This is a genomic window from Streptomyces marincola (assembly GCF_020410765.1).
Lineage (GTDB): Bacteria > Actinomycetota > Actinomycetes > Streptomycetales > Streptomycetaceae > Streptomyces > Streptomyces marincola.
This window is the reverse complement of sequence record NZ_CP084541.1, coordinates 6,531,301-6,588,971: the sequence shown is the minus strand read 5'-3', so window position 1 is coordinate 6,588,971 and position 57,671 is coordinate 6,531,301. Positions and strand designations below refer to the sequence as shown.

Below are 57,671 nucleotides of genomic sequence, written 5' to 3'. Positions count from 1 at the left end.
CAGCACGGCACGGGCCGCCTTGTCCGGATCGCCCGGCTGCCCGCCGTCGTCCGCCGCCAGGCCGTCGCGGACCGCGCCCGCCGTCGCCTCGTAGTCGGGCAGCGCCACCGCGGTGGCGATGGCACCGTCGACCTCCGTGCGGAACGCCTCGCGCGTGGCAGCGCGGCCGGTGCCACCCGGCCGCGGCGGTGGCCGGTTCCGGCGGGTCGCTCATGGTGTCGAACCCGCCTGAGGGATGGAGCTGGTCGGTGCCGACGAGGCGGATTCGTAATCCGGACCGCCGTCATGGTGGGACCTTTCGAGGACCGCGGGTGGTGGCCCCGGGCCGGTGACGGAGCGGCCCGGGGCGCTGCGGGCTGCCGCGGAGGGCTCAGCCGGAGCGGATGCGGTCGCGCAGGCGGCGGGCGACCTGTCCCATGAGGGCTTCGGCGGCGGGCTGGCTGCTCGCGGCCACCCGCGACTCGGTCAGCACGGCCACGGCGTACGTCTGGCCGTCGGTGTGCTCGACGACGCCGATCTCGTGGCGCAGGTTGAGCAGTGTGCCGGTTTTGGACGACCAGGTGGAGGTGTCGGTCGAGAAGTCCGGGGCCAGGCGGTGGCGCAGGACGTTGCCGGCCATGAGGGTGCGCACACGCGCGGCGACCTCGGGATGGATGGCGGTGGGCTGCGTCCACAGCGCCTGGAGGAGGTCGACGAACGCGCGGGCGGTGCCGGTGTTGGCACGCGAGATGTCGAGTTGCGGCACCCTGTGGCCCTGTCCCGCCGTTCCCGCGTCGATGGCGAGGGCGTGGGCGAGGTGGACGTCCGCGGCGTCGAAGCGTTCCGCCGGGGTGTCGGACAGCTCCCCCGTCGTGTGGCGCACGTCGATGCCGCGTACTCCGAGCTCACGGAGGATCACGGCGACCACGGGCGGCGGAGTCAGGCCGAACAGGGCGTCGGTGGCGGTTCCGTCGCTGACGCAGACGCTGAGGTAGAGGAGGTCGTCCACGGCGATGCGGGCGGGGTGCAGGAACCTGCTGAGCCCGGTGGGTCCAGGGGTGGTGACCCGTCCCGGGGCCACGTCGAGTACGGCCGCGCCGTCGAGTTCGCCCCGCCTGATGCGTTCCAGCGTGGCGAGCGCGAGGGGCACTTTCACCAGTGAGGCGGCGGGGAACGCGACGTCGGGGTCGATGCCGAGCTCGTCGCCGGTGTTCAGGTCGCGGACGAGCACCGAGCCCTGGAGCCCGCCGTCGCGCAGCCGGTGGCGCAGTTCCCTCAGCAGCCTGTCGTCGTTCACGCGGCCACTCCGGCGTCCGCCGTGGCGCCGAGGCACCGGGCGATTCCGTCCGCGCACCGCTCGCCGAGGCGCGTGGCGTCGGTGTCCGCGGCGTCCGCCACGGCCAGGGTGTAACCGCGGGCGAGGGCGGCGAGTTCCCCGATGGGCCGCCACCGCAGTCCGAGGTGCCCGGCCTGGGCGGGTGAGGAGAGCAACGCGTCGCCGTGGCTGAGCACGTCGGCCACCGCGGACGCCACGGAGCGGGCGACGGACAGCTGGGCAGGACGCAACCCGACGGCGTCGCGCAGGCGGGCGAGGCTGTCCCGGATGTGCGGCACGTCGTCCTCGGGCTGCAACCAGACGCGGCGCGGCCGTTCCTCGCGGTCGGTCCGGCCGGGGCGCAGCGTGTCCAGGTAGAGCGGGCCGGCTTCGGGTCCGGCCGGGTCCGACGGCCGGTGCGGAGGCTCGGCGACGGCCAGGCCGAGGGGAACGGTCCAGGAGGCGTCGTGGGGCGGCCTCGCCAGCAGGGCGGCCCGCACCCGCTGGAGCCGGACCAGCTCGGCCCGTTCGGCGGGGTCGGCGGGGTGGGCGTCGAGGACGATGCCGTGGCTGTGCGCGTCGGCGATGAGGTGAGCGAGCGCGGCGGTGGGGCAGGTGGCGGGTACGGCGATGCGCAGCGGCTGGTGCCGCATGGCCTCCGCCTCGTGTTCCAGTTGGTCGGCCAGCCGGACGAGTTGCGTCGCCAGGGGCAGCATGTCCCGTCCGAAGGGGGTGAGCGTGGCGGCGCGCGAGGATCGTTCGAGCAGCCGTCGGCCGAGATGCTGCTCAAGTGCGGCGATGCGGCGGCTCGCGACGGACTGGGCCATCCGGGCCGCCGCGGCGCCGATGGTGAAACTGCCGCGTTCGCTCACGTTGACGAACGCGCGGCAGGCTCCGACAAGGTCCACGGTAGGGGAGTATGCCAAAGCGGCATGGACCGTCTGTCGGCGCCCGGGCCCGGCTCATCGGGCGGTGGTGTCCGGGTCCGCTTGGGCGGATGTCTTCATGCCGGTCCTCCGCGGTTGCCGTACGTCGCGGAGCGGCCGGGGCGCGTCGGTTCGGGGATGGCGTGATGCCCGCGACTCCGGGGCCGTTATGCAGAAGCGGCATGGAACCGCGCGCTCGTGTCTTGGACGGGAGGTACGCGCGGGCCGGAGGGTGGTGGGGTCGCCCCGGATCCCTTTGATCCGGAAGGCGGAACGGTCCCTCGACGGCTCGGAGGTTCACCACCATGACGTACACGTTTCGCATGCGCCGAGGCGCCGCGTGCGCGGCCGGTCTGCTCGCGCTCGTCGCGCTGCCGGCGTGCGGCCAGGAGGGCGTCGGGTCCGCGCCCGTTGCGGCCGCGGACTCCGCGCGGTCCGTGCCCCTCGCGGAGGACACGGCCGGCGGCCTCCGGGAACTTGAGCGTGAGTTCGACGCGCGGCTCGGTGTCTACGCCCTGGACACGGGCACGGGCCGGGAAGTCGCCTACCGGGCGGACGACCGCTTCGCGTACGCGTCCACTTTCAAGGCGCTGCTGGCGGGTGCCGTGCTCCGGGAGCACGGTCTTGAGGGGATCGACGAGGTGATCGCCTACTCCGCCGACGAGCTGGTCCCCTACTCCCCCGTGACCGAGAACTTCGTCGACACCGGGATGAGCCTGCGCGACCTGTGCGCGGCGACCCTGTGGTACAGCGACAACACAGCGGCCAACCTGCTCCTCGACACGCTCGGCGGGCCCGATGGGCTGGAGGCGGTGCTGGAGGAGTTCGGCGACGACGTCACCGAGATGGACCGTTACGAGACGGATCTGAACGAGGCCACCCCCGGCGACATCCGCGACACCAGCACACCGCGCGCGATGGCCGGCAGTCTGCGCGCGTTCCTGCTGGGCGATGCGCTGGAACGGCAGGAACGCGCACTGCTGCGGCAGTGGATGGAGACCAACACCACCGGCGAGACCCTCATCAAGGCCGGCGTGCCCGAGGAGTGGACCGTGGCCGACAAGAGCGGATCGGCCGGGTACGGCGGACGCAACAACGTGGCCGTGGTGTGGCCGGACGACGGGGGCAACCCCATCGTCATGGCGGTCATGTCCAGCCGCGACGAGGAGGACGCGGAACACCGCGACGCGCTCGTCGCCGAGGCCGCGTCCGTGGCCGTGGAGGGGCTGGGGCGCTAGGTCTCTTCGTGCCGCGATCGTGTGCGGGGGCGGTTCCGCGCGGCAGCCAACGCATGCGGTCCGAGTCCTGATGCGGGGGCCGCGTTGCCGAGGGGCTGCCCCGGGTGGCTTGAACGACGACTCCGCCAGTCGCCACTCCTTCTCCGACCGGGGGCCGAGCCCCAGCGGACTTCGGGCCAGCGTGGCCCGTTCGCGTTCCGTCACGGCTGAGGCCATGGTTCGGAAGCGGTGAACGCGTTCGAGCCGGCGTATCACGTTCCCGTTCCCGGGCATCCAGGTCCGGGCGCGGCAGGGTCGCCTCCGGCGCGTGGCCGAGGGAGCGGGCGGAGCCGGGCCTGAGGTTCGCAATCGCCGACACGTGCCGGGGGCCGGCCGCTCGCCCGGGTGATCCCGCGTCCTGAGGCACCGGTCTCCGACCGCACTCGGGGCACTCCACGTCGTCGACCGGTCAGGTGCTGGAGCGCGTGACCAAGCGGGTGGGCAGGACCAGGGAGGTGGGCTGCTCACCGCGGATGAGTCCGACGAGCATGCGGGCCGACTCGCGTCCCAGGGCTTGGACGGGCTGGTGGACCGTTGTCAGCGGCGGTTCGGTGATCCGCGCGATGTCCAGGTCGTCGAAGCCCACGACCGCGACGTCGCGGGGAGTCGCCCGGCCCGCGCCGCGCAGCGTGCGCAGCGCGCCCGCCGCCATGTTGTCGTTGGCGGCGAACACCCCGTCCGCCTCCGGGTACCGCTTCAGCAACTCGGCCATGGCCACGGCGCCGCCCGGCTCGGTGAAGTCCCCGATGACCGGGTCGCAGGGCTCAAGGCCGGCCAGCATCATGGCCTCCCGGTATCCGCGGTGGCGCTCCCGGCTCACGTGGGTGTCCAGCGGGCCGCAGATCACGGCCACTCGCCTTCTTCCGCGGGCGAGCAGGTGCTCCGTGGCCTGGCGCGCGCCCCCCGCGTTGTCCGCGTCCACGTACCACGGCGGCTCGTATCCCACCGGGCGCCCGCCGAAGACCACGGGCAGTACGGTCTCCCGGACGATGTGGAGCACGGGGTCGTTCTCCCGCACCGCCATGACGATGACGCCGTCCGCGCCCCGGGCGCGGAGGAGTTCCTCCAGGCGCTGCCGTCCGCGGTCGGTGGCCGCGAGGCACAGCATCGGATACAGGTCCGCCTCCTCCAGGGCGGCGGACGCGCCGACGATCACCCTGGCGAAGAACGGGTCCGCGAAGATCGACGGGCTCTCCCCCGAGATGACGAGAGCGACCACGCCTCTTTGGCGCGTCGCCAGTGCTCGCGCCGTCGGGTTCGGGACGTAGCCGAGTTCCCTGATGGCCCGCCGGACCGCGTCGCGTTTGGCGCGGCTGACGTGCGGCGCGTTGTTGAGCACCCGGGAGGCCGCGGAACGGGAGACGCCGGCCCGCTCGGCCACCTCGTCGAGTGTGGGCTGCCGGCGCGGCACCTCGGTCATGGCTGCGCACCCCTTCTCGCTCCGGTTGCCGAGATGCTACTCCCGATCGTTGGGAGCGCTTCCAGTTTCCTGGCGATCACGGAGCGCCTCACCGGCGGGAGGTGGACGGGTGTGCGGCCTCTCTTGACAGCCCTCATCAGCTCACACACCATACGGAGGATACCTCGGGACGTTCCCTCCCAGATCTGGGAGCGCTCCCAAAAGTGCAGCCGATCGCCCTGCGCCGCTCGTGCTCGGAAGGCCGCGGCCCGGTGGCATCGCACCCCTGCGCCGCGGGCTCAGGACGAACGCCGCGCGGCGCTTCCATCCCCACAGACGAGGTACCTCCATGCGCACACTCATCCGCGGAGCAGTGGCGGCGCTCCTCGCACTGCCCCTGCTCCTGGCATCCTCGCCGTCCGCACAGGCGGCACCCGACCCCCGCGCCATGACCAGCGGCTTCTACGTCGACCCGAACTCCAATCCCGCCCTCTGGGCGGCCGGCAACCCGAGTGACGGACGGGCATCCGCCATCCGCTCCTCCATCGCGAACACCCCCATGGCCCGCTGGTTCGGTGCCTGGAGCGGCGACATCGGCTCCGCCACGAACGCTTACACCGGCGCGGCGCAGTCGGCCGACAAGCTGCCGATCCTCGTCGCCTACAACATCTACGGCCGCGACGCCTGCGGTGGCCACTCAGGGGGCGGAGCCTCGTCCCCGGCCGAGTACGCGCGGTGGATCTCCGCCTTCGCCGGTGGCATCGGCAGCCGGCCGGCCGTGGTGGTTCTCGAACCCGACGCGCTCGGCGACTACAGCTGCATGACGCCGGGCCAGATCAACGAGCGCCAGACCATGCTCCGCAACGCCCTGGCGGAGTTCAGGTCCAAGGCGCCGAACGCCTGGGTCTACCTCGACGCGGGCAACCCCGGGTGGACCGACGCCTCGACCATGGCCGACCGCCTCAACGCCGCGGGACTCGGCCTCGCCAGGGGCTTCTCCCTCAACGTCTCGAACTACTTCACCACCTCGCAGAACGCGGCCTACGCCGGCAGCATCAACCAGGTGCTGGGCCAGCGTTACGGCTACAGCCGGCCGTTCGTCGTGGACACCAGCCGCAACGGCAACGGCTCCAACGGCCAGTGGTGCAACCCCGCCGGTCGCAGGATCGGGACGCCGACCCAGCAAGGGGGCGGAGGCGCCGAGATGCTCCTGTGGATCAAGACGCCGGGCGAGTCCGACGGGGACTGCGGCGTCGGCTCGGGCTCCACGGCAGGGCAGTTCCTGCCGGAGGTCGCCTACCGGATGATCTACGGCTACTGACGCCTCGTCTCCGACCGGCCACTGCCTCCGTCACCGACGGGAACCGGCTTCCGGTGGAGGGCAGTCCACCGGAAGCCGGGCGGTCGGAGCACGCGAAGCACCCAGAACACGGCGCCGCGCGTTCTGGGCCACCGGACCTCCCTCGTGCGCCGCGTCGTCGGCGCGTCCGGGCATCCCCGGGCCCGGTACCGCGCTTCGGGGTCCGCACGTCCGGCCGCGGCCGGGCAGCCGTGCAGGGGTGCGGTCTGCTGTTCAGGCGTTCCAGCCGAGGGAGGAGACGTAGGAGTAGGCGTCCCACTCGCTTCCGAGGTTGCCGCGGATCAGGTCGTCCCAGATGGCGTCCATGGTCTGTTCGTCGTCGGCGAGCCAGGCGTCGACCGCGGTGTCCCAGACGCGGGGGCGGACGTTGATGTGGCGGATCTGGATGTCGCGGCGGTGCCGGACCTCGACGCGGGACTGGTCGACGGGGTCGATCTCGATGCGGGTCCCGCCGTGCGACATCAGGCGGCGTTTGAGGTCCGCGGCGACGTTGTGGCGGCGCAGGTCCCAGTAGGCGTCGTCGAGTCTGGCGCGGTTGGCGGGGGTGGGCAGGCGTTCCTCGGCGAGCCAGGCGTACAGGGTGCGGGCGGTGACGTGGATCCCGGCCCGTTCCATGGCCTGGTAGCCGGCGGGTGAGGCGGTGAGGTAGCGCAGGCGGGCGGCGACGCCGCGTTCGCTGTCGGGCGGGGAGGCGATGCCGGTCACCATGCGTTCGATGCCGTGGCCCAGGGCGTCGCGGCCGGGCACGCCCTGGGCGTTGTAGAAGCCGAAACGCATCCAGCGGCCGGCCATCAGCGGCCGACCCGGGTGACGGCGTAGTGGACGGGGCGGCCGTCCCGGTCGGTCTTGGTCTTCATGTCGGCCAGGCCGCGCCCCTGCGTGAACACCTGGTGCCAGTCGCCGGCGACGTGGAGTTCGTCGGTGCCCATCACGGAGATCACGGTCAGGCCGGCCCGGTGGGCCTTCAGTGCGCGGCCGTAGAGGTTGGAGAACGCCTGGCTGCGGATGTTGTGCATCCAGTCCGGGCGCATGATGTCGCGGTTCTCGGTGGATTCGCCCATGGTGGAGACGATCTTCGCGTACATCATCTTGATGTAGTGGAGTGTGACGTAGTCGTCCTGGTCGAGGGCGTCGGTGCGTGCGGCGGCGAGGACCTGGCGCAGGGCGTCGAGGAAGTTCTCCGTCGCGGAGCTGGTCCAGGACTCGTGGATGAGCGGGGGGTCGAGGAGTCGGTGCTTGGGTCCGGCCAGGCGCAGCAGGAGGCGCAGGGTGGCGGTGGTGATCCACAGCGGGCCGGGTTCCTCGCGGTCGCCGAGGGGGTTGGGCAGGTCCGGGTGCTGCCACGCGGCCGGGGTGATGAGGTGGACTCCCGCGCGCTTGGGGTCGTAGTCGCCGGTGGGGTCGTGTTCCAGGCGGCCGATCGGGAGGTGGCATTTGAGCGCCGAGAGGTAGGCGGCGTTCACGTCGAGCGGGGTGACGGCGAGTTCGCCGTCGGGGTGGCGGCGGTAGGCGGGGTGGTGCCAGGACGGGCGGGCTTCCCAGACGAGGTCGGGGTCCTTTTTGCTGGGCCGGTGCAGGATGTCGGGGAGGGCCGGGTAGGCGGTGTACTCGTACCGGGCGCCGGCGCGGCTCTGCTCGAAGAGGCGCATCACATCGGGGATCGCTCTCTTGGCCAGTCTGTCCATTGCCGCCTGGGCGTCACCCTGGGCCTTGTCGAGTTCGTCCTCGACCGCGGCGGTGACCATCTCCCGCAGCGCTTGGGCGGCTTGGTCGGCCGACTTGGTGCGGCGGGCGGCCTGGTGGCGCCGGTGCCCGGCGCGGGCGTCGCGCGCCGCGGTGCTTTCGGCGCGTGGCGCGGCGGCCGGCCGCTGGAAGGCGGTGGCGAGGCGCGATCGGACGGGTGCGGTGGGGCGGGGTGGCTCGTCGTGGTCGGGGGCCGGTGCGGGCAGGAGTCGGGCGCGTTGGAGGTCGGCGGTGAGCGGCAGGATGGCGGTGGGGCCGTGCCGGTACCGGATGATCTCCAACCGCGCGGCGGCCCCGTCGTCCTGGCGGTGCAGGCGGGCGGCGAGGTCGGCCTCGGCCTCCACGGGGGGCAGGCCGGGGCCGTGGGCGGCCACCGCCAGGACCGCCGCCCCCAGGTCGGTGGCCAGCCTGCGCAGGGCGAGGGCCGGAGCGGCCGTGCCGACATCGAAGTGGGTCACGGGGTCGAGGACCAGCAGCGCGATGCCGGGGACCGCGGCGGCCGCGGTGCGGACCTGGGCGAGGGTGGTCTGCCGGTCGACCAGGTGCAGGGGCGCGCCTCGCAGGCGGGCCGCCGCGGCCTCCAGGCGTGGCCGGTCGGCCTCGGGAACGGTCTGGGTGGTGATCTGCGCGAGGGGCAGGCCGGCTTCGGCGGCGAGCATGCGGGCGGCGAGGTCCTGGCGCGACATCTGCGCGGAGGCGACCATCACCGGTCCGGGTGCTGCGGCGCCCAGGGCGGCGGCGCGCGCCGCCCCCAGGGCCAGGGCGGACATGCCGGAGCCGGGCGGGCCGGTGACGAGCGCCAGTTGACCGGGGCGCAGTCCGCCGCCGAGCAGTTCGTCCAGCGATGCGATGCCGGTCGGCACCGTCGTCGTGGGGGCCTGGGGGGCGGCGGAGGTGAGGGTGTCGAGCAGGTCGTCCAGGCCGCTGCTCGTCGCCGGGCCCGCCGCCCCGGGGGCGGGGGCGAGCACCGCCGCCAGTTCACCGCGCCGGGTCAGTGCGACCGGCTGGCCGGCCGCCGCCTGCCGGACCAGGTTGCCCAGTTTCGGGCGGGCCGCGGTCACCGCCCAGGCAGGCAGTTCCTCGATGGGGACGGGACTGCGGTCCCGGGGTACCAACCGCGCGACGGCACCGGATTCCGCGTCACGCAGGTGCGTCACTCCACCGTGCGCCGCGGAGTCGATGAGTTCGGACCAGCGGGCCCGCGCGGCCTCGAGCCCCAGCACATCCTCCTTCCCGCCGCCCATCTCCCTACCTCCATGAATGAAGAGCCGTCAGCCCATACTAGTGGCCTTGCGTAAGCCCTGGCGTTCCACGCACGGGGGACTTGGCGTGCGAGCGGCGGCCAGAAACCGAGGTGAGCAGCCGACCCGCCGTCGAGGTCCGCACGCCGGTGGCGAACGGTACAGGCGCCGGCGGTGGGAGGCTTCGCACGGCCGGTGCCGGCGAGGGCCGAGTGCCCCGGGTGGACCCGTCGTACGTGCTGCCGCGGGCGCCCCCGCGACCGTGGCGGTAGCCTACGGCGACTGATCGATGAGGGGGAGACATGCGCAAGGGCATACGGGCGGCCGTGCCGACGGCTGTGGTCGCGTTGGTGCTGGCGGGCTGTGGCGGTGACAGTGACGGTGGTCCGTTCTCCGGCCTGCCGGAGACGCCGGACTCGGAGGGCAGCGAGGTCCGGCTTCCGGAGGGCGGGGCGGACGGCGGCGCACCGGCCAACGAGCAGATCCAGGGGGCATGGGTGCTCGTCGGGGAGGGCGCCGATCCCCCCTACACCACGAACATCAGCTTCATCATGGACGAGGTCCACTTCGTCGAGAGCACGAGCGTCGAGGGCGACGTCTGCCAGGGCACCGTGAGCGAGGGTGTTATCACGGTCGAGTGCGTCGTGTCGGGTGAGATGCGGTGGCCGGATACCCGGGCCACCGTCGCCCTGGATGGCGAACAGCTCGTCGTCACCTGGGAGTCGGGCATCGTCCAGACCTACCGTGCGTCCCACTGACGATCCGCGGCTCGTCATGCCCGCACGTCGACCAGTACCTTGCCCAGCGTGGCCCGCGCGGCCATCGCCTCGTGGGCCGCGCCCACTCCGTCCAACGGCACCACGCGGTCGACGCGGGCCCGCACCAGCCCGCGCCCTGCCAGGGCGAACAGGGCGTCCGCGGTGCGCGCGAACAGCGCGGGATCCGCCAGCACGTGCCGCATCCAGAACCCGTGCACGCCCACGGAACGCCCCGTCAGCTCCTCGACGGGCACGCTGCTGCCCGGTCCCGCTCCGCGCTCGCCGATGGTCACCAGCCGCCCGAACGGGGCCAGCGCGGCGAGCCCTGCCCGCAGCGCGGGGCCGCCGACCGAGTCGAGATACAGGTCGACTCCCTCGGGCAATTCCGCACTGAGCCGCTCGGGTGCGCCGACCGCCACCCGCGCGCCCAGCGAGCGGACGAACCGCCGTTTCGCCGGGGTCGACGCGATGCCGGCGACGGTACGGGCGCCCAGCGCGAGCGCGAGTTGCACCGCGAGGTGCCCCACGCCCCCCGCGGCAGCCGCGACGGCGACGCTCTCCCCCGGCCGCAGCCGTCCGGCGGTGACGAGGGCGCCGTACGCGGTGCAGCCCTGTTCGAGCAGGCCGAGCGCCTGGGCGTCGTCGATGTGGTCGGGCACGTCCACCGTGTAGGCGTCGCGCGCGACAGCGGCCTGCGCGTAGCCGCCTCCCTCCCGCAGCAGCGCGGCCACACGGCGTCCGTCGGAACGGCGCCGCCCGACCACATCGACGCCCAGGACGGCGGGCAGCGGGGGCGGGGCGTACGCGCCCTGCCGGATCTCCAGGTCCGCGAAGTTGAGCCCGGCGAGGGTGACGTCGATGACCGACTCCCCCTCGCGGGGGGCCGGTTGCGGCACCGACTCCGTGCGCAGCTGTCCCGGCCCGCCGAAGCGCCGCAGCACCACGGCCCGCATCGTCCCCGCTCCCGCTCCCGCTCCCATGCCCGGTGTCCCTTCCGTGTGTTCGCGCGGCGCGCCCGCGGCAAAACCGCGCGGGCCGGTCTCAGTCCAGGTAGTCCTCGGGCCCGGATCCCTCCCGCACCGTGTCGAGCGTGAAGCAGTGCAGGCCGCCGCCGAACAGCCGCCGGTGGCGGTGGCGCACCGGGACCACGGTGAACCCGTGTCCTTCCAGCGTGCGGGCCAGCTCGGGGCAGGCCGCGTTCACCAGCACGGTGTCCGGCGAGACGGACAGCACGTTGAGGTCGATGTAGCGGCTGGTGAGGATGAGGTCGTCGTCCTCGTAGTCGGGGAAGTTGTTGTCCTCGGGTTCGGGCGGGAAGATCATGTCCCAGCTCTGGAGGGCTTTCGGCAGCCGCTCGGCGACGCCGGGTGTGCGCACCAGCAGCAGCCCGGGCCGCAGCGCCAGGACGGTGCTGTCGATGTGGCTGTCGGCCAGCCGGTGCAGCCGGTGCACGCGGAACCGCCCGCGCAGGTGGCGTTCCAGCCAGTCGCAGCCCAGCGCGTGGTTGGCGTTGGAGACGTTGACGAACACGTCCCGGCCCAGCCGCAGGCACTGGGCACCGTCGATCATCATCTCGAACCCGGTGTCGTACGGGGAGGGTCGCGAGTCGGTGATCGGTTCGATGAGGGAGCCGGGCTTGGCCGCGTCCGCCACGTAGGAGAGGTCGAACGAGGCGTCGGTCATCATCGGGCGCGGCATGACCGTCCAGCGTGCGCCGCGGCGGAAGTACTCGGCGTAGACCGGTTTCAGGAACTGCGTCTCGAAGTAGCGCGAGCGCACCAGTGGCGGGGTCTCGATGATCTCGTCCCCGAAGACGATGCTGTTGTCACGGACGTTGAGCGGCGGGACGACGGCTGCCGCGAAGGCGGGCGTGCGCACCTCGCCGGTCGAGGCGTCGAGCGGCAGCGGCCGGTGGACGGTCACGCCCAGTTGGGCGAAGATCTCGGCCATCCCCTCGACGTCCTCGCGCAGTTCCTCCAGGTAGCGCTTCTTGATGGTGGTGCGCCGGCCGGGAGCCGCGCCGGATGTCACGTGGCGCGGATAGTAGATGCGGCTGTAGGGCGTTTCGTCGTGGAAGAAGAGGTCGAAGGACAACTCGCGGTCGTGGGCGGTGTAGTTGTCGGCGGACCCGAGGACCACCTCGCGCAGGGGGGACCAACCGTCATAGCTGTTCAGGCGCATGGTTCTGCCTTCTTTCGGCTCGGGTCGCGGGGCGGAGCGGCCCCGGTACGGTGGGAAGCCGGCGGTGCGGATCCGCGTGGGTCAGCTCTGCGCTCTCGCGAGCGCCGCTTCCAGCGCGTGCCGCAGGTCCCGGACGCCCGCGGCGTCGTCGGCGACGGCGCAGTAGGTGACTGTCCCGGCTCCCGGGGCGGACCCGTTGACCAGGACGACGCCCGCGCCGGCCGCCGGGTCGAAGCCCAGGTTGGCTGCGGTCAGCGCGGAGAGGGCGGCGCGGAAGGAGGGGGCGGGGCACTCACCGCCCAGGAGGACCCGCCGGGGCCGCAGGGCCGGGCCCACCAGGCGGGCGGCCATGATGGTGTGCAGGTGGGTGGAACCGGTGATGCGGCCGTTGGCCTCGCAGAAGCGGATCTCGCCTTCCGGTGTGCGGTACGCGTCGGCGCTGATCGTGCCCCGGTAGCCCAGCGCTCGGTACGCCTCGCACAAGCGCCGGCCGACAGCGACCAACTCGGCCACGGCGTCGGCCGGCAGCGTGGCGGAGGCCGGCACGATCTCACCGACGACCACCGGATCCATCAGCATCTCGCCGGTGCCGGTGAGTTCGACCGCCGTGTCGGTGAGGTCGAACTCCGCGTACACCGGCACGGCGCCGGTGTAGTAGCGCTCCACGACCAGCCGGTGCCGTCCGCCTTCGGTCAGCCAGGGCCAGCGCTCGGTCACGTAGGCGCGCACGGCGGTGTCATCGGGCAGCACGACGGCCCGGGGGGCGCCGGCCGGCTCGACACCGGGTACGGGCGCCAGCACCTCGTTCCCCAGGCCGCCGCCGCTGAACTCCTGCTTGACCATGGCGCAGTGGCCCGCGCCGAGCAGCCCGCCGATGGCGCGGGCCGCCTCGTTTGGATCGGTGACCACCGTGCCCGGGGCGGTCGGCACCCCGGCTCCGGCGGCCACCGACCGGAAGGCCGCCTTGCTGTTGACCAGGGCGCTGCCTCCCTGGGCGTGGAAGGCGTGGCCGGGCAGCGCCCGCGCCGCGCCCAGGCGGTGCGCGAGCTGGGCCACGGCCTGGTCGGCGTAGACGGGCAGGACGCGCAGTCCGGGTGTGCCGCCGGACGGCGGTGCTCCCAGGTCCTCCGCCAGCGTCCGCTGAAGGTCGGTGTCGGCCAGCCGGTCCGGCGTCAGGAGGTGCTCGCCGAGGGCGCCGGGGGCGGGCACGCGCACGGTGACCGTGGAGCGCGGGGTGCCGGTGAGGCCGGCCACGTAGTCCGCGAACGCGTCGTCCGGCGCGGTGGGCAGCACCAGGATGTCCCCCTCCCTGGCCCACCACAGCAGGCGGTGGGCCGTGTGTGCGGCGGCCTCACGTGCCCGTGCGGACAGGCGGGAGAGATCTCCGACCATGTCCTCGGTCCGGCTGTTGCCGATCAGCAGGGTTCTCACTCCCCCTCCCCCGCCGGTGCGCCGGCGTTCGCGGGCGGTGCCGCGGCCGTTTCGCGGCAGGGCACCAGGAAGCTGCGCTCGAAGACCAGCACGACTTCTCCGGTGGACTTGGTCCCCGTGGTGCGGCAGGACACGATGCCCTGGCCGGGGCGGCTGCGGGAGCGTCGTTTCGCGAGGATCTCGCTGTGCGCGTACAGGGTGTCGCCCGCGAACACCGGGGCGGGCAGCTTGATGTGGTCCCAGCCGAGGTTGGCCAGTGCCCGCCCGCTGGTGCTGCGTGCGGTCATCCCGCCGACGATGCTGAGCGTCACCAGGCTGGAGACGAGGGGCCGTCCCCAGGGCAGGGTCTCGCAGTAGGCGGCGTCGATGTGGAGGGGGGCGTCGTTCATGGACAGCATGCTCATCAGCACGTTGTCCATCTCGGTGACCGTGCGGCCGGGCCTGTGCTCGATCACGTCGCCCACCGTGAACTCCTCGTAGAGGAACCCGACCAGTTCGCGGTACCGCTGTCTGCCGATCCGTTCGAAGCCGGTGGGCGGGGCCGGTTCCGCGGTCGCCTGGCCGGGCGGGACCGCGCCGCGGTCTGCCGGTTCTGCGCCTGCCTCGTGCATGTGCGTGTCCTCTCGGCCGGTCCGTAGGGGGCTCGCCCCGGTGCGCGGGCGGTTCAGAAGGTGGACAGCACGTCCCTGACGTTGCCGGTGAAGTCGTCGATCAGCTCTGTGGTGAGGTCGGCGCGCAGCATGATGCGCAGCCCCGCCTCGCCCCGCGGGACGATGGGGAAGAAGACGGCGGAGCTGTAGAAGCCGCGTTTGAACAGTTCCTCGGACAGGCGCACCGCGTCGTCGGGTTCTCCGACGGTGATGCGGCGTACGGGGAGCCCATTGCCGGCGAACGCGGTCGGGAAGGTGCGGTCGAAGTGGTCGATGTTCTCGCGCAGGCGGCGCTGGAGTTCGCCCAGTTCCGGGGATCGGTGGATCGCGGCGCTGGCGAGCGAGGCGCCGACCAGGGGGAGGGACATGTTCTGCGACCAGCCGACCGGCCCGGCGTGGCGGTGGAGGAATTCGAACATGGTGCGGCTGCCGAGCATCGCCACGCCGCCGCCCGTGCCGAAGCCTTTGCCGAGGCTGGCGACGATGACGGTGAGGTCGTTCATCTCCAGTTGCGAGCGGACGAACCCCTCGCCGTTCTCGCCCAGGATGGACAGCGAGTGCGAGTCGTCGATGTACAGGAACAGCCCGTACCGCTCCTGGAGGTCGCGCAGGCCGGCGAGTGCCGCGGCCCCGCCCATGGAGTAGGCGCCGTCGGCGACGTAGGCCACCCTCGGGTACTGGCGGCAGATCTTCTCCAGGTAGTCGAGGTCGTTGTGGTCGCAGGTCAGGACCAGGGTCTCTTCGGCGCAGACGGGTTTGACGTAGGCCATGCAGAAGTGGCAGTACCGGTCGAAGACCATGACCCGGGGCTGCCCGTCCGTGAGGTGGCCCGAGGCCACGAGGGGCAGGATGCCGGCGGTGAGTGCCGTGCAGGAGGTGCCGGGGAGGATGTGCGCGCCGAACAGGTCGCCCAGTTCCTCCTCCATGCGCACCAGCAGGTTGTGGCGGATGCGGGTTGTGGACACCACGAGCCAGGTGGCCTGCGCTTCTCTGAGGGCGTCGATGGCGCCCTCGATGATCGCGGGGTGGTGGTTGAGCCCCAGGTACCCGACGGAGCACATGTTGACGAACTCGTGCCCGGTCTCCCGGACGACGAGCCGGTTGTTCGCGTCCGGGGTGTCGACGTGGACGCCGATGAGGCCGGCGTCGGCGGCCCGTTGCCACGCGGGGTCCGCCGCGCGGAGCATCGACGCGTTGTTGCGGTGGCGGTGCGGTCCTGTGATGTCGGGCGGGGAATTCTGAGGCATGGTCGCAAGCTCCCTGTCGAGGGCGCACGAGTGCACCGGTGGGGGTTCATGGGGTGGTGCGATGGCACGGGCGGGCAGCGCGCGGGGGCGCGCGGGCCCTCGGGGTCTAGCCGAACTCCTCGATCAGCTGCTGGGATGCCTCGAAGAAGGGCACACCGACCATGACGCCGTCGACCATCGTCACTCCCCTGCCGGTCTCCCGGCCCGCCGCCACCACCTTCCTGGCCTGGTCGAGCAGCGCGGGCCCGGGGGAGAACGCCTCGTTGATCACGGAGATCTGCCGCGGATGGACCGCGGCCTTCCCGCTGAATCCGAAGTCGCGGGCTGCGGCGGCCTCGCGGCGCAGGCCGTCGGTGTCCAGCGCCCCGAAGTACGGGGAGTCCATGACCTCGATCCCCGCCGCGCGGGCGCTGTTCACCAGACTCGCCCTGGCGTAGGCGAGCGCCTCCCAGCTCAGGCTCGCGCCGATGGCGAAGGAGTAGTCGGCCGAGCCGAACACCATGGCGCGCAGTCGCGGCGAGGCCGCGGCGATGGCGGGCGCGTTCGCCAGCCCGCGCGGGCTCTCCACGACGGCGAAGAACTCGGTGTCCGGGCAGGTCGGTGCCAGTGCGTGTTCGACGATCTCGATGTCGCGGGGGGATTCGGCCTTGGGGATCAGGACCAGGGCCGGTTTGACGGGGTACTGCCGCAGCGCGAGCAGGTCGCGCAGGCCGTCCGGTTCGCCGACGGTGTTGATGCGGATCGCCGGACGGGCCGGGCCACCGGGGCCGGTGAAGAACCGCGCCGCCAGGCGCCGGGCCTCTTCCTTGCGTTCGGGAGGCACGGAGTCCTCCAGGTCCACCATGGCGATGTCGGCGCCGGACCGGTGGCAGGGCGTGTAACGGCTCACCGCGGTGGCGGGGGTGGACAGGAGGGAGCGGCAGTACCGAGAAAACTTCATAGGGGTCTCCCGACGAAGAGGTCACGCTCTCGGGGGCAGACGGTGGTCGACGTTCTGTTCGACGCCCCGCCGTTTCATTGCTACCGGACATCGTGTTGTTCTGAACACGTCGGACCGGCTGAACAACAAGCGTGAACAACCTCGGAACAAACGCGCCGGATCGTCCCGTCGGAGCCGACCAGGTCGAACACGTGCGTAAATGGCGGATTTCACGCTGTTCTTGCGTCGACACCGTGCGTAATGTGTGCGGACGCTGCGTCTTCCGCGGGACGGGCGGATGCCGTCCGCGACCGCCCGGGAAACGTCGTCGGACGTCCTGCGCGCCGCCGCCCGAGCGGGAGCGGCCGGGAAAGGGGTCCCGATGCCACGTCAGGAACAGCCCCTGGAGCAGGGGGACACACCGCTCCTGCGATTCGCCGCCGATCTGCGCAGGCTGCGCGACGAGGCCGGCGGCCCCACGTATCGGCAACTCGCCCTGCGGGCCCACACCTCGGCCGCCAGTCTCTCGGTGGCCGCGAGCGGGCGCAGGCTGCCCACCCTCGCGGTGACCCTCGCGTACGTCGGGGCCTGCGGGGGTGACGTCGGCGGGTGGGAACGCCGTTGGCGCGACGTGGCCTCCGCACTCGCCGCCGCCGGCCACCCGCGGCCTCCGGAAGCCGTTCCCGGCGATCGGCACACGGTGCCCTACCTCGGTGCGGCGCCCTTCGGTCCCGGCGACTCCCCGTGGTTCTTCGGCCGGGACGCGCTGGTCACCGAGTTGCGGGAACGGCTGCGCCACCGCCGCGTGGTCACCGTCACCGGTGCGTCGGGCGCCGGCAAGACCTCCCTGCTGAACGCCGGACTGATCGCCCGGCTGCGGGCCGAGGGCCATCGGGGGCGGGTGGTGACCCTCACTCCCGGCCCCTGCCCCATGCGGGAGGCCGGCCGCTGGCTGACCCGGCTGGGCGACGGTCCCTTCCCCGACGACGAGGAGACGGTCGTGGTGATCGACCAGTTCGAGGAGCTGATCACCGCCTGCCGCTCACCCGCGGAACGTGCCCGCTTCCTCGGCCTGCTGGAGTCGGCCGGCACCTCCCGTGCCGGACACCACCGCATCGTCGTGTGCACGCGCACCGATCTGCACGACCGCTGCCTCGGCCGGCTGCCGGCCGCCTCCGCGCTGTTCGTCGACCCGCTCGTCGTCGGCCCGATACCGCCGGAGGAACTCCACCGGGTCATCGCCGAGCCCGCCGCCCGCGCCGGCTGCGCGCCGGAACACGCCCTTGTCGCCGTGCTCACCGCGGCCACCGCCGGACAGCCGGGTGCCCTTCCGATGCTGTCGGCCGTGCTCAAGGAGACCTGGCTGCACCGCGGTGGGCACGCGCTGACCCTGACCGCCCTGCGCGCCGCGGGCGGAATCGAGGACTGGATCGACCGTTCCGCCGAGGCCGCCTACGCCGGCCTGCCCGACGCCCTGCACCCCCGGGCCCGCGACCTCCTGCTGCGCCTGGCCACCGCGAACGCCCCCACCGCACTCGGCCCTCGCGCTGTCGCGCTGTCGGATCTGGACGAGGACGCGGCGACCCGGGCCGTGCTGGAACGGTTCGCCCGTGCCCGGGTGGTCACCCTGGACCGCGACCGCGCCGTCTGGTCGCACACCGCCGTGCCCCGCTCCTGGACCCGCCTGGCCCGGTGGGCGGAAACGGGCTCGGAGGACTGGCGCGTCCACCGCAGGTTGGCGGAGGCGGCTCGTGCCTGGCACGACAGCGGCCGGCTGCCCGGCCGCCTCTACCAGGGCGCGGACCTGGCCGAGGCCCGGGCGCTGTGCGGTCGGGAGCACCACGAACCGACGCGACGGGAACGGGCCTTCCTTCAGGCCGCCGCCCGGGCGGAGAGCGCGCGGCACCGTGCCGCGGAAGCCACCCGGGCCCGACTGCGCCTCCAGCGGCGGCTCATCGTGGGCCTGGCCGCCCTCGTCGTCGCCCTGGCGGCGGCATGGGCCACGGCCTGAACGGGCGCCCGGGCACCGGCAGCCCGCGGACCCGCCCCCGGGCACCCGCGGCGACGACGGGCGCGGCCCCCGCGGTCGCCGGCTCAGCGGACGGTGTTTCGGGCGCCGGCGCGGGAAGGCCGCGGGACGCGGCGGCGACCGGCATCACCGGCCGGGGCCCGGCGCGACCGTTCGCGGTGTCCGCGCGGTGTCGTGCGGTATGCGGATGGCGAGCAGGGCGACGTCGTCGTCGTTGTCCGCCGGGCGGGTGCGCTCCAGCAGCTGGTCGGCGAAGAGGTCCAGGGGCCTGCGGGCCAGCGAGGCGGCGTGCCGGCGCAGGCGTTCCAGCCCGACGTCCAGGGACTGCCTGCGGGTTTCGATCAGGCCGTCGGTGTAGAACACGAGCGTCGATCCGGGCGGCAGGTCGACGTGGGCGTCGAGGCGGGGCGCGGAGATGTCCGAGCCCAGGAGAAGCCCGTTGCCCTCGTCGAGGTAGCGGGTGGCGCCCTCGTGGTCGACGAGCAGCGGGGGCGGGTGGCCGGCGCTGGCCCACCGCAGTCTCCAGTGGCCGTCGGCGTCGGCGGTCAGGCGGGCGAGGATGAGCGTTGCCATGCGCACGTCGGAGATGTGCGCCATGGCCTCGTCGAGGCATTCCACGATGCGGTGCGGACGCTGGTCCTGGGACCACGCGAAGGCGCGCAGCATGTTGCGCAACTGGGCCATGCCCGCCGCCGCTTCCAGGTCGTGGCCGACGACATCGCCGATGCCCAGGGCGGCGTCGCCGCCGGGGAGGGTGAAGGCGTCGTACCAGTCGCCGCCGACGTGCGAGGCGTCCGGGGCGGATACGTAGCGCGTGGTCATCTCCACGCCGGGCAGCTCGGGGAGTTGGGGCAGCAGGTAGCGCTGCATGGTCTCCGCGACCTGGCGCTGCCGCTGGTAGTGGCGCGCGTTCTCCAGGGCGATGCCGATGCGGCGGGCTATGTCCTCAAGGAGGCCGAGGTCGCCCGTGGTGAAGGCCTCGTGGCGGCTGGTGCGCCCCAGGGTGAGTGCGCCGAGCACCTCGCGGGGGCCGCGGATGGGGGCGATGGCGGCGGTCTCGATGCCTGTGGCCCGGAACAGCTTGCGCTGCTCCACCGCGATGCGGCTGTCGGGCGGGGCCTCGTAGGTCTCCGGGCCGGTGAGCGTGGACGCCGCGCCTCGCAGGGCCTTGGACAGCGGCATGGTGGAGGTCTCCGGCACCGGCGGCATGGGGCCTTGGAGCTCCTCGTGGACTTCCAGGGCTCCGGCCCGGGCGCGGACGACGAGGGAGCGTGTGACCTCGTTCGCCTCGGTGATCAGGTCGATGACCGCCCACTCCGCGAGCCGGGGCAGCATCAGCCCCACGACGCGGCGCAGGGACTCGTGCGCGTCGACGTTGTCGATCAGCTGGGCCGTGGTGTCGGCCAGCAGGGCCAGCCGTTCCTTCTCCGACAGGGCGCGCGGCGGGGCGGTGGGCGGCGCGAAGCTCTCCTCGGGGGGCTCGGCGGCCTGGAAGGCGATCAGCGCGGTCACACCGTGGTCGTTGGGCTCGCAGGGCAGAGCGAAGCATTGCAGGGACAGCGGGGTGCCGCCGCCGTGCGGGGACCGGGCCGGGTGCGTCCTGGAGGTGTGACGGAGCAGGGCCCGGGACCGCTCGCGGGGGTGCCGGCCGAGCGGAAGCCCTGGTACGTCGCAATGCAGGAGATCGTGGACGTCCTGGCCGAGGGTGTCCTCGGCGGAGCGGGCCAGAAGCCCCAACGCCCGGTCATTGGCCCACAGAACGCGCCAGGCGTCGTCGACGGCGCACACTCCGACGGCCGCGCGTTCCAATGCGTCGCCGAGCCCGAGCCCGTCGGCGGTCCTCGCCGGCGCATTCGGCCTGTCCGCCATGGCGGCTCCTCGTCCTCACAGACTGCGCCCGCGCTCCGCTCCGGTCGAAGCTCGGGCACCCGGAGCACGCGCGGGCGTCCGGGGCGAACCCATTGTGTCAGCCGCGGCGGCGACTTCTCTCGGCCGATGGCACGGGAGGTGCCGGCTCCGCGGCCCGGAGTTACCGGTGAGGGGCTTCTTTCCCCTGACCGGTGCCCCGAACCGGAACGGGCGGACCACCCGCCGAGAGCGGCTCGCCCGCACCGCCAGGCGGGTGGTCGTCCAGCGGCGGCGTTGCCCGCTCCCCCTTGGCCCGCGCCGGACCGGCCAGCTGGCACGGCGTACGTACGTGCTGTGGCGGCGGGAGGCGGGCATCCGGGTGAGGGAGGCGATGCCGTCGCCGCCCGCGCGGCGGGCTCCGTCGACATCGTCGGGACGGGCAGGCCCCGCGGGACCGCGGGGCGGCGGCCGTCACGTGACCATGACCTCGCCCATGCCGTCGCCGGAGCGCCACTCCTCCAGGAGCGCGTGGAACGCGAGCGGGCCGCGGCCGTAGGAGTCGCCGCGCCGGCCGGGCATGCCCTCGTCGTTGTAGTACCCGGGTGTGCATTCGGCGAGGAACCGGTGGGTGTCCGGCGCGGTCTCCCTGATGGTGTCGCCCCACTTCCGCTCCGCGTCGGCCGAGGGCTCGACCCGGCGGACGCCGCGCCGGACGGCTTCGGCGACGACGCGCGCGATGTGGGACGCCTGCTCGTCGAGCGCGTGGACGAAGTTGACCGATACGGCGTTGTGCAGGGATCCGAGGTGGAAGAGGTTCGGGAAACCGTGGCTGTGGATGCCGTGCAGGGTGCGCGGCCCGTCCTGCCAGTGCTCGGCGAGTCGCCTGCCGGCCCGGCCGCGCACGGGGAAGCCGATGCGTTCCGCCGGTGGCGCGCCGATGTCGAAGCCGGTGGCGAAGATCAGGCAGTCGACCTCGTAGGCGCGGCCGGCGACGACGACGGCGTTGCCGGTGATCCGTTCCACGCCGAGGCCCTCGGTGTCCACGAGGGTCACGTTGTCGCGGTTGAAGGTCTGGAGGTAGGTGTCGCTGAAGGTGGGGCGCTTGCACATGTAGCGGTACCACGGTTTGAGCGCTTCCGCGGCGTGCGGGTCGTGGACCACGGCGTCGACGCGGGCACGGAGCTCGTTCATCTTGCGGAAGTCGGCGAGCTCGCCCGCGCGCCGGCGCTCCTCGGAATCCCGCGGGGAGGTGTCGTCCCCGGGCAGCAGGCTGCGCAGAAGGCGTGCGCTGGTGGTCCACCCGTCGTTCACCAGGTCCTCGGGGAGGTCCCCGGCTCCCGGCCGGCCAGCGACGTGGAGCAGGAAGTTGTCGCGCCGCCGCCGCTGCCACCCCGGGGTGAGGGAACGGGCCCAGCCCGGGTCGGTGCGCCGGTTCGCGCGGACGTCCACCGATGAGGGCGTGCGCTGGAAGACGAACAGGTGCCGCGCGTCGCGCCCGAGGTGCGGTACGCACTGGATGGCGGTGGCGCCGGTCCCGATGAGGCCGACTCTCTTGTCGCCGAGTCCGTCCAGGCCGCCGCCGGCGTGCCCGCCGGTGTAGGCGTAGTCCCAGCGGCTGGTGTGGAACGTGTGGCCCCGGTAGTCCTCGATGCCGGGGATGCCGGGCAGCTTGGGCCGGCTGAAGGGCCCGCCGGAGAGCACGACCCAGCGGGCGGTGACGCGGTCGCCGCGGTCGGTCGAGACGAGCCATTCTTCCGTGGTGTCGTCCCAGCGCAGGCCGGTCACCTCGGTCTGGAAGCAGGCGTGCCGGTAGAGCCCGAAGTGCTGCCCGATCGCGCGGGCGTGCTGCCTGATGTCCTCCCCCGGCGCGTATTTCCACGCGGGGATGGAGCCGACCTCTTCGAGCAGCGGGAGGTAGATGTAGGACTCGATGTCGCACTGGATGCCGGGGTAGCGGTTCCAGTACCACGTGCCGCCGAAGTCGCCGGCCCTGTCGATGACGCGGATGTCCCGCAGGCCGGCCTGCCGCAGCCGGGCGGCGGCCAGCAGGCCGCCGAAGCCGCCGCCGACGATCACGGCGTCCATACGGTCCTCAAGGGGTGTCCGGTCCGGGGTGCCCGTGGTGTAGGGGTCGTCGACGTAGTAGCCGAACGCGCCCGTGGTGCTCCGGTACTGACGCTTGCCGTCCGGGCGGATGCGCCGGTCGCGCTCGGCCCGGTAGCGCTCGCGGAGGGCGTCGGGGTCGAAGCCGAGCGGGCCGGGGGGCGGCGGGGCCACGGAGTCGTGGGGCGCGGGGCTCGCCGGCCGGTCCTGGTGCGGCACTGCGCGGTCCTCTCTGTGATGTCCTCCGCGCCGCCGGGCGTCGGGCGCCTGGCGGGGGCGGCTCGGCTGCCGGGTTCAGGCGGGGCGGTCGCCGGTGGCGGGCGTTCCCTGGGCGTCGTCGACGCGGATCGCGAGCGCGGGGCACAGGTCTTCGGCGTCGTGGAGGTCGCGGGCGCGGCCGGCGGGTGGGGCGGGGTCGAGGAGCACGGCGATGCCGTCCTCCTCCCGCTGGTCGAAGATGCCGGGCGCGGCGAGGACGCACTGCCCGGAGGCGACGCATTTGTCCTGGTCGAGGTACACGTTCATGTCGCTCCTACGGGGTCGGGGCGGTTCGCGTGGCGGCCGTCGCGCTGCCGGCCCGCCGCGGGTGGCCGGTTCACCAGGTGACGGGCAGTTCGTGGACGCCGTAGACGGACGCGTCGTGCTTGAAGGCGATGGCGTCGAGGTCGGTCGCCAGTCGCAGGGTGGGGACGCGGCGGTAGAGGGTGCCGTAGACGATCTGGAGTTCCAGTCGCGCGAGCGGCTGTCCGAGGCACTGGTGGACGCCGAAGCCGAAGGCCACGTGGTGGCGTGCGTCCCGGCGGATGTCGAGCCGGTCGGGGTCGTCGGGGAACGCGCGCGGATCGCGGTTGGCGATGTCGTTGGCCAGGATCAGCCCCTCGCCCGCGCGGATGCGGTACCCGGCGATCTCGATGTCCTCAAGCGCTGTGCGACGGCGGCCGTTGTGGGTGATGTGGAGGTAGCGCAGAAGCTCCTCGACGGCCCCGGCGATGACGCGGGGGTCGCGGGCCTCGCGCAGGCGGGCGAGCTGGTCCGGGTGCCTGAGCAGCGCCAGGGTGCCCAGCGCGATCATGTTGGCGGTGGTCTCGTGCCCGGCGATGAGCAGCAGGACGCCCATGCGGGCCGCTTCGGGGCGGGAGAGTTCGCCGCGGGTGACGCGTGCGGCGAGGCCGGAGAGCAGGTCGTCGGTGGGGCGGGCGAGTTTGTCGCCCAGCAGGTCGTCGAGGTAGCGGGTGAGGGCGGCGAGGGCGGCGGTCCGCTCGGGTTCGCTCACCTCGCGGTTGACGATCGTGCCGCTGTTGGCCTGGAAGAAGGCGTGGTCGTCGTAGGGGACGCCGAGCAGTTCGCAGATGACCAGGGACGGGACGGGCAGCGCGAATCGCTGGACCAGGTCGGCGGGGCGCGGGCCGGCGAGCATGGTGTCGATCTGGTCGTCCACGATCTTCTGCACGGCCGGGCGCAGCGTCTCGACGCGCCGGACGGCGAAGGGCGCGGTGACCATGCGCCGCAGCCGGGCGTGTTCGGGATCGTCCATGAGGATGAACCCCACGGAGTTCTTGCCGCTGCTGGGCGCTGAGGCGGGGTATCCGGGGCGGGAGATGTCCGCGCTGACGCGCGGGTCGGCGAGCAGGGCTCGTTGTTCGGCGTAGCGGGTGACGAGCCAGGGGGTGCTGCCGTCCCACAGGCGGACCCGGGTCAGGGGTGCCTGCCGCTGCTGTTCGCGCAGCGCGGGCGGCGGGTCGAACGGGCATTGGGCGGCGCGTGGCATCGGAAACCGGGGGATTTCCTGCTCGTGCCGCTCCAGCGGAGTCGGTGTCGCGGTCATGCGGTCCCTTTCCACTGTGCGGGCGTGTGACCCGCGGGTGGGCGAGGCGTGCTCGGGGCCGGGGATGTGGTTTCGGGGGCGGGGGTGGCCGGCCGACGTGACGAGTGAAGGCCCCACCCTGGATTAAGTCAAGCGCATGACTTAAAACGCGCCACCGATGCGGCACGCCCCGCGGGGCGCACTGCCAGACCGGTGCACCAGACCGGCAAAGGCGCGACTCGGAAGCCCGCGATCTGCGAGGATCACCCGGGGACGGGCCGGTGGCCCGCGCGAGAGGTGGGGCGGATGTACGGGATATCGCTGGGCGACGACGCGGCGTGGTTGCGGCCACTCGAACCCTGGCGCGCGGAAGAGTTCCTGGCGCACATCGACCGGGGGCGGGAGTTCATCGGCCGCTTCACCGGGCTGTCCGACGCCGTCGCGGACCTGGCGTCCAGCCGCGCCTTCCTCCTGTCGTACGCGGAGAAGGCCGCGGCGGACGCGGGCACGCTGCACGGCATCTGGCTGGACGGCACGCTGGTGGGCGGCGTCATGCTGCGGACGATGGACACCGCCCAGGGCACCGCGGAGGCGGGCTGCTGGCTGGAACCGGGCGCGGTCAGCAGAGGGCTGGTGACGCGGGCGGCGCGCGTGCTCATCGACTGGGCCGTTGAGGAACGGGGCATCCACCGCGTGGAGTGGCAGGTCGCGGCGGCGAACGAGCCGAGCATCGCCGTGGCGCGGCGGCTGGGGATGCGCAGGGACGGCGTACTGCGGGAAAGCTACCTGCGGCGGGGGAAGCGGCACGACATCGAGATCTGGTCGGTGCTCGCGCCGCAGTGGCGGGCGGGGCGGCGGGAGTCCTGAGCCGCCGGGGCACCCGGCCGCGTCCCGGGGCCCGAGGGCGCGGGCTCCGCCGGATCGGTCTCCGCCGGCGGGCGGCGATGGGCCGGCCGCCGACGCCGCCGAGGCGCTGTCATGCGGCGCTGCCGCTGCGCCGAGTAGCCCGTCCTCCCCTCGCGCAGTCCCGTTCCGCTGAAGTCGACGAGCGACGCGATCCGGGCCGGGGGCGTCCACGCGTACCGCGACGCCGAGTCCGCGTCGAAGGAATGGCCGACGACGGCCCCGCTCCCGCGCCCCCGTGCCGCCGCGGCTGCCCCGGATCGGTGGCCGGCCGATCCATGCGCTGATCATCCGATGCGCCGGACCGGCCGCACCCCCGCCGGTCGAAGCGGTGGGCGGCGGTGCCGCCGCCGAACAGGCGCGCGACGCCCTCCGGGCGGCCCCACGGGCCGGCCCGCCGTGGAGCGGAACGACCCCGGCCACGCGCGGTCCGGCCCCGCCGTACCGGGCGCGCGGCAGCCCGTCGGGGGCGCGCGTACGGGCGCGTCGGTCGTCCGGTCGCGGGCGCGCGCCGCGCGCTCCGCGCGGACGGAGGCGTTCCCGCGCCCTGGCGCCCCTCCCTGCGCCGTTCCGGCAGAGCATCCGTGGCCAGGGAGGCGGGGCATGCTTCGCGTGGCATGCCGGCGGGCGTCGGCGATCCCCTGAGGGCGAGGAAGCACAGCTATGGCACGGTCCAGTGAGTCGGCGGCCAGTGCGCTCGAAGCGCTGTACGACCGGGCGGCACTCCTGCCGCTCGAACACTTCGGCTCCAACCTGCACGTCGGCTACTGGGAGAACGCACAGGACGACGCCTCCTTCCTCGACGCCGCCGAGCGGCTGACCGACATGGTGATCGAGCGGCTGCGGGTCGGTCCCGGCCGGCACACGCTCGACATCGGCTGCGGCGTGGGCGGGCCGGCACTGCGAGTGGCGCGGGCCACGGGCAGCACGGTCGTCGGCGTCAACATCAGCAGGGCGCAGCTCGCGGTGGCGCACGCGCTGGCCGAACGCGAGAGCATGACGGACCGCCTGACCTTCACATACGCGGATGCCTCCGCCTTGCCGTTCGACGCGGATTCCTTCGACGCGGTGTGGGCGCTTGAGTCGGTCCCGCACATGGACCGGGCGCTCGCCCTGCGGGAGATGGCCCGCGTGGTGCGCCCCGGGGGACGCATCGTGATCACCGACATGTTCGAACGCGCGCCGGTCGCGGCGCACCGGCGCGCGCTGCTCGCGCGGTTCCGTGAGGCGTGGGCGGCGGGCCCGCTGGTGCCGATCGCGGACTACCCCGCGCTGCTGCGGGACGCCGGGCTGCGGCTCGTCGAACTGGCGGACCTCAGCGATCACGTGCTGAGCCGCTCGCTGCCCGCCCTCGATACGTCCCTCGGCCCGCTGCCGCGGCCGGGCGGGAGCGGGGCGGGGCCGGAGATCGGCGACCGGGCGAGTCTGGCCGACCTCGCCGAGGGCGGTGAACTCGGCTACCTCCTGCTGGTCGCCGAACCGATGCCCGCGCCGCGGCAGGCCCGGGGGGCGGGCCGGGCAGCCCCCGCGGACGGGACGCTGAGGTCCCCGACGGCGCCGGCCGGGGGCGAACGGCCTCCCGCCGGTACCGCCGTGCTCGGCACGGGACGTATCGGGGACGCCATCGCCCGCACCCTGGTGGCGGCCGGGTACCCGACCTCGGTGTGGAACCGCACCGCCCCGAGGACCGGGCCGTCGGTCGAGGCCGGGGCGCGGGTCGCGGGCTGCCCCGCCCGGGCGGCGGCCGTGGCCGAGCTGCTCGTGGTGTGCGTCAGCGACTACGAGGCCGTTCTTGAGGTCATCCACTCCGCGGGCGAGGAACTGGCCGGGCGCACGCTCCTGGTGGTGTCCACCCTCACGCCCGATCAGGCACGCGCGTCCGCGCAGACGGCGGCCGAGTACGGGGCGGAGTTCGCCTCGGTTCCGGTGATGGCGGGCTACGGGGCGATCGGGAAGCCGGAGACGCCCCTGCTGTTCGCCGGGCCGCGCGCGGTCTTCGACCGCCATGGCGCGGTGCTGCGCGCTCTGGGTGGCGCGCCCCGCTACGTCGGCGACGATCCGGGTCTCGCCTCGCTGTTCGAGGTCGCGGTGGTCAGTTTCCTTCTCGAACTGTGGCTCGGCTACCTGCACACCCTCAGCCTGGTGCGCCGGGAGAGCGGGACCCCCGAGGTGTTCGCCTCCGTGCTGCGGGACACGCTGGAGGGGCTGCTGCCGCTGCTCGCGGTGGTCGCGGGGCAGACCGCGGAAGACGACTACGCCCCGGAGACGTTCGGCCATGTCACCTACTTGGCGTCGATGACCGAGGCGATGATCGACGCGCGGCGGTCCCGTGGCGTCGACACCACCCGCCTGGAGCAGCTGGGAGTGCTACTCGACTGCCGGGTGGGGCAGGGGTTCGGCGATCAGGGGCTGGCCTCGCTGATGGAGCTCATCGACAGCGGCTTCCGCTGCGCCAGGACAGCGGAAGCGCCGCCCCGGCCCCCGGCCTGCGGTGCGCCTGCCGGACCGGGCGGGGCGGTGGGCGCGGCGCCCGGGCTCGGCTGACGAGGACCGAGAGGACCGAGAGGACCGACGAGGAACAACGACGAACAACGAGAGACAACGAGGACCGGGCCGGTCCGGATGCGGGGCATCCGGACCGGCCCGGTCCTGCGGTGCGCGGTGGCCCGGGGCGGGCGGGTCAGTACGCGCTGTCGACGTTGTCCATGGAGCCGTAGCGGTCGGCGGCGTAGTTGCACGCGGCGACGATGTTGGCGACCGGGTCGTAGATGTCCTTACTGGTCCCCTCGACGTGGTACTGCTCGAACGTCGGGTCGATGACCTGGAGCAGGCCCTTGGACGGGATGTTCTTCTCGGCGTTGGTGTCCCACAGGTTGATCGTGAGCGGGTCACCGCTGGACTCGCGCATCAGGTTGCTGTGGATGCCCTCGTAGGAGCCGGGGATGCCGTTCTCCTCCATGACCTCAAGGGCCTGGTCGATCCAGCGGTCGATGTCCTCGTCGGAGGCGGGCTTGGGCTTGGGCTGCTCGTGCTTGGGGATGGTCACCAGGGTGCCGTCGGCCTGGTACTCGGCGCCGCGGCCCTTGTCCTTGTCATCCTTGTTCTCGGAGGCGTCCCGGTCCTCGCCCTGCTCGGCGCGGTCGGCCTCCTTCTTCTCGCGGTCCTCACCGTTCTCGCGGCCGGGCTCCTCCCGGTCCGCGCGCTCGTCGCCGTCGGAGGCGGGAGCCTTGCCGATGACGCCGTTGGGGGCGTTCGGGGAGAACGTCGCCGGAGCGGCGGTCCGCTCCGCGGCCTCGGTGACGCCACCGGTGGGGGTGCTGTCCGCAGCCGCGCCGGGCGCGAAGGGGAGCGTCAGGGCTGCTGCGCCTGCGGTCACGATGCCGGCGAGGGCGACCGTGTGGGTCTTGGCGCGGCGGGTGCCGTTGGTGCTGGCGGTCATGAGACGTACCTCGTTCCGTGCGGGAGCGGGGGGAGGGTGTGTGCCGCGAAGCGCGACGCAGCCCAGTGTGGGAACTGCCGCGGAACCACCGCAAAGAGCTGACCTGCGAAGACGCTTCGTAGTACCGATGCCGGTCGAGCCGCGTCCCCGGGGTCCGCGGGCGTGGGCACGGGGCGTTCGGACGAAGATCTCCTATTCCCCTTCGTATGTGACGCGGGCCTCGTGCCGGGGCTCACAGCGGGGCCGCTCCGGGCTCACGGTACGGATCGGTGTGCCCGACGCAGCGCGAGATTCCGCGCGTTGAGGGCGGGCGGTAAGTCCCGCCGCGGGGCGGGACTTTCGGCCCGCCCGGCGCGGCCGAAGGGCGGCAGGTGGCGAGCCGGTCGACCTCCCGGGGTCACAGCCGGAAGGCGAAGGGTGAGCGAGTCGGCCCCCGTTCGGCCGGCCCCGCGCCGTACGGCGGCCCTGCGCTCTTCGTGCGCGTCCCGCCGCGAGGCGGGCAGGGGGGACACGCACGAGCACCCGGATGGGCGGGACTCCGCGGGGCGGGGCAGGGCAGGTGCCACCGCATGAAAGCCATCATGATCAATTGCACGCTCAAGCCGTCGCCGCAGCCGTCGAACACCGAGGCGCTGGCCGGCCTGGTCATCGGGGAACTGGAGCGTCGCGGGGTCGAGGTGAGCACCGTTCGGGCCGTCGACCTGAACCTGAAGCCGGGGGTGGAGACGGACCTCGGCGACGGCGACGACTGGCCGGGGGTGCACGCACGACTGCTGGCCTCGGAGATCCTGGTCATGGCCACCCCGACCTGGCTCGGGCACCCCTCCTCCGTGGCCCAGCGGGTGCTGGAGCGCATGGACGCCATGCTGGCCGAGACGGACTCCGAAGGGCGCCCTGTGGCCTTCAACCGGGTCGCGGGCACGGTCGTCACCGGCAACGAGGACGGCGCGCACCACGTGATCAGCGAGATCGCGGGCGCGCTGGGCGACATCGGCTACACGGTGCCGGGGCAGGCCTGGACGTACTGGCATCTGGGTCCTGGGCCCGGCCCCGACTTCCTGGACGACGACCGCGGCCACGACTGGTCGGCCAAGGCGGCCCGCACCATGGCGGCCGGCCTCGTCGGCGTCGCCGAGGCCCTGGCGGCCCGCCCGCTGGCGCCGCCACCGGGCTGACGCCCGCGGACGGCTGGGGCGGCGAATACCGTATGCGGCCTGGCGTGACGGGTGGGGAGCCGATACCTTCCGGGCAAGGCGCGTCGGCCTCGTGGCCGCCAGAACCGCCCGAACTCGCTTGTCCAGCCGGTGGTTCCGGGATCGCGGCGCGCCTTCGCACGCCAGGAATTCCCCCCATCCCTGGAGCCGACATGTCAAGAAGACGCTGGGCGTCGCCCGCCCTGCTCGCCCTGACCCTGACGCTGGTCGCCCCGCTCACGGCATTCGCGTCCCCGCCCGCGCCGGCCCCGCCCGCCGCCGCGTCCGCCGTCGAAACCCCGCCCGCCCCCGCCGGGCCGGGCGGGGGCGGCGCCGAACCCGCTGCGGCGGACAGCACGGTACCGCTTGAGGAGATCACCGCGAGCGCCACGCAGGTCGCGTTCGGACTCAGGCGTCCCACAGCCCTCGTCGCGCCGGACGACGGAACGGGCCGGCTGTTCATCGTGGAGAAGCGCGGAACGGTCCGCGTCTACCACCCGGACACCGGCCTCGAAGCCACCCCGATGATCGACATCACGTCCTCGGTCGACGAAACGGGCAACGAACGCGGCCTGCTGGGCATCGCGCTCGCCCCCGACTTCAACGACAGCCAGCAGCTCTACCTGGCGTACACGGCGCTGCCCGACGGGGCGGTGACCCTCGCCCGGTACAGCCTCGCGGACGGCACGCTCCAGCCGCTGCTCGCCCAGGAGCACGCCGAGTACAACAACCACAACGGCGGGCAGCTGACGTTCGGCCCCGACGGCTACCTGTACTGGGCGATCGGGGACGGCGGGGGCTCGGGCGACCCGTTCGACACCGGGCAGCGACTCGACACGCTGCTGGGCAAGATCCTGCGCATCGACGTCAGCCGGAGCTGCGGCGAGCTCGACTACTGCGTGCCGCGGGACAATCCGTTCGTGGGGGTGGAGAACGCCCGCGAGGAGATATTCATCTGGGGCGTGCGCAATCCGTGGCGCTTCTCCTTCGACCCGCAGGACGGCTCGTTGTGGATCGGCGACGTCGGCCAGGGCAGGTGGGAGGAGATCGACCACCTCCCGGCGGGGCCGCAGGCGGGGGCCAACCTCGGCTGGTCGTGCTACGAGGGCTTCGAGGTGTTCGACGAGGCGCAGTGCGCCCCGGACGCGGAGTACACGGACCCGGTGTTCACCTACTCGCCGCAGACCGGCGGGTGCGCCGTCATCGGCGGGCGGGTGTACCGCGGCGAGGAGTTCGCGGAGCTGGTGGGCGGCACGTACATCGCCACCGACTACTGCTCGTCCACGGTGTGGGCGCTGCGCGAGGACGGCGCGGGCGGCTACCTCCAGGCGGAGATCGGTGAAATGCCGACCCAGGTCACGGCGTTCGGCACGACGCCTGAGGGCGAGTTCTACGTCGTCAACGACCTGCCCGGCGGGCTTCACCGGGTGTCGTTCGAGCGGACCGAGCCGACCTGCCGGATCGAGCACAGCACGCGCGCCTGGGGCAACGGCATGACCGTCGACCTGACGATTACCAACACCGGGGCCGAGCCGGTGAACGGCTGGTCGCTCACCTTCCCGCTGCCCGCGGGGCAGAGGGTGGTGTCGGACTGGAACACCGACCTGACGCAGGCCGGTGACATGGTGACCGCCCGGAACGCGTCGCACAACGGCGCCATCGCGCCGGGAGCGAGCGTGCGTCTCGGCTACCTGGTCGAGCACGCCGGTGACACGGCGCTGCCGGGCCGGTTCAGCCTCAACGGGGCGACCTGCGCCGTCGCCCGCTGACCGCGGGAGCCGGCAGCGCACGGGCTTCCCCCACCGGTGCGGCGGGGGAAGCCTGCCGGGCGTGGCCCTCAGATCTCGTAGGGGGTGGCGGACCTGGCGGCGCGCAGCGCCTCCGCCCACCAGGTGAGCTGGTCGAAGAACTTCTTCGCCGCCGCCTCGGAACCGGGCAGCGGCTCGCCGCCGTCGAAGGCCCCCCAGGCGTTGTGGAAGGAGAGCATCTCCCTGATCGTCACGGCGTGCAGTTCGGCGAAGATCTGCCGCAGGTGCTCGGCGGCCCGCAGGCCCCCGGCCATACCGCCGTAGGAGACAAGACCCACGGGCTTGGCCGCCCACTCCGTCGGGTGCCAGTCGATCACGTTCTTCAGCGACGCCGGGTAGGAGTGGTTGTACTCGGGCGTGACCACGACGATGGCCTCGGCGCCGGCCAGCCGCGGGCTGAGGCCGTCCTTCACGCGTTGGAGGTCCTCCTCCAGCGGCTGACCGGCGCCCGCCACCGCCAGGGGCAGCGGGTGGTCGGCCAGGTCCACCAGGTCGATGTCCCACTTCCCGTGCACGGCCGCCCGGTCGGCGACCCAGCGGGCGACCTTCTCCCCCATGCGCCCCTCGCGCACGCTGCCGATCAGCACGGCGAGCCTCAGCCGCTCGTTGTCCACGCCACCCACGCCGGTTTCCCTTCTCGCAACGTGGCCGCCCCGGCGGGGCGGCCGTCAGCCGACGCGCGGCCGGAGGGCGCGGCACGCAGGCCCTCACTCGCGCCGAGCGGCGCGGTCGTGGGCGCGAGGCGTCCGCCGGCAGGCGGTCGGTCCTATGTCATCCGCAGGTGTCGATGAAGATACCGCGAGCGGCGGGCCGGCGGGCCCGGCCACGTGGACGCGGCTCAGTGCCGGCGCCCGCGCAGGCGTGCGAGCAGGCCGCGGGCCTGGGCCCGGCGCCTGGGGTCGGCCGCCGCCCGGCGAACGGAGGTGATGGCCCTGCGGCCCTGCGGGGTGCGGCTGAAGTGCATGATGCGCTGTATCAGTCGCGGCATGGTGTCTCCCGGGTCGTGCGGTGGCGCGGTGGTCCTTGTGCCGTGTCGCTTACCCGGTCCCGTCGCCGCGAAGCCTGTCGGAGCCCGCGGGCGGGGGCGTTCACGGAGCGCCCGGGGCGGCGGGCCGTCGGAGTCAGTGACGCGCGCGCGGGCGCGTGCCGTTGCCCCACGCGCGGGGCGGTGCTACAACCTCCGCGTCGGGCGGGTGCCCGGCTGCGGGAGAAGGGACGGACGGCGTGGCCGACCTGGTCATCCGCGGCGCGACCGTCGTCGACGGCACGGGACGGCCAGGACGTGTCGCCGATGTCGCGGTCACCGGTGGCGTCATCGAGGCCGTCGGAGGTCCGCCGCCGACCGGCCGGCGCGTCATCGACGCCACCGGGTCGTGCTCAGCCCGGGTTTCGTGGACATGCACGCCCACTCCGACCTCAGTCTGCTGACCGACCCGGTGCACGCGGCGAAGACCGCGCAGGGCGTGACGTGCGAGGTGCTGGGGCAGGACGGCCTCTCGTACGCGCCGGTGGACGACGTCACCCTGCCGCAGGTCCGGCAGGCCGTCGCCGGCTGGAACGGGGATCCGCCCGGCCTGGACTGGAACTGGCGGGACGTCGCCGGCTACCTGGACCGGCTCGACGCGGGGACCGCGGTCAACGCCTGCTATCTGGTTCCCCAGGGGACGGTCAGGATGCTGGCCATGGGCTGGGCGGACCGGCCGCCGACGCGGGCGGAACTGGACCGGCAGCGCGCGCTCGTGGCCACCGGGATGAGCGAGGGCGCCGTCGGCATGTCCAGCGGCCTGACCTACGCGCCCGGCATGTACGCGGGCACCGGGGAACTCGTGGAACTGTGCCGTGTGGTCGCCGGGTTCGGCGGCCTGTACGTGCCGCACCACCGCTCGTACGGTGCCGGGGCCATCGCCGCCTACGCGGAGATGACCGAGGTGGCCCGCCGGTCCGGCTGCCGTCTGCACCTGGCCCACGCCACGTTGAACTTTCCCGTCAACGCCGGCCGCGCCCCCGAGCTGATCGCGCTGCTCGACGCGGCGGCCGACGCGGGCGTCGACCTGTCCCTCGACAGCTACCCGTACCTGCCGGGCGCCACGGCGCTCGCCGCGCTGCTGCCGGGGTGGGCGGCCGACGGCGGCCCGGCGCGGACCTTGCGGCGGCTGCGGGACCCGGCCGCGCGGGAGCGCATCCGCGACGCCCTGGAGGTGCGGGGGTCCGACGGCAGCCACGGGGTCCCGGTCGCGTGGGACACGGTCCAGGTCTCGGGGGCGCGGGACCCCGCCGCCGTGGGAAGGACCGTCGCCGAACTGGCGGCGGCGTCCGGGCGTTCGCCGTTCGAGGTCTTCTGCGCGCGGCTCGTGGAGGACGAACTGTCGACGACGATCCTGCACTTCGTCGGCAACGAGGAGAACGTGCGGGCGATCATGCGGCACCGGGCGCACACCGGCGGCAGCGACGGGCTGCTGGGCCAGGACAGGCCGCACCCGCGGGCGCGGGGGACGTTCCCCCGCTACCTCGGACGCTACGTGCGCGAACTCGGCGTGCTCGACCTTGAGGAGTGCGTCGCCCACCTGACGGGCCGCCCCGCCCGCCGGCTCCGGCTGGCCCGCCGCGGGTTCGTCGGCCCCGGGTTCCACGCCGACCTGGTGCTGTTCGATCCGCGGACGGTGCGGGACACCGCGACGTTCGACGAGCCGTTCGGCCGGCCGGAGGGAATCCCGCACGTGCTCGTCGGCGGTGTCCCGGTCGTGCGGGACGGCAGGCACACCGGCGCGCTGCCCGGCCGCGCCCTGCGGCGCGGGCCGGACGGCGCCGTCCGCTGACCGCTGGACCGACGGGCGCGGGGGCCGCGCGTTTCCGGCCGTCTCGCGCCGCGTCCGCTGTGAGGCGGGGCACGTGACGCCGGTCACCTACGAGGCCGGCTAGTGGACGGTGGCCCGTGCCTGGGCGTGCCACGCGGCGGGTGGCGGCCGGGGGCGTGCCCGCGGACTACGGGTCCCGGGCGTAGGTCAGGGCGTTGTCCGGCCGTGATGAGCCCGCTAAGAATGCGATCGTCCGCATCCGCGGCATTCCCCCTACTTCCACGAGGTGCGTCCCACATGTCCTCCAGCAGCACCCTTGGCCCTCGCCCGGGCAGGACCCGCAGGGTCTCGGTCGCCGGCGTCGCCGCCGCCGGCGCTGCCGCCGCGGCCGTCTCGCTCGTCCCCGGGGTGGCAGCCGCCGCTCCGGCGAAGGAAGCCGTGGCCCCCTCCCCCGTCGCGACGGGCACCGCGTCCCCCGTCGCCTTCAGCACGCAGGCCGAGGGCGCGCAGGTCGGCACGCTCCGTGACGGAATCGGCGGTCAGCAGACGACCCTGCTGCCCGCGCCCGCGCAGGCACCGGCGGACCGCGCGGTCGCGGTCGCGCCGAGCGAGGCCCCCGAGAGTGACTCCGCGTCCTCCGAGCCCGGCCAGGAGAGCGCCGAGCCGCAGGAGCCGGAGTACCCGGACAACCTCGACGGCTGGATACGCGAAGCTCTCGCGATCATGGACGAGCACGACATCCCCGGCTCCTACGAGGGCATCCACCGCAACATCCTGCGGGAGTCGAGCGGTGACCCGAACGCCATCAACACGTGGGACATCAACGCTCGCAACGGCGTTCCCTCCAAGGGCCTCCTCCAGGTGATCCAGCCGACGTTCGACGCCTACCACGTCGAGGGCACCCCGTACGACCTGTACGACCCGGTGGCCAACATCGTGGCCGCCTGCAACTACGCCGCCGACCGCTACGGTTCGATGGACAACGTCTGGGGTCCGTACTGACCGACCGCGCCGCGGGGAACGGGGTACGGGCCTGCCCGTACCCCGTTCCTCCCGTGCGGGGCACCGGCGTTACGGTGACCTCCATGACGCCCTCTCCCGTTACGCCCGACGCCCTTCCCTCCGCGCGGGCCCTGCTCGACCTCCTGTACGGCCTGAGCGGCCGAGCCCTGCTGGCCGGCCAGCACAACCAGCCCGTGCACGGCTCGGCGTGGACGGAGCGGATCACACGCGTCACCGGCGTGGTGCCCGCGCTGTGGGGGCAGGAGATCGGTTTCTCCGCGCCCGGCACCCTGGACGGCGTCGACCGGCGCGAGGCGAACGCCGCCGAGGCCGTCGCCTGGCACCGCCGGGGCGCGGTGATCACCTACACCTGGCACGCGGTGTGCCCGCCCGACGAGGAGCCGGTGGAGTTCCGCGGCGGCATCATCCGGGACCTGGCGCCCGCCGACTTCGACGCCGTGCTCGACCCGGGTTCCGGCCTGCATGCCCGCTGGTGCGCGCAGGTCGACGCCGCGGCGGCCGTGCTCGGCCGCCTCCAGGACGCCGGGGTGCCGGTGCTGTGGCGGCCGTACCACGAGATGAACGGCGGCTGGTTCTGGTGGGGCGGGGACCCGGGGCGCCTGACCCTGCTGTGGCGGCAGTTGTTCGACCGGCTCGTCCACCACCACGGGTTGCGGAACCTGGTCTGGGTGTGGAGCCCGAACGCGGCCTACGACAGCGCCCAGCCGTTCGCGCCCTACTTCCCCGGGACCGATGTCGTCGACGCGCTCGCCATGGACACCTACGGCGGGCACTACGAGCCGGAGCACTACCACGGCCTGCTCGACCTGGCGCAGGGCCGGCCGATCGGCCTGGGCGAGGTGGGCGCGCTGCCGTCGGACGACGTGCTGGCCGAACAGCCGCGGTGGTCGTGGTTCATGGGCTGGCCCGACGTGCTCACCGACCAGAACGACGAGGCCGGCATCCGCAGCCGGTACCGGCATCCGCGTGTGCTGGGCCTCGACGGACTGGCCAGGTTCCGGGGCGCGGCGGCGGACACGCCGTAGCGGCGGCCGGGGTGTGGACCGGCCCGGGGGCCGGACGTAACATGGCCCGCTCTGCCGCCTGACGCGCTTGGGGGCGTGGATGCGAGGGCTCGACTCCGGCAATCTCACGGGTGTGTGGGCGACGGTGCTCCTCCCGCTCGCCGCGGACGACACGATCGACTTCCGCCGCCTGGAGGCGGCCCTGGGCGCGGTGCTCGGCTCCGGAGTGCACGGCGTCTACACCAACGGCACGGCCGGGGAGTTCCACACGCTCGACGAGTACGAGTACGACCGGTTGCATGCCCTGGTGGCGGGGCGGTGCACGGCGGCCGGTGTGCCGTTCCAGCTGGGCGCCGGACACCCCAGCGGCCAGGTCTCGCTGGGGCGGATCAGGCGCGCCGCCACGCTGCGGCCCGGCGCGGTCCAGGTGGTGCTGCCCGACTGGCTGCCGCTGTCGCACGGGGAGGCCGTCGACGCGTTGCGGCGCATGGCCGAGGCGGCCGAGGGGGTGCCGCTCGTGCTCTACAACCCGCCGTACGCCAAGACCCGGGTGGACGCGCGGATGCTCGCTCTCGTCGCGGATGAGGTGCCGCAGGTGATCGGCCTCAAGCTGCCGGACGCGCGGCCCGCGCGGGGGCTCACCGAGCGGTTCGCCGTGTTCGTCGCGGGTCACACGCTGGCGTCGGCGCGCCGGGAGGGGGCGGCCGGCTCGTACTCCAACGTGGCGTGCCTGAGCCCGGCCGGAGCGGTGCGCTGGTACCGGCTGATGGGCTCGGACCCGGCGGCGGCCCTGGACCTGGAGGCGCGGCTGCGGGCGTTCCTCGACCGGCACATCGCCCCGCTGGCCCGGGCGGGCTTCTGCGATCCCGCGCTGGACAAGACCCTGTGCGCGATCGGCGGCTGGGCGCGCGTGGGTACGCGCGTGCGCTGGCCGCACCGGTCGGTGCCGGAGACGGCCGTGGCCGGGCTGCGTACGGCCGCCCTGCGGGCCGTTCCCGAACTGCTGGCGGACCCCGCGGGCCGGGGCTGAGGCGGCGGGCGGCTCGTTTCCCCGCGGCGGACGCGGGACGTGGCCCGCCGTCCACTGAACGCACTCGCCGCGGCAGCCGATTGCCGCGCCCGGGGAAGCCGCCGCGCCGGCAGCCGCGCGTTCTCGCGGTGCGGATGCGCGCACGGGGCGCAGGGCCGGAGCGGTTTTCCGTCATCGAGCGGGTGCGCCGGGCGGCCTGTTCCGCCTGCCGCCCGCGGTGCCTCCGGGGCCGGCGAGCCGCCTCGGGCCGGGAGGGGCGCGAGCGGGGCGGGCCGGGGCCGCCGGGCCGCCGTTTCCTCCCCGGCGGGGCGGGCGGCCGGCGGCCGTATCCGCGAGCGGGCGCCGCCACCAGCCTGGACATGGACATGACCCAGCAGTACCGTCAGCCTTGGTCTAGACCGCAGCGGAGTGCGCTTACCCCCCACGACCTCCGGGAGCGATGCATGGGCAGAAAATTGTCGACCGCCGTGATCGGCGCGGGCCTGGCGATGGTCTCGGTGCTCAGCACCAGCGGGACCGCCCAGGCCCACGGGTACACCACGGCCCCCACGAGCCGCCAGTCGTTCTGCGCCCAGGGACAGGTCAGCAACTGCGGGGCCATCCAATGGGAGCCGCAGAGCGTCGAGGGCCCCAAGGGCTTCCCCGAGGCGGGCCCGCCGGACGGGCGGATCTGCTCGGGCGGGAACCAGCGGTTCGCCGAGCTCGACGACCCGCGCGGCGGCTCGTGGCCCGCGACCGGCGTGACGGCCGGCCAGGGCTACACCTTCCGCTGGACCTTCACGGTCCCGCACCGCACGTCCGAGTTCGAGTACTACATCACCAGGAACGGCTACAACCCGAGCCAGCCGATCACGCGGGCGGCCCTGGAGTCGCAGCCGTTCATGACGGTTCCCATGGGCGGGCGCCAGCCCGCCACGACGGAGAACCACCAGGGCAGCATGCCCACGGGCAAGTCCGGACGGCACGTCATCGTGGCGGTGTGGAACGTCGCCGACACCGGCAACGCCTTCTACTCCTGTTCGGACGTGCGGTTCTGAACGGGAGCCGGCCCCGCGGCTGAGTGCGGGTGCGCGAGGAGGCCATCACCCACTCCTCGCGCACCCGCGGTCGGTGCGCTCCGCCGATCAGCGGAGCCAGGGGTTGCCGCGGACGATCGCCGTCCGCTCCCACAGCCGGCCCAGGCCCCAGACCCGTCCGGCGGAGGCGAACGCCAGCACGACCATGACGGCCGCGTACACGACGTGGTGGTCGACGAGCGGGTTGCTCGACCCGCTCGGGGTCCCGTCCGAGAGGTGACGGGCCGGCGGGAACTCGCCCAGCCACAGGAACAGCATCATCACCGAGCCGGCCACCGCGGTCACCCGCAGCCCGATTCCGGCGACGAGGGCGATCCCGAGGCCGAGCATGCCGGCCATGTACATCCAGTCCACCCACACCTGCCCGGCCCAGTCGTTGTACGTGGAGCGCATGGGGCCGCCGGAGACGCTGCCCAGGTACCCGGCGGCCGGCGAGCCGCCGTTGATCCAGCTGCTCTCCGACGCGGTCGGGTAACCGAGTCCGAAGGACTTGTCCAGGAAGGTCCAGAGGAAGACCGCGCCGATCGCGATCCTGAGCACGGCCAGGGCCTTGGCCCCACCGGTCGGCGCGGATACGGGCACCGACGCGGGCCGCCGGTGCGCGGCACCGGGTACCGGGTCCGCGAGCGAGGAATGCGGTGTGGTCATGAGGCCTCCTCTCTGGCAGTGGTGAACCGTCGCGCGAGGCCGGGCAGTGGTCCTCCGGCGCTCTCGGGGGGAAGGTCGATCATGGTGGGGGGTGACATCGGCAGGCCCTTCGTCCGTCTCGGCAATCGAGCCGTTGATAGGAGAACCGCCGCCGGGTGGTGACTGCGTCGACACCCCGGATGGGTGCTCGGCAGTCGAGGTTGGGAGCGCTCCCACCCGGCGGCGGCGTATGAGTCCGGCAAGGTCGGGACGACCCGCCGGAGTACCCGATCGCATGCGGCTCCCCGGCACGGCAGCACCCGGAACCGTCGCCCCTGCCCCGGACGGCGTCACGACCCGTCGACACGGCCGTCCGGGGCAGGGCCCGCCCTCGTCCCTGTCCGTCCCCGACAGGGGAGGGACGGGCGGCTCCCGCGTCCCGCCGGACACCCCCTCCCGCAGGGGGCCCGGAGCGGCTGACACCAAGGCAGGAAGCGGGGGCTGCGATCAGGCGCCGGCGCGCGGCTCAGGCGATGCCGCGCGCCGGCACTTCACAGCCCCGGCCCCCGGCTGCGCCGGTTGAAGGAGCTGAGGCTGTTGACCTCGTGTATCCACTCAAGGAGCAGCGGGCGGCGATCGACCGCGGTCCGCTCCTCGGGCCGCGGCGGAGATGCCGCGGACTCGTGTACGTCGGGCTCACGCCGGCTCGCATCACCGGGTGGCCCGCCACCGCGCCAGGTGACCTGGCGGGCGGCGGAAATGCCTTGGGGGGGTGGCATGTCTGCGGCCCTTCTCGATCCTGTGCATGGGTACGAGAGCCACCGCCGAGCGTCGGAGCTTCCGCACGGCCAATGGGAGCGCTCCCACTCAGCGGTAATGTCCCTCATAGTGGGAGCGCGTCAGGCTCACGTCAACACCCGGCGCATTCCTTTTTCAAACAGAAAAGGGCCCGGCGGGGCCGTCAGGGGCCGCGCGGCGACAGGGAAGTGAACGAGTCGGCGCCCTAACGGCCCTGCCCGCCCCGGCCGACGCCGCACCCGGCTTCGTTGCTTGAAACCGCCGGCCGACCCGCCCGGGGCCGGTTCTGCCGGAGCGGTCGTCGTGTTGCGCCGCCGGGAAACGCGGAACCCGGCCCCGGGAGGACCACCGGGCCCGCCCGCCCCCCGGAAACCCGGGCCGCGCCGCGGTCGTTCGTGCGGTTCGAGCGGCCGGTGCGCGAGTTCTGCGTGCCTTCCTCCCCCCGGCGTCCGCATGGAGAGGACCGTCCGCAACATCGGTCCCCGCGCGAACGGCGTGCTCCGCGCCGGGACATCCGCGCGCGGGCAGCAGGCCGCCGGGCGCGGCACGCCCCCGGCGGAGCCGGCGGCTCGGGGGCGGGGCCTGGTCGAAGGGCCGCAGGACAGGCGGCCGGGAGTCGTCCACGGGCACACCGGGGAGGGGCCGGTGCACTTCGCGCATGCACAGGACCGCCCGGAGGCCGGAGGCACGGGGGAACGGCTGTGTCCCGCCGTCCGCACGGGCGCCGGGGGACCGCGCCGCGCGGCGGAACCGGCGGCAAGGACTTGCTGCCGGTTGCGCAGGTTTGTGCGGCGACTTCCGGACAGCCCCGGGAGCTGAGAAGAGTCCGGATTGTTCATACAATCAGTGCGTCAGGGACACGCAGGCAGGGGTGGCGAAATCCGCTCAGGCCCGGGGAAAACCCGTTGATTTTCGGCTCGGGTCGCCGTGACCCTTTCCAGGTTGCCCAACACCCCGCTCCACTCCGACTCTGGGATGTCATGCGCATTCGTGATCTTCCGCACCCCGACCCCGGCGACCCCGACACCCGTTCGGGACCGAGGTTCCTCGTCTGGCTGTTCCGGCGCCAGCTGGGCGGGCAGCTCAAGGCCATGAGCTGGGGTGTTCTGCACCTGGGGTCGATCGCCCTGCTGCCGGTCGGCATGGGGCTCGCCGTGGAAGCCGTGGTCGACGAATCCGGCGCCGCACTGGCCACGACCGGCCTGCTGCTGCTCGGCATCACCCTCACGATGGCGTTCGCCGACACGATGCTGCACCGCTCAGCGGTGACCAACTGGATCACCGCCGCCGCACGCGTACAGCAGTTGCTTGCCCGTCGCACGGCGGAACTCGGCGGCATCCTGACCCGCCGGGTCGCCGCCGGTGAGGTGGTCAAGGTCTCGACCGGGGACGTGGAGAAAATCGGCTGGTTCGTCGAGGCGTTCTCGCGCTTCGCCGCCGCCGTGGTCGTGACCCTCGCCGTGTGCACCGGGCTGATCGTGTACCAGCCGCAGCTGGGGCTGATCGTGCTCGCCGGCATCGCGGGCGTCGTCCTCACCGTGTGGCCGCTGCTGCCGGCCGCGACGCGCCGTGCCGATCGCGAACGCGCCGCGTCGGGGCGGGCCGCGGAACTGGCCTCGGACACGGTCGCCGGTCTGCGGGTGCTGCGCGGGATCGGCGGCGAGCAACTGTTCCTCGACCGCTACCGCCGCGCCTCCCAGGAGGTCCGCTCCGCGTCCGTGCGCAGCGCCAGGATGTGGTCGCTGATCGACGCCCTGCAAGTGGTCATGCCGGGTCTTCTGATGATCGCGGTGGTGTGGCAGGGCACCCGGCTCGCGCTGGACGGCCACCTGGCCGCCGGTGAGCTGGTCACGGTCTACGGCGCGGTCAGTTTCCTCCTCTTTCCGCTGCGGCTGTTCCAGGAGGCCGCGATGGCCTTCACGTTCTCGCGGCCGTCCGCACGGCGTGCCGTGCGGGTCCTGGGGTTGACGCGCGACGCCGGCACCGGGTCGGCGGCGGCTCTCGACCAGCCGCTGACCGGGGAGCTGCGCGACCCGTCGACGGGCCTGGTGGTCCCGGCCGGCGCGTTCACGGCCGTGGTCTGCGGCGATCCCGATGTCGCGGAACGGCTGGCCGAACGGCTCGGCGGCCACGCGGTGCGGGAGCGGGGCGAGCCGTCGGTCAGGCTCGGCGGCGTGCCGTTGGACGAGGTCCCGCTGGCCGCGGCGCGGACGGCCGTGCTGGTCCAGGACAAGGACCCCGTGCTGCTGTCGGGGACGCTCCGGGAATTGCTGTCGGTGCCGTCCTCCGGGCGGGTGTCGGCGAGCGAGGCGCTGCGGACCGCGCAGTGCCATGACGTGCTCGCCGCGCTGACCCGCGCGTCCGCCGACGGCAGTGGTGACCCGATGCGGACGCGCATCACCGAACGGGGCCGCTCGCTGTCCGGCGGCCAGCGCCAGCGTCTCGCGCTGGCCCGATCGCTGCTGACCGACCCCGAGGTACTCGTCCTCGACGAGCCGACCTCCGCCGTCGACTCGCACACGGAGGCGAGGATCGCCGAGAACCTGCGCACGCTGCGGTCGGGACGGACCACAGTCGTGTTCACGTCGAGCCCCCTGCTGCTCGACCGGGCCGACGTGGTGGCCTTCGTCCATGAGGGCTCGGTGACCGCTCACGGCGCGCACCGCGACCTGCTGCACAGCACTCCCCAGTACCGCGCGGTCGTGACGCGCGAACCGGAATCCGTGGAACTCGCCGAGGAGACCGCATGATCGGCGTCGAACCGCCGCAGTACGACCCGGCCTCCACCGAACACGCGACGACCCTGCCGGTGGCGGGGCGTCCCACGGTGCGCGCCTACATGAAGGACATGGTCCGCCGGCACCGGCGCGGGTTCCTGGTGCTCGTGGGGGCCAACTCGATCGCCGTGGTCGCGTCCATGGTCGGCCCGTACCTGCTGGGCGGGGTGGTCCAGGACCTGGCGGACGGCGCGCGGGAACTGCACCTGGAGCGCACGGTCGCCCTGTTCGCCCTGGCGCTGGTGTTGCAGGCCTTCTTCGTGCGCCTGGTGCGGCTGCGGGGGGCCGTGCTCGGTGAGCGCATGCTCGCCGACCTGCGGGAGGACTTCCTGGTGCGGTCGGTGGGGCTGCCGCCCGGCGTGCTGGAACGTGCCGGGACCGGGGACCTGCTGGCCCGTGTCAACACGGACGTGGACCGCCTCTCCAAGGCGATGCGCGAGGCCGTTCCGCAGATATCCATCGCGGTGGTGTGGACGGTACTGCTGCTCGCGGGGATCGTGGTGGTGGCGCCGCCGTTGATCCTCGCGGTGGTGCTCGCGGTGCCGATTCTGCTCGTCGTGTGCGTGTGGTACTTCCGGCGGGCCCCGGCGGGATACCGCTCGGAGTCGGCGGGGTACGCGGCGGTGGCCGGAGCGCTGGCCGAGACGGTCGACGCGGGGCGCACCATCGAGGCGCACCGGCTGGAGCGTGCGCGCGTCGAGCTGTCGGACCGGCGGGTCAAGGAATGGACCGCGTGGGAGAACTACACGCTCTGGCTGCGGACGCTCCTGCTGCCGACGATCAACCTGTACCACGCGTTGACCCTGAGCGGGGTGCTGCTGATCGGCGGCGCCTTCGTGCTGGAGGGCTGGATGAGCGTGGGGCAGCTGACGACGGGTGCGCTGCTGGGCCAGCTGCTGGTCGAGCCGGTGGGCATGATCCTCCGCTGGCTCGATGAACTCCAGGTCGCCCAGGTGTCGTTGGCGCGCCTGGTGGGCGTGCGGGAGATCGAGGACGAGGGAGGCGACGCGTCGGTGCAGCCGGAGGGGCGTGACCTGGCGGCCGACCGGGTCCGCTTCGGGTACCTGGAGGGCTCCGACGTGCTGCATGAGGTGTCCCTCGGCGTGCCGCCCGGCACCCGGCTGGCGCTGGTGGGGCCGTCGGGCGCCGGGAAGTCGACGCTCGGACGGCTGCTGGCGGGGATCTACGCGCCGCGGACCGGGCGGGTGACGCTCGGTGGTGCCCAGTTGTCCGGGATGACGGCCGAACGGGTGCGGGAGCAGGTGGCGCTGGTCAATCAGGAGCACCACGTGTTCGTGGGCCCTCTGCGGGACAACCTGCTGCTGGCGAGGACCGACGCGACCGATGCCGAACTGTGGGCCTCGCTGGCGGCTGTCGATGCCCACGGCTGGGTGGAAGCCCTGCCCGAGGGGCTGGACACGGAGGTCGGTTCCGGCGCCCTGGAGGTATCGCCGGCCCAGGCGCAGCAGGTCGCGCTGGCGCGGCTGGTGCTGGCCGACCCGCATACGCTGGTGCTGGACGAGGCGACGTCGCTGCTCGACCCCCGGGCGGCGCGCCATCTGGAGCGCTCGCTGTCGCGGGTCCTTGAGGGGCGCACGGTCATCGCCATCGCGCACCGGCTGCACACGGCCCATGACGCGGACGTGATCGCGGTCGTGGAGGACGGTCGGATCACGGAGCTGGGCAGCCACGACGAACTGGTGGCGGCAGGCGGTGCCTACGCCGCGCTGTGGCGGTCCTGGCACGGGTGATCCGGGGTTCCTTCCCCGTGCGGCCCCCGGGCCGCACGGGGAAGGGCTCAGGCCGCCAGGACGACGGCGCCGACTCCGCTCGCGGCTCCGATCACCATGAACGCCGGCATCAGGATCTTGTTCTCCACCCACGCGCCGGCCCGGAACCGCATGAAGCGGGGGGTTCCGACGGGGTACCAGTACTTGCCGGCTATCGGCACGGGCCACAGCATGGGGCAGCCCGAGATGGTCAGGGCGTCGCCGAGGGTGTGCACGATGGAGCCCAGGACGATGGGCAGGCCGAGCCACAGGTAGTGCTGTTCGTCGACGAGCCAGTCCGAGCCGTTCCCCGGCTGGTCCAGGATGCCGGTGAGCAGCCAGGCGCTCATGGCGCCGAGCAGCCACACCAGGACGTCGCTTGAGACCCGGGCCATGCGCCACAGCAGGCCCTCCACGGCGAGGACCATGTGGATGAAGAGGATGGCGAGGACGGCCGGGCGGCCCCAGGTGACGGCGGCGAAGGAGAACCCCGCGCCGATCAGGACCGCCCATATCCAGGTGTGGGTGAGGGTGCGGTGGCCGCCGGACCGACGGCGCTCGCTCTTGCCCCGGGTGGCGTTGTAGACCCGTTCGGCGAGCTTGCCGATGAGGATTGCCACAAGCTTCGAGAGCGGGCCGAAGGCCCGTGAGATGGTGGCGGACTTCTGGTCGAGATCGGGGGCGAGTGCGGCACCCGCGCATATCAGCGTTCCCGCGACGAGGACCGGCCAGGGCATCGGGTGACCGGCCCATGCGGCGGCTGCGCCCACCCCCAGCCAGGCCATCGCTCCTGACAGTGAGTGCGCCGGTCCCATCATTGGCTGCGCCCCGCCCCTTCCGTGGTCCTGGTACTGCCCCCTCGGCGGCACAGCGTAGCCTTTGACGATCTTCGGCCATCGGGCCGGTTCCTTCTCGCGGGCCGAGTGCGGGCAGTATGGGTCCGTGACCCTTATCGATCAGATGCCGCCGGACAGTGATCCCGATGCCCTCTTCGACGCTTTCTCGTCGTGGGCCGGAGAGCGGGGGATCTCCCTCTACCCCGCTCAGGAGGAGGCACTGATCGAAGTGGTCTCCGGGGCGAACGTCATCCTGTCCACGCCCACGGGGTCGGGGAAGTCCCTGGTGGCGGCGGGTGCGCACTTCGCGGCGCTGGCGCGGGACGAGGTGACCTTCTACACGGCTCCCATCAAGGCGCTGGTGTCCGAGAAGTTCTTCGAGCTGTGCAAGCTGTTCGGCACGGAGAACGTCGGCATGCTCACCGGCGACGCCTCCGTCAACGCCGACGCCCCGGTGATCTGCTGCACGGCCGAGGTGCTGGCGTCGATCGCGTTGCGTGACGGAGCCCAGGCGGACGTGGGCCAGGTGGTGATGGACGAGTTCCACTTCTACGCCGAGCCGGATCGGGGCTGGGCCTGGCAGATTCCGCTGCTGGAACTGCCGCAGGCCCAGTTCCTCCTGATGTCCGCGACGCTGGGTGACATGACCCGGTTCGAGGAGGACCTGACGCGCAGGACCGGGCGGCAGACGTCCGTGGTGCGTTCCGGGACGCGACCTGTGCCCCTGAGCTACGAGTACCGGACGACGGCGCTGACCGAGACGCTGACGGAGCTTTTGGCCACGCATCAGGCGCCGGTCTACATCGTGCACTTCACACAGGCGCAGGCCGTGGAGCGGGCGCAGGCGCTGATGAGCATCAACATGTGCACGCGGGCGGAGAAGGACGAGATCGCGTCCTTGATCGGCAATTTCCGGTTCACCACGAAGTTCGGCAGGAATCTTTCGCGGTACGTGAGGCACGGCATCGGAGTGCACCACGCGGGGATGCTGCCGAAGTACCGCAGGCTGGTGGAGAAGCTGGCCCAGGCGGGGCTGCTGAAGGTGATCTGCGGGACCGACACGCTGGGGGTCGGGGTCAACGTGCCCATCCGCACCGTGCTCTTCACCGCGTTGACCAAGTACGACGGCAGCCGCGTCCGGGTGCTGCGGGCCCGGGAGTTCCACCAGATCGCGGGCCGGGCGGGGCGGGCCGGGTTCGACACGTCCGGGTTCGTGGTGGCGCAGGCGCCGGAACACGTCGTGGAGAACGAGAAGGCGCTGGCCAAGGCGGGAGACGATCCGAAGAAGCGGCGCAAGGTGGTGCGGAAGAAGCCGCCCGAGGGTTTCGTCAACTGGAGCGAGGACACCTTCACCAGGCTGATCTCGGCCGATCCCGAGCCGCTGACGTCGCGGTTCCGTGTGACGCACGCGATGCTCCTGGCCGTCATCGCGCGGCCGGGCGACGCGTTCGCGGCGATGCGGCGGCTGCTGGAGGACAACCACGAGCCGCGCCGGCAGCAGTTGCGGCACATTCGCCGGGCGATCGCGATCTACCGTTCCCTGCTGGACGGCGGCATCGTCGAGCAGTTGGACGAGCCGGACGAGCAGGGCCGTACGGTCCGGCTGACGGTGGATCTCCAGGCCGACTTCGCGCTGAACCAGCCGCTGTCGACGTTCGCGCTGGCCGCGTTCGAACTGCTCGATCCCGAGTCGCCGTCCTACGCGCTCGACATGGTCTCCGTCGTGGAGTCGACGCTGGACGATCCGCGTCAGATCCTCGCGGCACAGCAGAACAAGGCACGGGGCGAGGCGGTCGCCGCCATGAAGGCCGAGGGGATCGAGTACGAGGAGCGGATGGAACGGCTGATGGACATCAGCCATCCGCGCCCGCTTGAGGAGTTGCTGTTCCACGCGTTCGGGCTCTACCGCAGGAGCCATCCGTGGGTCGGGGATCATCCTCTGTCCCCGAAGTCGGTGGTGCGGGACATGTACGAACGGGCCATGACGTTCTCCGAGCTGGTGTCGTACTACGAGTTGGCGCGGACCGAGGGCATCGTGCTGCGTTATCTCGCCGGTGCGTTCAAGGCGCTTGAGCACACGGTCCCCGAGGATCTGAAGTCGGAGGATTTCCAGGACATCACCGCCTGGCTGGGGGAACTGGTGCGCCAGGTGGACTCCAGCCTGCTCGACGAATGGGAGCAGCTGGCGAACCCGGAGGCCGAGGACGCCACCGAGGCGCAGGAGCGGGCCGACCAGGTGCGGCCGGTGACGGCGAACGCGCGCGCCTTCCGGGTGCTGGTGCGCAACGCGCTGTTCCGCCGGGTGGAGCTGGCGGCTCTGGACCGGACGGACGAACTGGGCGCGCTGGACGGGGACTCGGGCTGGGACGCGGATGCCTGGGCGGCGGCCTTGGAGGGCTACTGGCAGGAATACGACGAGATCGGCACCGGTCCGGACGCCAGGGGTCCGCGGCTGCTGCACATCGAGGAACGCCCGGAGGACGGCCTGTGGCGGGTGCGGCAGACCTTCGCCGATCCGGCGGGCGACCACGACTGGGGCATCTCCGCCGAGGTGGACCTGACGGCGTCGGACGCGGAGGGCCGGGCCGTGCTCAAGGTCATGGCCGTCGGGCAGCTGTGACGGCCGCCCCCGGCAGGGGCACGACGGATCTCGCCGTCCTGAGCGCCGCCCTCAGCGCGTCGCGGTAGACACGGGCCTCGTCCGGGTCGGCCGCGGTGAGCAGCGGCGCGACGAGGGCGCGCTGCTCGGCGGTCAGGGGGATGTCGATCAGGCGCGGGCGCAGCCGCTGGAGGAGGTCGCGCTCGTGCCGGTCGGGGACCTCGGCGGCCACATCGGGCGGGTCGAGCACGGCGCAGAGGGCCGCCGCCCTGCTCCAGGGGTCCGCCGCCCGGTGGGCGAGCCGGGCGGTGCGGCGGTGGCGCCAGCGCACGGGCCTGAGGTCGGTGCCGCGGCGCAGCCGTGTGCGCAGCCGGTCGGGCGCGGGCCCGGTGAGCAGTTCGGGAGAGCGCTCCGCGAAGGCCCGCAGCTCGTCCGGCGGGTAGAGCCAGATGATGACGCGGTACCGGCTCGGCCTGAGGTCCACCGGGTCGAAGCAGCCGGCCCTCGCCAGCCGGGCGAAGCGCGCCGTGCCGATGCGGAGCAGCTCCGCGCCACGCGTGGCGTTCAGCAGGGCGGGGCGCTCCGGCGGGCCGTCCGGCATCGGCCCCCGGTGGCCCCCGGGGAGGGGCCGCCGGTCGTCGCGCCGGGTGGCGGGCCCGCACCGGAGGCCGCCGGGCGGGCGCCGGACGCCGGCGCCGGAGGACGGCCGGCGCGTCGCGTCCGCGGGCGGGCGGGACGCGCCGGCTCCGGTGTGCGGGTGAGGTGCGGTGACGGCGGTGACGGACATGAGAAGACTCCCTCCCGGGCGATTACTCTGTGTAATCACTGTAGCCAGAGGGAGTCGATTTCGCAACCCTGTGTAATCAAGCGGTGGCGCTGCGCCTCAGGTGATGTCGCGCGCGGCGAGGCCCATGTGCTCGCCGACCTTGTTCACCAGCAGCGTCATCTCGTACCCGACCTGCCCGACGTCGGCGTCGGCACCCGTCAGGACACACAGACAGCTACCGTCCCCCGCCGCCGTCACGAACAGCACTCCGTCGTCGAACTCGATCATGGTCTGCCGGACATCGCCGCACCTGAAGTGCTTGCCCACCCCCTTGGCGAGGCTGTGCAGCCCCGAGGCGACGGCCGCGAGGTGCTCCGCGCTGCTCCGCTTCAGCCCCCGGCTCACCGAGGTGACCAGCCCGTCACTCGACAGGAGCAGCACGTGCCGCACGCGCGGCAGGCGCTGCGCCAGGTCGTCGAGCAGCCAGTCCAGCGTGGTACTCAGTGCCATCCCCAGCTCCCCCTTCTCGTAAGGCGACTGCTGTGTCAGCCTTCCCCAGTAAGAGGCTGTGGGCAACCACCTGTGCGGTACCGCTATCCGGAAGGGACCGTACCGCTCCGTCCGGTGGGTCTCGCCACCGGGGAGGGGGAACCGGGTGCGGCGCACCCGGCCGGGCCCGCCGCGGGGGCCCGGCATCGGCGCGCCGTCGCGCTGTCTCTCAGCGGCCGAGCTCCTTGCGCCCGGCCCGGCGCAGCCGGCGCCGCTGCGGGGCGTCGAGCATCAGGTAGGCGGCGGCCGGCACGCCGAAGATCACGAGCGCCGCGATCCAGAAGTTGGTCAGGGCCCACAGCACCAGGCCGGCTGCCACCGCGCCGATGGCCACCTTTCCGCCACGCGACATCGTGCTACCTCCTCGGCGGCGGGGCCGCCGCCTTCGTTACGGGAACCTGCGTCCAGTGTCCACCGTGCCGTGCGGAACGCCCCGCCCCCGGGCTCAGCCCTTCCGCAGCGGGGCGCCCACCTCATGCATGTGGGTCAGCGCCTGCCGGTAGGAGTCGATCAGGCCGGTCTCCGTGTACCGCACGCCCGTCTCGGCGCAGTACTGCTGGACCACGGGCCGGACGATGCGCAGGTGCGGGCGGGGCATGCTCGGGAACAGGTGGTGCTCGATCTGGTAGTTGAGGCCGCCCATCATCCAGTCGGTGACACGCCCGCCGCGTACGTTGCGCGAGGTGAGGACCTGCCTGCGCAGGTGGCCCCAGCGTTCACCGGCCGGGTCGGGCATCTCCATGCCCTTGTGGTTGGGGGCGAAGACGGACCCGAGGTGGAGGCCGAAGAGCGCCTGGTGGACGAACGCGAAGAGGAGCGCCTTGCCGAGGCTCATGGTCGTCGCGAGGAGCGCCACGTAGCCGATGAGGTGCAGGGCGAGCAGCAGGCCCTCGACGAAGCGGGCCCTGCCCTGGCGGTCCCACCCCTTGTCGGAGGCGACCATCTGGACGCTGGCGACCTTCAGGGCGATGCCTTCGAGCAGCAGCAGCGGGAAGAACAGCCGCGCCTGGTTGCGCGTGAGCCAGCGGGCGAAGCCGACGCGCTTGGCCGCCTGGGCCTGCGTCCAGACCATGACGCCCTCGCCGACGTCGGGGTCCTTGTCGAGGTGGTTGGGGTTCGCGTGGTGGCGGTTGTGCTTGTCGTTCCACCACGCGGAACTCATGCCGAGCAGCAGGTTGCCGAGCACCAGCCCCAGCCCGCGGTTCACGCGCCGGGAGGCCGCGATCTGCGAGTGCCCCGCGTCGTGGCCGAAGAAGGCGATGCGGGTCGAGAACAGGGCCAGCGGAACGGCGAGCAGGATCGTCCACCACGAGTCGCCCACCAGCACGACGCCGGCGACGAGGGCCGCGAACACCGTGAGGTCGATCGCGATGCCCGCCGCGTACCAGCCGGTGCGGCGGGCGAGCAGCTCCCGCCCCTTGACCTGCCGCAGGAGAGGAGCGAACTCGTCCGCCCGCTCCAGCCGGGGACGGGTGCGTGGCGGGGCGGCGGAAGTCTCAGGCATGGCCTCTCCGGACTGGTGATCTCGTCGGTGAACGCTCCTCGGGAACGCTCTCCAAGCAACCTAGGAACACCGGCCCGCCGCCCGCCATGGCACGAGCCCCCGGACCGGGGGTGTACTCAACCCCCCCATCCGGGTGCCCGTTCGTCCCGCCGATCGGGCGTCGTTTCCGGCACGGCGCCGCGTTGGGGTACCCTCGGCGCCGCACGCGCCGCCCGTCACCCCGAGGAGTGCGTCAGCGCTGTGACCTCCGGCCCCGTCGCCCCCGCCCACGTGTCCGCACTCGCCGCCTGCGCGGCCGTCTTTCTCCCGGCAGACCCGCCCAGGGCCTCGCGCGTGGCGTTCTGGCGCCCGGACGGGAGCCGGCCGGTGCCGGACCACGAGCGGTTCGAGGACCTCACGGTCGTGCTGCCGGACCCGGACGGCACGGTCCGCGGCCGAACGGTGCCCGCCCTCCTGCTTCCGGTCGCGACCGCCGTGCCCGTGCTGACCCGGGCCCGCGCCACCGCCGGCGCCGATCCGGCCGCCGCCTGCTGGGGGGCCGCGGCGGTGCTGGCGCTCCAACTGGCCGCGCGCGGGCGGCTGCTGCCCGGGCTCACCGCCGAGGACCACGACGCGTGGCGGCTCGGCCCGCTTGACGCCGCCGACGCGGCCCGCGTGCGCGACCTGGCGCACGCCATGCCGCCGCGGGCCCACGCCGTCCCCCTCCCCCACGCGGACGACGACGGCGGCCTCCTGCTGCCGGACCCCGAGACGCTGCTGCGCGGCTTTCTCGACGCGGTCGCCGACGGGCTGCCGCGCACCCCGGCCGCGGCGCTCGCCGCGGGCGGCCCCGCGTTCGCCGCGCCGGCGGCCCGGCGGCTCCCCGGCCAGCGGCCGTGGGCCGACGGTGTGGCCGCCGGGCAGGACGCCGGGGTCCGCCTGTCGCTGCGCGTCGAGACGATGGCCCCGGTGGGCCGGGACGATTCAGGGACGGGCCCGGAGTTCCGCGCGGTGCTCCAGCTGCACAGCCTCAATCAGCCCGGTCTGGTCGCCGATGCCGCCGACGTGTGGGCGGGAACGTCACCGGCGGCTGCCTCGTTCGGGTCCCGGGCGCGGACCGACGCGCTCCTGGCGCTGCGCCGCGCGGTGCACGCGTGGGGCGCCCTGGCACCGCTGCTCTCGGCCGCCGTGCCCGACGCGGTCGCCCTCGCCGACGACGAGATCGGCGAGCTGCTCGGCGCGCCCGTGGCGCGAGCCCTGGCCGCCGCCGGGATCGAGGTCCACTGGCCGCGCGAGCTGGTGCGCGGCCTCACCGCGCGGGCCGTGGTCGGCGAACCCGAGAACCCCGAGAACACCGAGAACGCCGAGAACACGGACCGGCGACGGACGGCCGCCGGGCAGCCGCCGCTGTCCCCGGGCGCGATGCTCTCCCTCGACTGGCGCTTCTCCGTGGGCGGCACCGCGCTGACGCGCGAGGAGTTGGACCGGCTCGCGCAAGCGGCCCGGCCCGTGGTGCGGCTGCGCGACCAGTGGGTGCTCGTCGCGCCGGAGGACGTGCGCCGGGCGCGGGAGCGGCGGGAGCGGAAGATGACGGCGGTCGAGGCGCTCGGCGCCGCGCTCACCGGCGTCGCCGAGGTCGGCGGCGAACGCGTCGAGGTGACCGCGACCGGCCGGCTCGCCGCGCTGCGCGACCGGCTCGCAGAGTCCGCGGACTCGGCCGGCCGGCCGGGCGCGGCGCCCGCGGGGCTGTCGGCCACCCTGCGCGACTACCAGCTGCGCGGCCTCGACTGGCTGCACCGGTTGACGTCGCTGGGGCTCGGCGCGTGCCTGGCCGACGACATGGGTCTCGGCAAGACGGTCACGCTCATCGCCCTGCACCTGCGACGTCAGGAGGCGGCGGCGACAGCCGGCCCGGCGCTCGTGGTCTGCCCGGCCTCGCTCCTCGGCAACTGGCAGCGGGAGATCGGCAGGTTCGCCCCGGGTACCGCGGTGCGCAGGTACCACGGAGCCGCACGGGACCTGGACGGGGCGGCGGCGGGCGAGGTGGTCCTGACCACCTACGGCACGATGCGGCGGGACGCGGCACGGCTCGCCGCCGTCGACTGGTCGCTGGTGGCCGCGGACGAGGCGCAGTACGTGAAGAACCCGCATGCCGCCACGGCCAGGGCCCTGCGGGCGATCCCCGCCCGGGCCCGCGTGGCGCTCACCGGGACCCCGGTGGAGAACAACCTCTCCGAGCTGTGGGCCGTTCTCGACTGGGCCACGCCTGGACTGCTCGGCGGTCTCGGCACGTTCAGGAGCCGTTACGCGGACGCCGTCGAGGGCGGCACCGACCCGGCCGCCGCCGAACGGCTCGCCCGCCTCGTCAGGCCCTTCCTGCTGCGGCGCCGCAAGTCCGACCCCGGCATCGCGCCGGAACTGCCGCCCAAGACCGAGACGGACCGCGCCGTCGCGCTCACCGCCGAGCAGGCCGCGCTGTACGAGGCGGCCGTCCGCGAGGGCCTCGCCGCCGTGTCGGAGGCGGACGGCCTGGCCAGGCGCGGCCTGGTGGTGCGACTCCTGACCTCGCTGAAGCAGATCTGCAATCACCCCGCGCAGTACCTGAAAGAGGAGAACGAGCCGCGCCTGGCGGGCCGTTCGGGGAAACTGGAACTGCTGGACGAATTGCTCGACACGATCCTCGCGGAGGGGGCGAGCGTGCTGGTTTTCACCCAGTACGTGCGGATGGCCCGGCTGCTGCGCGCCCACCTGGAGGGGCGGGGCGTCGGCACCCTGCTGCTGCACGGCGGCACTCCGGTGGCCAGGCGGGAGGAGCTGGTGCGGGCGTTCTCGGCGGGCGAGGCGCCGGTCTTCCTGCTGTCCTTGAAGGCGGCGGGCACCGGGCTGAACCTGACGCGGGCCGAGCACGTGGTGCACTTCGACCGCTGGTGGAACCCCGCGGTCGAGTCGCAGGCGACGGACCGGGCGCACCGGATCGGGCAGGACCGGCCGGTGCAGGTGCACCGGCTGATCGCGGAGGGGACGGTCGAGGAGCGCATCGCCGACCTGCTGGCCCGCAAGAAGGCGCTGGCCGAGGCCGTACTCGGTTCGGGCGAGACCGCCCTGACGGAGCTGTCCGACGCCGAACTCGCCGAGCTGGTGGCCCTGCGCACGGCCGACCGTCCCGCGGGCACGCGATGAGTGCGACGACGCCGGACGAGCTCGTCCTCCGGGCGCTGCCGCCCGCCCGCGGGCAGGGGTTCGCCGCCACCTGGTGGGGCAGGAGCTGGCTGAAGGCGCTGGAGGACACCGCGCTGGACGGCGGTCGGCTGCGGCAGGGGCGCCGGCACGCGAGGGCCGGGGCGGTGGGCGCCGTGTCCGTGCGGCCGGGACGGCTGACCGCCGTGGTCAGGGGCAGGGACGGCGTCGGTCACCGCGCGGACGTGCTGCTGCGGCAGTTGACCGCCGCCGAGTGGGACCGGTTCCTGCACACGGTGGCGGGCGAGGGCGGGCACATCGCCGCGCTGCTCGACCGGGAGATGTCGCCCCAGCTCGTGGCGGACGCCGAGGCGGCGGGGGTCGACCTGCTGCCGGGCATCGGCGACCTGGAGCCGGAGTGCGAGTGCGGCGAGTGGGACCACTGCGCGCACACCGCCGCGCTCAGCTACCAGGTGGCGCGGCTGCTGGACGCCGATCCGTTCCTGTTGCTGCTGCTGCGCGGGCGCGGCGAGCGGGAACTGACCGAGGAGGTGCAGCGGCGCAGCGCGGCCGGGGCCGCGCCCGCCGGGGCGGCCGGGCCGCCGCCCGGGGTACCGGCGGCCGAGGCGTTCGCGCGGTGGGCGGCAGGACCCGTGCCGCTGCCGGCGCCGCCGCCGGCCGTGCCGGAGCCCGGGGCCGGGCCCGCGCTCGGCGGCGGCGTCCCGCCGGCGGACGGACTGGACGTCGAGGCGCTGGCGTTCCTGGTGGCGGGAACGGCGGCGCGGTGCGCCCGGCTGCTCGCCGCCGCTCTCGGGCCCGGTCACGCGGAGGCGGCGGTGCCCGCTCCGCTCGGCCTGTGGGAGGACGCGGTGCGGCTGGCGGCCCACGCCCCCGAGCCGCGCGTCGCCGCGCGGCTGGCACGCGGCTGCGGTCGTTCCCCGGTGGAGATGGAAGTGGCCGTGCGGGCCTGGCGGTTCGGCGGGCGCGCGGCGCTCGCCGTGCTCGACGCGCCGCCGGCCACGGTGCCCGCGGGGGCGCTCGACCTGCTCGCCTCGGCCTGGGCGGGCGAGGACACCCGCCCGGTGCTGCGCGGGGGCGGCGGCCGGTGGACGGTGGTCGGCGCGGGCGTGCAGGTGCGGTGCGACGCGGAGGGCCGGTGGTGGCCGTTCCGCAAGGAGCGGGGGCGCTGGTGGCCGGCGGGGCCGGCCGAGACGGACCCGGCCGCCGCCCTGAACGCCGCGCTCGGCGGCGGGGACGGCGACCGGACCGGTACCGAGGGTGGCTTCCCTGGCGCGAGCCGCCGTCAGGCGAGGTTCTCGAACACCGGGTAGTAGCCGCCGGACTGACCCTCGGCCGTCGGGTGGTAGGAGTCGCCGATCGGCCAGGTGACGCTGTGCAGCCACGAGTCGCCCGAGCAGATCTCGTGGCCCGTGAACGCCGGCCTGACGTCGCCGTAGGTGAATCCGTGGTCGGCGGCGCGCTTGCCGATCACCTCGCTGAGGTTGTCCGCGGCTCCGTTGATCGCGGCCCTGGACTGCTCGCTGATGCCGAGCCAGCAGCTGCCGTCCAGTTCGTACATGCGGGGGTAGCCGAGAACGACGACCTCGGCGTTGGGGGCGCGGGTGCTGATGGCCTCGTACACGGTGTCGAGGCGGCCGGGCAGGGTGTTGGTGATGTAGGTGTTGGCGGTGGCGACGGCGGACACGCAGGCGTTGGTGCCCTGGAGCACGCAGGTCTGCATGGTGCTCGCGAAGCCGGCGTCGTTGCCGCCGATGCTGATGCTGACGAGGGTGGTGTTCGCGTCGAGGGGGCCGAGCTGGTTGTTCAGGACGTCGGTGGTGCGCGCGCCGGAGCACGCGGTGAAGTCGAACGAGGCGGGCGCGTTGGCATCGGCCCACAACTCGGGATAGGCGACGGTGCTGCGGCGGCAGTCACCGCTGCTGCCGTCGTAGCTGCCGGCGCCGACACCGGAGGCGTAGGAATCACCGAGGGCCACGTACTCCACGGCGGCGGCAGGGGTCTCCTGGCCGGAGGCCGCCGCGGGCCCGAGTGCGGTCACGCCGAGGGCGGCGACCGCGGTGGCGGCAACCGTCAGACAGCGGCGCAGCTTCATGGAACCTCCCAGAGAAGGTCTGTGGGGGACGAGTCGTGCATGAGCGCCTTACCCTCGCCAAGTCGTGCTCATGCCAAGGATGTTGCGCACTCATGAACAGGAACGACCGGCTCCGGCGCGGGTGACGGCACAACGCGACCGCTTCCCCCCGCCCCCACCTGGAGTTCCCCCGGGCGGAGGGGCTTGTCGGATCGCCTCCACACGTTCTAGCGTGATCGAACAGCGAAGCACAGATATCAACACCTGCCGGCTGCCCCGGCTTCGCCGGCGGCCCGGCGCCCGGCCGCACCCGCACGTCAGAGGAGACCCATGGACACCCGGTCCGAGGACGCCCGGCTCCCCTATTACGAGGACCACTCCCCCGGCAGCGGAACGCTCCCCGCCCGCGCCTGGTACGCCGCCTCCGACGCGGTGCGGCTCTCCCTCGACGGCACGTGGCAGTTCCGGCTCGCGGACACCGCGGAGGGAACGGGTACCGGCTTCGTCGCGGACGACGCCGACCTCGCCGGCTGGTCGGAGGTGGCGGTCCCGGGCCACTGGGTCCTCCAGGGCCACGGCGCTCCGGCCTACACGAACGTGCAGTACCCCTTCCCCGTCGACCCGCCCCGGGTCCCCACCGAGAACCCGACCGGCGACCACAGGCGGGTCTTCGACCTGCCTCCCGACTGGCCCGCGGACGGCGAGACCGTGCTGCGCTTCGAGGGTGTGGAGTCCTGCGCGCGGGTGTGGCTCAACGGGCGGGAACTCGGCACGTTCACGGGCAGCAGGCTGCCCCACGAGTTCGCGGTCGGCCACCTGCTGCGGCCGGCGGGCAACGTGCTCGCCGTCCGCGTCCACCAGTGGTCGGCCGGGTCCTACCTGGAGGACCAGGACATGTGGTGGCTGCCGGGCATCTTCCGCGAGGTCGGCCTGCACCACAGGCCCGAGCACGCGCCGGCCGACTTCTTCGTCCACGCCGGCTACGACCACACCACCGGCCGCGGCACCCTGCGCGTGGACAGCGCGCCGCAGGGGCGGGTGACCGTGCCCGAGCTCGGCCTCGACCTCGAAACCGGCGAGGAGGCATCCGTTCCCGTCGAGCCGTGGACGGCCGAGACCCCGCGCCTGTACGACGGCGTGCTCGCCACCGCGGGCGAGCGGATTCCGCTGCGCATCGGCTTCCGCACGGTGGTCGTGCGGGACGGGGTGTTCCGGGCCAACGGCCGGCGCGTCCTCTTCCGCGGCGTGAACCGGCACGAGTTCCACCCCGAGGCCGGGCGCGCGGTGGACGTCGAGACCATGCGGCAGGACATCCTGCTGATGAAGCGGCACAACATCAACGCCGTCCGCACCAGCCACTACCCGCCGCATCCCGCGTTCCTCGACCTGTGCGACGAACTGGGCCTGTGGGTCATCGACGAATGCGACCTGGAGACCCACGGCTTCAGCTTCTTCCCGGAGTGGCGCGGCAATCCCGTCACCGACGAGCGGTTCACCCCCGCCCTCGTCGACCGCGCCCGGCGCATGGTCGAGCGGGACAAGAACCACCCCTCCGTCGTGATCTGGTCGCTGGGCAACGAGAGCGGGGGCGGCGCGGGGCTCGGCGCCATGGCCCGCTGGATCCGGGACCGCGACCCCTCCCGCCCGCTGCACTACGAGAACGACAGCACGTACCCGGACAGCGACTTCTACTCGCGGATGTACGCCTCGCACGCCG

44 protein-coding genes and 1 pseudogene (2 of these 45 only partly in view) are annotated in these 57,671 nt (G+C 73.4%); 19 read left to right on the top strand and 26 right to left on the bottom strand.

The annotated features are described in order from the left end of the window. The 3 genes from LC193_RS28700 to LC193_RS28690 form a co-directional block, all read right to left on the bottom strand. Positions 1-108 carry the 5' end (the start) of a Rossmann-fold NAD(P)-binding domain-containing protein gene (locus tag LC193_RS28700; RefSeq protein ID WP_226078347.1) on the bottom strand. Its footprint begins 147 nt before the window's first position, so 108 of the gene's 255 nt are visible here — the first part of the coding sequence; its start codon is at positions 106-108; the stop codon falls past the left edge of the window. Between the two features lie 262 nt (positions 109-370). After that, positions 371-1,276: a serine hydrolase gene (locus tag LC193_RS28695; RefSeq protein ID WP_226078345.1), complete on the bottom strand. Its 906-nt coding sequence runs from the start codon at positions 1,274-1,276 to the stop codon at positions 371-373. Beyond that, the gene (locus LC193_RS28690) at positions 1,273-2,202 is read right to left on the bottom strand and encodes a LysR family transcriptional regulator (protein ID WP_226078342.1); all 930 of its coding nucleotides are present in this window, start codon (positions 2,200-2,202) and stop codon (positions 1,273-1,275) included. The genes LC193_RS28695 and LC193_RS28690 overlap by 4 nt, the downstream gene beginning before the upstream one ends. A gap of 323 nt (positions 2,203-2,525) precedes the next feature. On the opposite strand from LC193_RS28690, the gene bla reads away from it, so the two are divergent. Next, positions 2,526-3,458: a class A beta-lactamase gene (bla, locus tag LC193_RS28685; protein WP_226078339.1), complete on the top strand. Its 933-nt coding sequence runs from the start codon at positions 2,526-2,528 to the stop codon at positions 3,456-3,458. Positions 3,459-3,906: 448 nt separating this feature from the next. Here bla and LC193_RS28680 read toward each other — a convergent pair whose 3' ends face one another. Beyond that, positions 3,907-4,917 carry a LacI family DNA-binding transcriptional regulator gene (locus LC193_RS28680; RefSeq protein WP_226078324.1) on the bottom strand — a complete coding sequence of 337 codons (1,011 nt, stop codon included), beginning with the start codon at positions 4,915-4,917 and terminating at the stop codon, positions 3,907-3,909. A gap of 328 nt (positions 4,918-5,245) precedes the next feature. On the opposite strand from LC193_RS28680, the gene LC193_RS28675 reads away from it, so the two are divergent. Next, complete coding sequence (locus LC193_RS28675) at positions 5,246-6,217, top strand: glycoside hydrolase family 6 protein (protein WP_226078322.1); 972 nt, start codon at positions 5,246-5,248, stop codon at positions 6,215-6,217. A 252-nt stretch (positions 6,218-6,469) separates the two neighbouring features. On the opposite strand, the gene LC193_RS28670 is transcribed toward LC193_RS28675, so the two are convergent. Next, positions 6,470-7,048 (bottom strand): transcriptional regulator, encoded by a 579-nt coding sequence (locus tag LC193_RS28670; protein WP_226078320.1) that lies wholly within the window; start codon positions 7,046-7,048, stop codon positions 6,470-6,472. Further along, positions 7,048-9,222 carry a type II toxin-antitoxin system prevent-host-death family antitoxin gene (locus tag LC193_RS28665; RefSeq protein WP_226078318.1) on the bottom strand — a complete coding sequence of 725 codons (2,175 nt, stop codon included), beginning with the start codon at positions 9,220-9,222 and terminating at the stop codon, positions 7,048-7,050. The genes LC193_RS28670 and LC193_RS28665 overlap by 1 nt, the downstream gene beginning before the upstream one ends. A gap of 320 nt (positions 9,223-9,542) precedes the next feature. On the opposite strand from LC193_RS28665, the gene LC193_RS28660 reads away from it, so the two are divergent. Next, positions 9,543-9,998, top strand: coding sequence for a hypothetical protein (locus tag LC193_RS28660; protein ID WP_226078316.1), 456 nt, complete (start codon positions 9,543-9,545; stop codon positions 9,996-9,998). 14 nt (positions 9,999-10,012) lie between these two features. Here LC193_RS28660 and LC193_RS28655 read toward each other — a convergent pair whose 3' ends face one another. The 6 genes from LC193_RS28655 to LC193_RS28630 form a co-directional block, all read right to left on the bottom strand. Then, positions 10,013-10,978, bottom strand: a complete 966-nt coding sequence (locus LC193_RS28655; RefSeq protein ID WP_226078314.1) for a quinone oxidoreductase family protein — start codon at positions 10,976-10,978, stop codon at positions 10,013-10,015. A gap of 61 nt (positions 10,979-11,039) precedes the next feature. Beyond that, positions 11,040-12,179 (bottom strand): glycine amidinotransferase, encoded by a 1,140-nt coding sequence (locus tag LC193_RS28650; RefSeq protein ID WP_226078312.1) that lies wholly within the window; start codon positions 12,177-12,179, stop codon positions 11,040-11,042. A gap of 81 nt (positions 12,180-12,260) precedes the next feature. Continuing rightward, positions 12,261-13,610, bottom strand: coding sequence for a preATP grasp domain-containing protein (locus LC193_RS28645; RefSeq protein WP_226078310.1), 1,350 nt, complete (start codon positions 13,608-13,610; stop codon positions 12,261-12,263). Continuing rightward, positions 13,607-14,221 (bottom strand): MaoC family dehydratase, encoded by a 615-nt coding sequence (locus tag LC193_RS28640; RefSeq protein WP_226078308.1) that lies wholly within the window; start codon positions 14,219-14,221, stop codon positions 13,607-13,609. The genes LC193_RS28645 and LC193_RS28640 overlap by 4 nt, the downstream gene beginning before the upstream one ends. A gap of 53 nt (positions 14,222-14,274) precedes the next feature. Further along, the gene (locus LC193_RS28635; protein ID WP_226078306.1) at positions 14,275-15,507 is read right to left on the bottom strand and encodes an aminotransferase class I/II-fold pyridoxal phosphate-dependent enzyme; all 1,233 of its coding nucleotides are present in this window, start codon (positions 15,505-15,507) and stop codon (positions 14,275-14,277) included. Between the two features lie 106 nt (positions 15,508-15,613). Further along, the gene (locus LC193_RS28630) at positions 15,614-16,447 is read right to left on the bottom strand and encodes an HpcH/HpaI aldolase/citrate lyase family protein (protein WP_226078304.1); all 834 of its coding nucleotides are present in this window, start codon (positions 16,445-16,447) and stop codon (positions 15,614-15,616) included. A 361-nt stretch (positions 16,448-16,808) separates the two neighbouring features. On the opposite strand from LC193_RS28630, the gene LC193_RS28625 reads away from it, so the two are divergent. Continuing rightward, positions 16,809-18,437, top strand: a complete 1,629-nt coding sequence (locus LC193_RS28625; RefSeq protein WP_226078302.1) for an nSTAND1 domain-containing NTPase — start codon at positions 16,809-16,811, stop codon at positions 18,435-18,437. A gap of 144 nt (positions 18,438-18,581) precedes the next feature. Here LC193_RS28625 and LC193_RS28620 read toward each other — a convergent pair whose 3' ends face one another. The 4 genes from LC193_RS28620 to LC193_RS28605 form a co-directional block, all read right to left on the bottom strand. Beyond that, entirely contained in the window at positions 18,582-20,324 is a 1,743-nt protein-coding gene (locus LC193_RS28620; RefSeq protein WP_226078300.1) for a SpoIIE family protein phosphatase, read from the bottom strand. 450 nt (positions 20,325-20,774) lie between these two features. Then, positions 20,775-22,625, bottom strand: a complete 1,851-nt coding sequence (locus LC193_RS28615; RefSeq protein WP_404819502.1) for a flavin-containing monooxygenase — start codon at positions 22,623-22,625, stop codon at positions 20,775-20,777. Between the two features lie 75 nt (positions 22,626-22,700). After that, on the bottom strand, positions 22,701-22,931 hold the full coding sequence (locus tag LC193_RS28610) for a ferredoxin (RefSeq protein ID WP_226078298.1): 231 nt from the start codon (positions 22,929-22,931) through the stop codon (positions 22,701-22,703). Between the two features lie 70 nt (positions 22,932-23,001). Then, on the bottom strand, positions 23,002-24,231 hold the full coding sequence (locus LC193_RS28605) for a cytochrome P450 (protein WP_226078296.1): 1,230 nt from the start codon (positions 24,229-24,231) through the stop codon (positions 23,002-23,004). Positions 24,232-24,516: 285 nt separating this feature from the next. Here LC193_RS28605 and LC193_RS28600 point away from each other — a divergent pair, with 285 nt between their 5' ends. Both LC193_RS28600 and LC193_RS28595 read left to right on the top strand, forming a co-directional pair. Next, entirely contained in the window at positions 24,517-25,077 is a 561-nt protein-coding gene (locus LC193_RS28600; protein ID WP_226078294.1) for a GNAT family N-acetyltransferase, read from the top strand. Positions 25,078-25,776: 699 nt separating this feature from the next. Continuing rightward, positions 25,777-27,657, top strand: coding sequence for a methyltransferase domain-containing protein (locus tag LC193_RS28595; protein ID WP_226078292.1), 1,881 nt, complete (start codon positions 25,777-25,779; stop codon positions 27,655-27,657). Between the two features lie 136 nt (positions 27,658-27,793). Here the strand turns inward: LC193_RS28595 and LC193_RS28590 are convergent, their stop codons facing one another. Next, positions 27,794-28,552, bottom strand: coding sequence for a transglycosylase SLT domain-containing protein (locus tag LC193_RS28590; RefSeq protein ID WP_226078290.1), 759 nt, complete (start codon positions 28,550-28,552; stop codon positions 27,794-27,796). A gap of 569 nt (positions 28,553-29,121) precedes the next feature. Between LC193_RS28590 and LC193_RS28585 the strand changes: the two genes are divergently transcribed. Both LC193_RS28585 and LC193_RS28580 read left to right on the top strand, forming a co-directional pair. Beyond that, the gene (locus LC193_RS28585; protein ID WP_226078288.1) at positions 29,122-29,727 is read left to right on the top strand and encodes a flavodoxin family protein; all 606 of its coding nucleotides are present in this window, start codon (positions 29,122-29,124) and stop codon (positions 29,725-29,727) included. Positions 29,728-29,918: 191 nt separating this feature from the next. Beyond that, positions 29,919-31,514 (top strand): PQQ-dependent sugar dehydrogenase, encoded by a 1,596-nt coding sequence (locus LC193_RS28580; RefSeq protein ID WP_226078286.1) that lies wholly within the window; start codon positions 29,919-29,921, stop codon positions 31,512-31,514. 68 nt (positions 31,515-31,582) lie between these two features. Here the strand turns inward: LC193_RS28580 and LC193_RS28575 are convergent, their stop codons facing one another. Next, on the bottom strand, positions 31,583-32,176 hold the full coding sequence (locus tag LC193_RS28575) for an NADPH-dependent FMN reductase (protein ID WP_264086286.1): 594 nt from the start codon (positions 32,174-32,176) through the stop codon (positions 31,583-31,585). A 215-nt stretch (positions 32,177-32,391) separates the two neighbouring features. Then, complete coding sequence (locus LC193_RS28570) at positions 32,392-32,541, bottom strand: hypothetical protein (protein WP_226078284.1); 150 nt, start codon at positions 32,539-32,541, stop codon at positions 32,392-32,394. Positions 32,542-32,777: 236 nt separating this feature from the next. On the opposite strand from LC193_RS28570, the pseudogene LC193_RS28565 reads away from it, so the two are divergent. The 5 genes and pseudogenes from LC193_RS28565 (at position 32,778) to LC193_RS28545 (ending at position 38,442) form a co-directional block, all read left to right on the top strand. After that, positions 32,778-34,369, top strand: a pseudogene (locus LC193_RS28565) (N-acyl-D-amino-acid deacylase family protein). Positions 34,370-34,645: 276 nt separating this feature from the next. Then, positions 34,646-35,350, top strand: a complete 705-nt coding sequence (locus tag LC193_RS28560; RefSeq protein ID WP_226078282.1) for a transglycosylase SLT domain-containing protein — start codon at positions 34,646-34,648, stop codon at positions 35,348-35,350. An 83-nt stretch (positions 35,351-35,433) separates the two neighbouring features. Continuing rightward, positions 35,434-36,396 (top strand): glycosyl hydrolase, encoded by a 963-nt coding sequence (locus LC193_RS28555; RefSeq protein WP_226078280.1) that lies wholly within the window; start codon positions 35,434-35,436, stop codon positions 36,394-36,396. A 79-nt stretch (positions 36,397-36,475) separates the two neighbouring features. Then, complete coding sequence (locus tag LC193_RS28550; RefSeq protein WP_226078278.1) at positions 36,476-37,405, top strand: dihydrodipicolinate synthase family protein; 930 nt, start codon at positions 36,476-36,478, stop codon at positions 37,403-37,405. A 443-nt stretch (positions 37,406-37,848) separates the two neighbouring features. Beyond that, positions 37,849-38,442: a lytic polysaccharide monooxygenase auxiliary activity family 9 protein gene (locus tag LC193_RS28545; RefSeq protein ID WP_226078276.1), complete on the top strand. Its 594-nt coding sequence runs from the start codon at positions 37,849-37,851 to the stop codon at positions 38,440-38,442. 87 nt (positions 38,443-38,529) lie between these two features. Here LC193_RS28545 and LC193_RS28540 read toward each other — a convergent pair whose 3' ends face one another. Next, positions 38,530-39,129: a DoxX family membrane protein gene (locus tag LC193_RS28540; protein WP_226078274.1), complete on the bottom strand. Its 600-nt coding sequence runs from the start codon at positions 39,127-39,129 to the stop codon at positions 38,530-38,532. Positions 39,130-40,886: 1,757 nt separating this feature from the next. Between LC193_RS28540 and LC193_RS28535 the strand changes: the two genes are divergently transcribed. Next, positions 40,887-42,656, top strand: a complete 1,770-nt coding sequence (locus LC193_RS28535; protein ID WP_226078273.1) for an ABC transporter transmembrane domain-containing protein — start codon at positions 40,887-40,889, stop codon at positions 42,654-42,656. After that, positions 42,653-44,434: an ABC transporter ATP-binding protein gene (locus LC193_RS28530; RefSeq protein WP_226078271.1), complete on the top strand. Its 1,782-nt coding sequence runs from the start codon at positions 42,653-42,655 to the stop codon at positions 44,432-44,434. The genes LC193_RS28535 and LC193_RS28530 overlap by 4 nt, the downstream gene beginning before the upstream one ends. A gap of 47 nt (positions 44,435-44,481) precedes the next feature. On the opposite strand, the gene LC193_RS28525 is transcribed toward LC193_RS28530, so the two are convergent. Then, positions 44,482-45,270 (bottom strand): metal-dependent hydrolase, encoded by a 789-nt coding sequence (locus tag LC193_RS28525; protein ID WP_226078269.1) that lies wholly within the window; start codon positions 45,268-45,270, stop codon positions 44,482-44,484. A gap of 124 nt (positions 45,271-45,394) precedes the next feature. Between LC193_RS28525 and LC193_RS28520 the strand changes: the two genes are divergently transcribed. Next, positions 45,395-47,908, top strand: a complete 2,514-nt coding sequence (locus LC193_RS28520; protein WP_226078267.1) for a DEAD/DEAH box helicase — start codon at positions 45,395-45,397, stop codon at positions 47,906-47,908. Here the strand turns inward: LC193_RS28520 and LC193_RS28515 are convergent. The 4 genes from LC193_RS28515 to LC193_RS28500 form a co-directional block, all read right to left on the bottom strand. Continuing rightward, complete coding sequence (locus LC193_RS28515) at positions 47,886-48,674, bottom strand: DUF6397 family protein (RefSeq protein ID WP_226078265.1); 789 nt, start codon at positions 48,672-48,674, stop codon at positions 47,886-47,888. The genes LC193_RS28520 and LC193_RS28515 overlap by 23 nt on opposite strands. Before the next feature lie 96 nt (positions 48,675-48,770). Next, positions 48,771-49,163: a roadblock/LC7 domain-containing protein gene (locus LC193_RS28510; RefSeq protein ID WP_226078264.1), complete on the bottom strand. Its 393-nt coding sequence runs from the start codon at positions 49,161-49,163 to the stop codon at positions 48,771-48,773. Between the two features lie 208 nt (positions 49,164-49,371). Continuing rightward, complete coding sequence (locus LC193_RS28505; protein WP_086156986.1) at positions 49,372-49,554, bottom strand: hypothetical protein; 183 nt, start codon at positions 49,552-49,554, stop codon at positions 49,372-49,374. A gap of 93 nt (positions 49,555-49,647) precedes the next feature. Then, on the bottom strand, positions 49,648-50,706 hold the full coding sequence (locus LC193_RS28500; RefSeq protein WP_226078262.1) for a fatty acid desaturase family protein: 1,059 nt from the start codon (positions 50,704-50,706) through the stop codon (positions 49,648-49,650). A 240-nt stretch (positions 50,707-50,946) separates the two neighbouring features. Here LC193_RS28500 and LC193_RS28495 point away from each other — a divergent pair, with 240 nt between their 5' ends. Further along, complete coding sequence (locus tag LC193_RS28495; RefSeq protein WP_226078260.1) at positions 50,947-53,865, top strand: DEAD/DEAH box helicase; 2,919 nt, start codon at positions 50,947-50,949, stop codon at positions 53,863-53,865. Next, positions 53,862-55,193: an SWIM zinc finger family protein gene (locus LC193_RS28490; RefSeq protein WP_226078258.1), complete on the top strand. Its 1,332-nt coding sequence runs from the start codon at positions 53,862-53,864 to the stop codon at positions 55,191-55,193. Before LC193_RS28495 ends, LC193_RS28490 begins: the two co-directional genes overlap by 4 nt. Here the strand turns inward: LC193_RS28490 and LC193_RS28485 are convergent. Next, a complete protein-coding gene (locus LC193_RS28485) occupies positions 55,166-55,975 on the bottom strand; it encodes an SGNH/GDSL hydrolase family protein (RefSeq protein ID WP_226078255.1) in 810 nt (269 codons plus the stop codon). The two genes, LC193_RS28490 and LC193_RS28485, sit on opposite strands and share 28 nt — an antisense overlap. Before the next feature lie 309 nt (positions 55,976-56,284). Between LC193_RS28485 and LC193_RS28480 the strand changes: the two genes are divergently transcribed. Then, positions 56,285-57,671, top strand: partial view of a glycoside hydrolase family 2 TIM barrel-domain containing protein gene (locus tag LC193_RS28480; RefSeq protein WP_226078253.1) — the 5' portion only. Its footprint extends 1,568 nt past the window's final position; only the first 1,387 of its 2,955 coding nucleotides appear in the window; its start codon is at positions 56,285-56,287; its stop codon lies off the right edge, out of view.

Excerpts from the sequence above, each read along its gene's own strand:
- bla (WP_226078339.1), top strand. The coding sequence starts at position 2,526 with ATGACGTACACGTTTCGCATGCGCCGAGGCGCCGCGTGCGCGGCCGGT.
- LC193_RS28680 (WP_226078324.1), bottom strand. The coding sequence starts at position 4,917 with ATGACCGAGGTGCCGCGCCGGCAGCCCACACTCGACGAGGTGGCCGAG.
- LC193_RS28675 (WP_226078322.1), top strand. The coding sequence starts at position 5,246 with ATGCGCACACTCATCCGCGGAGCAGTGGCGGCGCTCCTCGCACTGCCC.
- LC193_RS28670 (WP_226078320.1), bottom strand. The coding sequence starts at position 7,048 with ATGGCCGGCCGCTGGATGCGTTTCGGCTTCTACAACGCCCAGGGCGTG.
- LC193_RS28660 (WP_226078316.1), top strand. The coding sequence starts at position 9,543 with ATGCGCAAGGGCATACGGGCGGCCGTGCCGACGGCTGTGGTCGCGTTG.
- LC193_RS28655 (WP_226078314.1), bottom strand. The coding sequence starts at position 10,978 with ATGGGAGCGGGAGCGGGAGCGGGGACGATGCGGGCCGTGGTGCTGCGG.
- LC193_RS28650 (WP_226078312.1), bottom strand. The coding sequence starts at position 12,179 with ATGCGCCTGAACAGCTATGACGGTTGGTCCCCCCTGCGCGAGGTGGTC.
- LC193_RS28640 (WP_226078308.1), bottom strand. The coding sequence starts at position 14,221 with ATGCACGAGGCAGGCGCAGAACCGGCAGACCGCGGCGCGGTCCCGCCC.
- LC193_RS28635 (WP_226078306.1), bottom strand. The coding sequence starts at position 15,507 with ATGCCTCAGAATTCCCCGCCCGACATCACAGGACCGCACCGCCACCGC.
- LC193_RS28630 (WP_226078304.1), bottom strand. The coding sequence starts at position 16,447 with ATGAAGTTTTCTCGGTACTGCCGCTCCCTCCTGTCCACCCCCGCCACC.
- LC193_RS28625 (WP_226078302.1), top strand. The coding sequence starts at position 16,809 with ATGCCACGTCAGGAACAGCCCCTGGAGCAGGGGGACACACCGCTCCTG.
- LC193_RS28620 (WP_226078300.1), bottom strand. The coding sequence starts at position 20,324 with ATGGCGGACAGGCCGAATGCGCCGGCGAGGACCGCCGACGGGCTCGGG.
- LC193_RS28610 (WP_226078298.1), bottom strand. The coding sequence starts at position 22,931 with ATGAACGTGTACCTCGACCAGGACAAATGCGTCGCCTCCGGGCAGTGC.
- LC193_RS28605 (WP_226078296.1), bottom strand. The coding sequence starts at position 24,231 with ATGACCGCGACACCGACTCCGCTGGAGCGGCACGAGCAGGAAATCCCC.
- LC193_RS28600 (WP_226078294.1), top strand. The coding sequence starts at position 24,517 with ATGTACGGGATATCGCTGGGCGACGACGCGGCGTGGTTGCGGCCACTC.
- LC193_RS28595 (WP_226078292.1), top strand. The coding sequence starts at position 25,777 with ATGGCACGGTCCAGTGAGTCGGCGGCCAGTGCGCTCGAAGCGCTGTAC.
- LC193_RS28590 (WP_226078290.1), bottom strand. The coding sequence starts at position 28,552 with ATGACCGCCAGCACCAACGGCACCCGCCGCGCCAAGACCCACACGGTC.
- LC193_RS28585 (WP_226078288.1), top strand. The coding sequence starts at position 29,122 with ATGAAAGCCATCATGATCAATTGCACGCTCAAGCCGTCGCCGCAGCCG.
- LC193_RS28580 (WP_226078286.1), top strand. The coding sequence starts at position 29,919 with ATGTCAAGAAGACGCTGGGCGTCGCCCGCCCTGCTCGCCCTGACCCTG.
- LC193_RS28570 (WP_226078284.1), bottom strand. The coding sequence starts at position 32,541 with ATGCCGCGACTGATACAGCGCATCATGCACTTCAGCCGCACCCCGCAG.
- LC193_RS28560 (WP_226078282.1), top strand. The coding sequence starts at position 34,646 with ATGTCCTCCAGCAGCACCCTTGGCCCTCGCCCGGGCAGGACCCGCAGG.
- LC193_RS28555 (WP_226078280.1), top strand. The coding sequence starts at position 35,434 with ATGACGCCCTCTCCCGTTACGCCCGACGCCCTTCCCTCCGCGCGGGCC.
- LC193_RS28550 (WP_226078278.1), top strand. The coding sequence starts at position 36,476 with ATGCGAGGGCTCGACTCCGGCAATCTCACGGGTGTGTGGGCGACGGTG.
- LC193_RS28545 (WP_226078276.1), top strand. The coding sequence starts at position 37,849 with ATGGGCAGAAAATTGTCGACCGCCGTGATCGGCGCGGGCCTGGCGATG.
- LC193_RS28540 (WP_226078274.1), bottom strand. The coding sequence starts at position 39,129 with ATGACCACACCGCATTCCTCGCTCGCGGACCCGGTACCCGGTGCCGCG.
- LC193_RS28535 (WP_226078273.1), top strand. The coding sequence starts at position 40,887 with ATGCGCATTCGTGATCTTCCGCACCCCGACCCCGGCGACCCCGACACC.
- LC193_RS28530 (WP_226078271.1), top strand. The coding sequence starts at position 42,653 with ATGATCGGCGTCGAACCGCCGCAGTACGACCCGGCCTCCACCGAACAC.
- LC193_RS28525 (WP_226078269.1), bottom strand. The coding sequence starts at position 45,270 with ATGATGGGACCGGCGCACTCACTGTCAGGAGCGATGGCCTGGCTGGGG.
- LC193_RS28515 (WP_226078265.1), bottom strand. The coding sequence starts at position 48,674 with ATGTCCGTCACCGCCGTCACCGCACCTCACCCGCACACCGGAGCCGGC.
- LC193_RS28510 (WP_226078264.1), bottom strand. The coding sequence starts at position 49,163 with ATGGCACTGAGTACCACGCTGGACTGGCTGCTCGACGACCTGGCGCAG.
- LC193_RS28505 (WP_086156986.1), bottom strand. The coding sequence starts at position 49,554 with ATGTCGCGTGGCGGAAAGGTGGCCATCGGCGCGGTGGCAGCCGGCCTG.
- LC193_RS28500 (WP_226078262.1), bottom strand. The coding sequence starts at position 50,706 with ATGCCTGAGACTTCCGCCGCCCCGCCACGCACCCGTCCCCGGCTGGAG.
- LC193_RS28490 (WP_226078258.1), top strand. The coding sequence starts at position 53,862 with ATGAGTGCGACGACGCCGGACGAGCTCGTCCTCCGGGCGCTGCCGCCC.
- LC193_RS28485 (WP_226078255.1), bottom strand. The coding sequence starts at position 55,975 with ATGAAGCTGCGCCGCTGTCTGACGGTTGCCGCCACCGCGGTCGCCGCC.